This window comes from Pseudoxanthomonas sacheonensis, assembly GCF_010093305.1.
GTDB classification, from domain to species: domain Bacteria; phylum Pseudomonadota; class Gammaproteobacteria; order Xanthomonadales; family Xanthomonadaceae; genus Pseudoxanthomonas_A; species Pseudoxanthomonas_A sacheonensis.
Window position 1 is genome coordinate 1 of sequence record NZ_PDWS01000024.1, and the last position, 57,671, is coordinate 57,671.

General features: G+C 64.9%; 42 protein-coding genes (1 of these 42 running past the window's edge). 27 read left to right on the forward strand and 15 right to left on the reverse strand.

All coding sequences use genetic code 11. The features are described 5' to 3' along the window. The 3 genes from CSC73_RS16955 to CSC73_RS16965 all read left to right on the forward strand — a co-directional run. A partial coding sequence (locus tag CSC73_RS16955; RefSeq protein WP_163842840.1) for an MFS transporter occupies positions 1 to 320 on the forward strand: 320 nt, incomplete at its 5' end. Between the two features lie 133 nt (positions 321 to 453). Beyond that, positions 454 to 3,036: a glycoside hydrolase family 3 protein gene (locus CSC73_RS16960; protein ID WP_425502343.1), complete on the forward strand. Its 2,583-nt coding sequence runs from the start codon at positions 454 to 456 to the stop codon at positions 3,034 to 3,036. Between the two features lie 72 nt (positions 3,037 to 3,108). Beyond that, a complete protein-coding gene (locus CSC73_RS16965) occupies positions 3,109 to 4,671 on the forward strand; it encodes a sodium/sugar symporter (RefSeq protein WP_163842846.1) in 1,563 nt (520 codons plus the stop codon). A gap of 283 nt (positions 4,672 to 4,954) precedes the next feature. Here the strand turns inward: CSC73_RS16965 and CSC73_RS16970 are convergent, their stop codons facing one another. The 5 genes from CSC73_RS16970 to CSC73_RS16990 form a co-directional block, all read right to left on the reverse strand. Further along, positions 4,955 to 6,490: a serine hydrolase domain-containing protein gene (locus CSC73_RS16970; RefSeq protein ID WP_163842848.1), complete on the reverse strand. Its 1,536-nt coding sequence runs from the start codon at positions 6,488 to 6,490 to the stop codon at positions 4,955 to 4,957. Between the two features lie 186 nt (positions 6,491 to 6,676). Next, positions 6,677 to 8,737 (reverse strand): oxidoreductase, encoded by a 2,061-nt coding sequence (locus tag CSC73_RS16975; protein WP_163842851.1) that lies wholly within the window; start codon positions 8,735 to 8,737, stop codon positions 6,677 to 6,679. A 3-nt stretch (positions 8,738 to 8,740) separates the two neighbouring features. Further along, positions 8,741 to 10,054, reverse strand: a complete 1,314-nt coding sequence (locus CSC73_RS16980) for an APC family permease (protein WP_163842854.1) — start codon at positions 10,052 to 10,054, stop codon at positions 8,741 to 8,743. A gap of 329 nt (positions 10,055 to 10,383) precedes the next feature. Beyond that, the gene (locus CSC73_RS16985; RefSeq protein ID WP_163842857.1) at positions 10,384 to 11,682 is read right to left on the reverse strand and encodes a Xaa-Pro dipeptidase; all 1,299 of its coding nucleotides are present in this window, start codon (positions 11,680 to 11,682) and stop codon (positions 10,384 to 10,386) included. Further along, on the reverse strand, positions 11,679 to 12,749 hold the full coding sequence (locus tag CSC73_RS16990) for an aromatic ring-hydroxylating oxygenase subunit alpha (protein ID WP_163842859.1): 1,071 nt from the start codon (positions 12,747 to 12,749) through the stop codon (positions 11,679 to 11,681). Before CSC73_RS16990 ends, CSC73_RS16985 begins: the two co-directional genes overlap by 4 nt. 58 nt (positions 12,750 to 12,807) lie before the next feature. On the opposite strand from CSC73_RS16990, the gene CSC73_RS16995 reads away from it, so the two are divergent. Further along, positions 12,808 to 13,980: a DmpA family aminopeptidase gene (locus CSC73_RS16995; RefSeq protein ID WP_163842862.1), complete on the forward strand. Its 1,173-nt coding sequence runs from the start codon at positions 12,808 to 12,810 to the stop codon at positions 13,978 to 13,980. A gap of 131 nt (positions 13,981 to 14,111) precedes the next feature. On the opposite strand, the gene CSC73_RS17000 is transcribed toward CSC73_RS16995, so the two are convergent. From CSC73_RS17000 to CSC73_RS17030, 7 genes are read right to left on the reverse strand one after another with little or no spacing between them, the layout of a single operon-like run. Next, complete coding sequence (locus CSC73_RS17000) at positions 14,112 to 16,142, reverse strand: S9 family peptidase (RefSeq protein ID WP_163842865.1); 2,031 nt, start codon at positions 16,140 to 16,142, stop codon at positions 14,112 to 14,114. Next, complete coding sequence (locus tag CSC73_RS17005) at positions 16,139 to 18,691, reverse strand: CehA/McbA family metallohydrolase (RefSeq protein ID WP_163842868.1); 2,553 nt, start codon at positions 18,689 to 18,691, stop codon at positions 16,139 to 16,141. The genes CSC73_RS17000 and CSC73_RS17005 overlap by 4 nt, the downstream gene beginning before the upstream one ends. Next, positions 18,688 to 20,013, reverse strand: coding sequence for an acetyl ornithine aminotransferase family protein (locus CSC73_RS17010; RefSeq protein WP_163842870.1), 1,326 nt, complete (start codon positions 20,011 to 20,013; stop codon positions 18,688 to 18,690). The genes CSC73_RS17005 and CSC73_RS17010 overlap by 4 nt, the downstream gene beginning before the upstream one ends. Positions 20,014 to 20,044: 31 nt before the next feature. Then, positions 20,045 to 20,830 (reverse strand): CoA-transferase subunit beta, encoded by a 786-nt coding sequence (locus CSC73_RS17015; RefSeq protein WP_163842873.1) that lies wholly within the window; start codon positions 20,828 to 20,830, stop codon positions 20,045 to 20,047. Beyond that, positions 20,827 to 21,681: a CoA transferase subunit A gene (locus CSC73_RS17020; RefSeq protein ID WP_170299072.1), complete on the reverse strand. Its 855-nt coding sequence runs from the start codon at positions 21,679 to 21,681 to the stop codon at positions 20,827 to 20,829. Before CSC73_RS17020 ends, CSC73_RS17015 begins: the two co-directional genes overlap by 4 nt. After that, positions 21,678 to 23,246, reverse strand: coding sequence for an aldehyde dehydrogenase family protein (locus CSC73_RS17025; RefSeq protein WP_163842878.1), 1,569 nt, complete (start codon positions 23,244 to 23,246; stop codon positions 21,678 to 21,680). Before CSC73_RS17025 ends, CSC73_RS17020 begins: the two co-directional genes overlap by 4 nt. Further along, positions 23,243 to 24,586, reverse strand: a complete 1,344-nt coding sequence (locus CSC73_RS17030) for an aminotransferase family protein (protein ID WP_163842881.1) — start codon at positions 24,584 to 24,586, stop codon at positions 23,243 to 23,245. The genes CSC73_RS17025 and CSC73_RS17030 overlap by 4 nt, the downstream gene beginning before the upstream one ends. Before the next feature lie 104 nt (positions 24,587 to 24,690). Here CSC73_RS17030 and CSC73_RS17035 point away from each other — a divergent pair, with 104 nt between their 5' ends. The 12 genes from CSC73_RS17035 (at position 24,691) to CSC73_RS17090 (ending at position 43,716) form a co-directional block, all read left to right on the forward strand. Next, positions 24,691 to 25,506 (forward strand): IclR family transcriptional regulator domain-containing protein, encoded by an 816-nt coding sequence (locus CSC73_RS17035; protein ID WP_163842884.1) that lies wholly within the window; start codon positions 24,691 to 24,693, stop codon positions 25,504 to 25,506. Next, positions 25,503 to 26,705, forward strand: coding sequence for a 3-oxoadipyl-CoA thiolase (pcaF, locus tag CSC73_RS17040; RefSeq protein WP_163842886.1), 1,203 nt, complete (start codon positions 25,503 to 25,505; stop codon positions 26,703 to 26,705). Before CSC73_RS17035 ends, pcaF begins: the two co-directional genes overlap by 4 nt. 21 nt (positions 26,706 to 26,726) lie before the next feature. Further along, positions 26,727 to 28,133: a M20/M25/M40 family metallo-hydrolase gene (locus CSC73_RS17045; protein ID WP_163842889.1), complete on the forward strand. Its 1,407-nt coding sequence runs from the start codon at positions 26,727 to 26,729 to the stop codon at positions 28,131 to 28,133. Between the two features lie 136 nt (positions 28,134 to 28,269). Further along, positions 28,270 to 30,300 carry a tetratricopeptide repeat-containing sulfotransferase family protein gene (locus CSC73_RS17050; protein WP_163842892.1) on the forward strand — a complete coding sequence of 677 codons (2,031 nt, stop codon included), beginning with the start codon at positions 28,270 to 28,272 and terminating at the stop codon, positions 30,298 to 30,300. A 42-nt stretch (positions 30,301 to 30,342) separates the two neighbouring features. Further along, positions 30,343 to 32,925, forward strand: coding sequence for a TonB-dependent receptor (locus tag CSC73_RS17055; protein WP_163842894.1), 2,583 nt, complete (start codon positions 30,343 to 30,345; stop codon positions 32,923 to 32,925). Positions 32,926 to 33,097: 172 nt separating this feature from the next. Next, a complete protein-coding gene (locus tag CSC73_RS17060; RefSeq protein ID WP_163842897.1) occupies positions 33,098 to 33,793 on the forward strand; it encodes an alpha/beta hydrolase in 696 nt (231 codons plus the stop codon). A 102-nt stretch (positions 33,794 to 33,895) separates the two neighbouring features. Beyond that, positions 33,896 to 34,627, forward strand: coding sequence for a LytR/AlgR family response regulator transcription factor (locus CSC73_RS17065; protein ID WP_163842900.1), 732 nt, complete (start codon positions 33,896 to 33,898; stop codon positions 34,625 to 34,627). 278 nt (positions 34,628 to 34,905) lie between these two features. Continuing rightward, positions 34,906 to 35,811 carry a hydroxymethylbilane synthase gene (hemC, locus tag CSC73_RS17070; RefSeq protein ID WP_163842903.1) on the forward strand — a complete coding sequence of 302 codons (906 nt, stop codon included), beginning with the start codon at positions 34,906 to 34,908 and terminating at the stop codon, positions 35,809 to 35,811. Between the two features lie 276 nt (positions 35,812 to 36,087). Then, a complete protein-coding gene (locus CSC73_RS17075; RefSeq protein WP_211840918.1) occupies positions 36,088 to 39,153 on the forward strand; it encodes a TonB-dependent receptor in 3,066 nt (1,021 codons plus the stop codon). A gap of 112 nt (positions 39,154 to 39,265) precedes the next feature. After that, the gene (locus CSC73_RS17080; RefSeq protein ID WP_163842909.1) at positions 39,266 to 40,849 is read left to right on the forward strand and encodes a sulfotransferase; all 1,584 of its coding nucleotides are present in this window, start codon (positions 39,266 to 39,268) and stop codon (positions 40,847 to 40,849) included. Between the two features lie 16 nt (positions 40,850 to 40,865). Next, positions 40,866 to 42,449: a tetratricopeptide repeat-containing sulfotransferase family protein gene (locus CSC73_RS17085; RefSeq protein WP_163842912.1), complete on the forward strand. Its 1,584-nt coding sequence runs from the start codon at positions 40,866 to 40,868 to the stop codon at positions 42,447 to 42,449. Positions 42,450 to 42,630: 181 nt separating this feature from the next. Continuing rightward, positions 42,631 to 43,716 carry an OmpA family protein gene (locus CSC73_RS17090; protein ID WP_163842917.1) on the forward strand — a complete coding sequence of 362 codons (1,086 nt, stop codon included), beginning with the start codon at positions 42,631 to 42,633 and terminating at the stop codon, positions 43,714 to 43,716. A gap of 92 nt (positions 43,717 to 43,808) precedes the next feature. On the opposite strand, the gene CSC73_RS17095 is transcribed toward CSC73_RS17090, so the two are convergent. The 3 genes from CSC73_RS17095 to CSC73_RS17105 all read right to left on the reverse strand — a co-directional run bounded on the left by CSC73_RS17095 (position 43,809) and on the right by CSC73_RS17105 (position 46,014). Beyond that, entirely contained in the window at positions 43,809 to 44,615 is an 807-nt protein-coding gene (locus CSC73_RS17095) for a DUF481 domain-containing protein (RefSeq protein ID WP_163842921.1), read from the reverse strand. 132 nt (positions 44,616 to 44,747) lie between these two features. Further along, positions 44,748 to 44,939 (reverse strand): hypothetical protein, encoded by a 192-nt coding sequence (locus CSC73_RS17100; RefSeq protein WP_163842923.1) that lies wholly within the window; start codon positions 44,937 to 44,939, stop codon positions 44,748 to 44,750. Positions 44,940 to 45,441: 502 nt separating this feature from the next. Further along, a complete protein-coding gene (locus tag CSC73_RS17105) occupies positions 45,442 to 46,014 on the reverse strand; it encodes a hypothetical protein (RefSeq protein WP_163842925.1) in 573 nt (190 codons plus the stop codon). A 417-nt stretch (positions 46,015 to 46,431) separates the two neighbouring features. Here CSC73_RS17105 and CSC73_RS17110 point away from each other — a divergent pair, with 417 nt between their 5' ends. The 11 genes from CSC73_RS17110 to hslU form a co-directional block, all read left to right on the forward strand. Then, positions 46,432 to 47,412 carry a helix-turn-helix transcriptional regulator gene (locus CSC73_RS17110; protein WP_163842927.1) on the forward strand — a complete coding sequence of 327 codons (981 nt, stop codon included), beginning with the start codon at positions 46,432 to 46,434 and terminating at the stop codon, positions 47,410 to 47,412. 277 nt (positions 47,413 to 47,689) lie between these two features. Further along, complete coding sequence (locus tag CSC73_RS17115; RefSeq protein WP_163842929.1) at positions 47,690 to 48,007, forward strand: hypothetical protein; 318 nt, start codon at positions 47,690 to 47,692, stop codon at positions 48,005 to 48,007. 68 nt (positions 48,008 to 48,075) lie between these two features. Continuing rightward, a complete protein-coding gene (locus CSC73_RS17120) occupies positions 48,076 to 50,208 on the forward strand; it encodes a prolyl oligopeptidase family serine peptidase (protein WP_163842931.1) in 2,133 nt (710 codons plus the stop codon). Positions 50,209 to 50,820: 612 nt separating this feature from the next. Continuing rightward, a complete protein-coding gene (locus CSC73_RS17125) occupies positions 50,821 to 52,950 on the forward strand; it encodes a S9 family peptidase (protein ID WP_163842933.1) in 2,130 nt (709 codons plus the stop codon). Positions 52,951 to 53,063: 113 nt separating this feature from the next. Next, positions 53,064 to 53,456, forward strand: a complete 393-nt coding sequence (locus CSC73_RS17130; protein ID WP_163842936.1) for a YbaN family protein — start codon at positions 53,064 to 53,066, stop codon at positions 53,454 to 53,456. Between the two features lie 230 nt (positions 53,457 to 53,686). Continuing rightward, positions 53,687 to 53,914: an LPS translocon maturation chaperone LptM gene (lptM, locus tag CSC73_RS17135; protein ID WP_163842938.1), complete on the forward strand. Its 228-nt coding sequence runs from the start codon at positions 53,687 to 53,689 to the stop codon at positions 53,912 to 53,914. Further along, positions 53,907 to 54,764: a diaminopimelate epimerase gene (gene dapF / locus CSC73_RS17140; protein WP_246197556.1), complete on the forward strand. Its 858-nt coding sequence runs from the start codon at positions 53,907 to 53,909 to the stop codon at positions 54,762 to 54,764. Before lptM ends, dapF begins: the two co-directional genes overlap by 8 nt. Further along, positions 54,761 to 55,435, forward strand: coding sequence for a DUF484 family protein (locus tag CSC73_RS17145; protein ID WP_163842940.1), 675 nt, complete (start codon positions 54,761 to 54,763; stop codon positions 55,433 to 55,435). Before dapF ends, CSC73_RS17145 begins: the two co-directional genes overlap by 4 nt. Before the next feature lie 112 nt (positions 55,436 to 55,547). After that, positions 55,548 to 56,420 (forward strand): tyrosine recombinase XerC, encoded by an 873-nt coding sequence (xerC, locus tag CSC73_RS17150; protein ID WP_211840919.1) that lies wholly within the window; start codon positions 55,548 to 55,550, stop codon positions 56,418 to 56,420. A 161-nt stretch (positions 56,421 to 56,581) separates the two neighbouring features. Then, positions 56,582 to 57,133: an ATP-dependent protease subunit HslV gene (gene hslV, locus CSC73_RS17155; RefSeq protein ID WP_093283891.1), complete on the forward strand. Its 552-nt coding sequence runs from the start codon at positions 56,582 to 56,584 to the stop codon at positions 57,131 to 57,133. 134 nt (positions 57,134 to 57,267) lie between these two features. Further along, positions 57,268 to 57,671 carry the beginning of an ATP-dependent protease ATPase subunit HslU gene (hslU, locus tag CSC73_RS17160; protein ID WP_163842944.1) on the forward strand. The gene runs 958 nt beyond the window's last position, so only the first 404 of its 1,362 coding nucleotides appear in the window; it begins with the start codon at positions 57,268 to 57,270; its stop codon lies beyond the right edge, outside the window.

Genomic DNA, 57,671 nt, shown 5'->3' on the forward strand with positions numbered 1-57,671 from the left:
CCGACTCGATGGGCATGCTGGCGCTGGTGGCGGCCAACGTCTACGTGGTGTTCTTCAACATGTCCTGGGGTCCGGTGATGTGGGTGATGCTGGGCGAGATGTTCCCCAACCAGATCCGCGGTTCCGGACTGGCGGTGGCGGGGGCGGCGCAGTGGACGTCGAACTTCCTCATCACCGTCACTTTCCCGATCCTGCTGACCGGCATCGGTCTGGCCGGGGCGTACGGTATCTACACGGTGGCCGCGGTGATCTCGGTATTCTTCGTGATCAAGTACGTGTACGAAACCAAGGGCAGGGAGCTGGAACAGATGGAAGGCTGACAGGGCTGGTGCGGGGGAACGGATCGCGCAACGGCTTGCGCGCATTATTTTTCCCTGGTTTGGAAGCGGGGCAGGGCTCGCCGATACGGCGGGCCTGCATTTGATCTTATCTATGCATGACGGAGTCACGACATTGAACACATTCGCTGAGCCTTCCCGTTTCCGTCCCCTGTTGCGGACGGGTTTGCTGTTGGCCGTTCCAGTGGCATTGGCGCTGTCGGTCGTGGCTTGTCGCGACGAAAAAGCGCCCGCGGCCGCCGCCACGGCAGAATCCGCTTCGCCATGGCCCGCGGTCGCCTGGCCGCTGCCCGAAGACCCCGCCATCGAGAAGCGCATCGATGAGCTGATGGCGAAGATGACGGTGGAGGAGAAAGTCGGCCAGATCGTGCAGGGCGATATCGCCAGCCTGACGCCGGACGACGTGCGCAAGTATCGATTGGGTTCGGTACTGGCCGGCGGCAATTCCGATCCGGGCGGCAAGTACAACGCCACGCCCGCGCAATGGCTGGCGCTGGCCGATGCGTTCTATGAAGCGTCTATGGACACATCGCACGGCGGCAAGGCCATCCCGATCCTGTTCGGCATCGATGCGGTGCATGGCCAGAGCAACATCGTCGGCGCGACCTTGTTCCCGCACAACATCGGCCTGGGCGCGACCCGCAATCCGGATCTGATGGAGCGGATCGGCAAGGTCACCGCGGTGGAAACGCGCACTACCGGCATGGAATGGGCGTTCGCGCCGACCGTGGCCGTGCCGCAGGACGATCGCTGGGGACGCAGCTACGAAGGCTATTCGGAATCGCCCGACGTCGTCGCCAGCTTCGCCGGCAGGATGGTCGAAGGGCTACAGGGCAAGGCCGGTGCGCCCGACTTCCTGGACGGCTCGCATGTGATGGTGTCGGTGAAGCATTTCCTGGGCGACGGCGGCACTACCGGCGGCAAGGACCAGGGCGATACCAGGATCGACGAAGCCGAATTGGCACGTATCCATGGCGCCGGTTATCCGCCGGCCATCGCGGCCGGCGCGCAGACCGTCATGGCCTCGTTCAACAGCGTCAACGGCGAGAAGATGCACGGCAACCGGCATCTGCTGACCGAAGTGTTGAAAGGGCGGATGAATTTCGGCGGCTTCGTGGTGGGCGACTGGAACGGCCACGGTCAGGTCAAAGGCTGCACCAACGACAACTGTCCGGCCACGATTGTCGCCGGCCTGGACATGGCGATGGCGCCGGACAGCTGGAAGGGCTTCTACGAAACCGCGGTGGCCGCGGTGAAAGCCGGCACGCTGCCGATGGAACGGCTGGACGACGCGGTGCGGCGCATCCTGCGGGTGAAGTTCCGCCTTGGCCTGTTCGAGGCCGGCAAGCCTTCGCAACGGCCGCTTGGCGGCAAGTTCGAATTGCTGGGTGCGCCCGAGCACCGTGCGGTAGCGCGCCAGGCCGTGCGCGAATCGCTGGTGTTGCTGAAGAACCAGGGCGGCGTGCTGCCGCTGGATCCGCACAAGACGCTGCTGGTGGCCGGCGATGGCGCCAACGATGTCGGCAAGCAATCCGGCGGCTGGACGTTGAACTGGCAGGGCACGGGCACCACGCGTGCGGACTATCCCAATGCCGATTCCATCTGGGAAGGCCTGCAGGCGCAGGTGAAGGCCGCGGGCGGCAACGCCGAACTGGCGGTGGATGGGAAATACAAGAAGAAACCCGATGCCGCCATCGTGGTCTTCGGCGAAAATCCCTATGCCGAATTCCAGGGCGACATTCCCGATCTGTCCTACAAGTCCGGCGACGACAGCGACCTGCAGCTGATCAAGCGGCTGAAGGCCGAAGGCATTCCGGTGGTCGCGGTGTTCCTGAGCGGCCGGCCCTTGTGGGTGAACCGCGAGATCAACGCCGCCGATGCGTTCGTGGCGGCCTGGCTGCCCGGATCGGAAGGCGCGGGCGTCGCCGATGTGCTGTTGCGCGATGCGCAGGGCAAAACGGCGCACGACTTCAAGGGCAAGCTGGGCTTCTCCTGGCCGCGCACCGCCACGCAGTTCGCCAACAACGTCGGGCAGAAGGATTACTCGCCGCAGTTCGCTTTCGGCTACGGCCTGACCTATAGCGATAAAGGCGATCTCGCGCCGTTGCCGGAAGTGTCGGGGCTGTCGGGCGAACAGAAAGTCGCCGGCGTCTACTTCGCCCGCGGATGCGCTGCGCCGGGAACGGGCCTGCGTCTGGAAAGCGCGCAGAACCATGCGACCAAGGTCACCACATTGCCCGCCGCGCTGCACGACGACAGCCTCCGTGTCGCCGCGGTGGACCACAAGGCGCAGGAAGACGCCATGCGTTTCTCCTGGGCCGGTACCGGCAAGGCCAGTGCGTTCCTGCTGGCCGATGCTCCCTTCGATGTGCTGCGCGAATCCAACGGCGACGTGATGCTGGTGTTGACCCTGCGCCCGGAGACGGTGCCGCAAGCGGAGGTGAATCTGGGCGTGGCCTGCGGCGAAGGTTGCGCTGCGACCTTGCCTCTGCGCGATGCGTTGGCGGCGTTGCCGAAAGAGCAATGGACCACGCTGGGAGTGCCGTTGAAGTGCTTCGGCGCGGCGGGCGCCGATCTTACGAAGTTGACCCAGCCGATGCGGCTGGAGACAGCCGGCGCTTTGCAGCTCTCGCTGTCGCGTGTGGCGCTGGGCGCGATCAACGAGGCCGACCACGTGTTCAAGTGTCCCAAGCCCTGACGATTCGCCACACGTTTCCTTCTCCGGCGTCGCTGCCGGTCCGTGCCAACCAGGTTTGCAGTCGAGGCTGAAATGACACTATCCCCGATCGATATCGGCATCGTCCTGGCCTACCTGGTCGGCATTTTCGTGCTGGCGCAGTTGGTGTCGCGCGAGAAGGGCGGGCACCGGAAGTCGGCGAAGGATTATTTCCTCGCCAGCAAATCGCTGCCATGGTGGGCGATCGGCGCTTCGCTGATCGCGGCCAACATCTCGGCCGAGCAGATCATCGGCATGTCCGGTTCCGGCTATGCCATCGGTTTGGCGATCGCCTCCTACGAATGGATGGCGGCGCTCACCCTGCTCATCGTGGGCAAGTTCTTCCTGCCCATCTTCCTGCGCAACGGCATCTACACCATGCCGCAGTTCCTGGAAGAGCGTTACGGCACCAGGATCCGCACGCTGATGGCGGTGTTCTGGCTGGGGCTGTACGTCTTCGTCAATCTCACCTCGATCCTGTGGCTGGGTTCGCTGGCCGTCGCGCAGGTCACCGGCATGAACCAGATGCTGGCGTTGGCGTTGCTGGGGATTTTCGCGCTGGCCTACCAGCTGTACGGCGGACTGAAAGCGGTGGCGCTGACCGATATCGTGCAAGTGTCGCTATTGGTGCTGGGCGGCTTGCTGGTGTCGGCGCTGACGCTCAGCAAGATCGGGGACGGCGCCGGCATCGTGGCCGGCTTCAGCAAGCTGTGGCAGGCGCACCCCGAGCATTTCCACATGATCCTGTCCAAGGACAGTCCCTTCTACAAGGACCTGCCGGGACTGAGCGTGCTGATCGGCGGCATGTGGATCATGAATGTCAGCTACTGGGGCTTCAACCAGTACATCATCCAGCGCGCACTGGCGGCCAAGGACATCAGGGAAGCGCAGAAAGGCGTGGTTTTCGCCGCCTTCCTCAAGCTGCTGATGCCGGTGATCGTGGTGCTGCCGGGCATCGCCGCGGTGGTGCTGGCCAAAGATCTTGCGCGTCCCGATCAGGCTTATCCGACCATGATGGCGATTCTGCCCAGCGGCATCCTGGGCCTGGTGTTCGCGGCGCTGGTGGCGGCCATCGTGGCGTCGCTGGCGTCCAAGATCAATTCGGTCGCCACCATCTTCACCCTGGATTTCTACGCCAAGCAGCGCAAGAACCACGACGAGACCAAACTGGTGCGCGTCGGCCGCATCGCGGCCACCGTATCCCTGCTGCTGGCCATCCTGACCGCGCGTCCGTTGCTGGGCAGCTTCGATCAGGGCTTCCAGTACATCCAGGAATACACCGGCTTCTTCACTCCGGGCATCGTGGTGATTTTCGTGCTGGGCCTGTTCTGGAAGCGCGCCAACGAAGCCGGCGCGCTGGCTGCGGCGATCGGCTCGTTCGCGCTATCGGTGGTGTTGAAGCTGGCATGGCCGTCGCTGCCGTTCATGGATCGCGTCGGCCTGGTGTTCCTGCTGGCCCTGGCGCTGGCCATCGTGGTGTCGCTGGCGAGCAAAGCATCCGGCGTCAACGACCGGATCAAGACCGGCGACGTCAGCTACGCGACCAGCGCATCGTTCAACATCGCCAGCGTGGCAGTGGTCGCGATCCTGTGCGCGTTGTACGCCAGTTTCTGGTGAGGGAACGGCTGCCGTTCAATGCGCGCTCGTTTCGGAAAACAGGTTCAGGACCACAACGCCGCCGACGCCAAGGCGTTCGTTGCGACGGCCAAGACCCGCCAGTGGGATCGCGAGGCGAAGGTACGCCTGCTAGCTTAGGCCGGCAGGCAGGAAAACAATTTCATCGATGCCGCAGTCGGTCGGCGATGCGGACTGGATATATAACGCCCGCCTCTGGTCGAAGGCGGCCAGACTCGAACGGGGTGCTTCCAATCAGGCGGCTGGGATGACATGAAGGATCGGGTCAATCCGATTCTTGGCCCTCTACGGGCTGCTTGTCGAACACAAGAACGCCGCCGCCCGCGACAATCGTCAGGCTCTTTACGCCGCGCACCGCCCCTCGATTGAATGCGATCTGCAATGTTCCGGCCGGAATATAGGAATCGGGCGCCACGAATCGGTTGCTGCTCACTGGTTTGAGCGGTCTGCGCTTGCCCTTCGCCTGCAACTCCAGCCCATCGGGAGTATGGAGCACGGTGAGATCCTGGATATCGAAACTGGTGTCCAGAATCCCCATCAACTCAGGACTCTGATCCGCTCGCCGCTTGTATGCGCCGACGAATTCGTCGAGCAAATCCGCGGCGGCCACCGGACTGATTTTCACCGACCAGTCGCCAGGCCACTCCAGCGAGTCGGACACAGCGTTGCGTATCTCATCGCCCAGGACGTCGCCATTGACGCCATTGGCGACTATCACCAGACCATCGCCGCTATCGAGATTGCCCTCGATATAGGCTTTGTAACTGTCGTTCGCGCCGGCATGATGGAAGATGCGCGCGCTGCCTTCGCCGGCCAGGCGCGGTCCCAGGCCGAACGTGCCCGGAGAAACCGCGGTCATCATGTCTATCGCCAGCGCTTGCGGCAGAAAGCCGCCGGATTTGCGGTAGCTGGCGCAGAGCGCTTCGACCAGCCGGGCGAGATCGCGGGCTGAAGTCCAGAGCCCGGAGGGAGCGAGTTCGGGAAAGCTCTGCCATCCACGAGGAAGCGCCACGGGCTTGCCGGAACCGTCGTGGGCGTGCGCGATATCGGCCGTAGCAGCCGAAGGGGCTGCATCGAACCGGCTGCGGCCCATGCCCAGCGGAGCGAACAGATACCGACGCGCCAACGCGTCGAAGGCTTGCCCCATCGCATCTTCAATGACGGCCTGCGCCACCATGTAGCCACCACCCGAGTAACGGGACCGGCTTCCTGCCCGGTCGATCCGTTGCAACGGTTTGTTCAGTGCCGGCAGTACGCCGTTCAACGTTTGTACAAGTGACGGCAACGGTTCGGACGGTTCCACATCCTTGAACCCATGGACATTGAAGCCGGCGGTGTGCGATAGCAACATCCGCAGACTGACGTCGCTGGTATCGCCTTCCAGTCCTTGCGGAAGACGCCAGCGGCGCAGCCAGTGATCGACGCCTTGATCGAGATCGAGCTTGCCCAGCGCGACGAGTTTCAGGCAAAGGGCCGCGGTCGCGACCTTGCTCACCGAGCCGACGGAAAACAGGGTGTCTGGCCCGATGGGAAAATCATGTCCGGCCAGCCTTGAGCCGTAGCCCTTCAGGCTAACCGTCCGTCCATCGCGCAGGACCGCCACGGCCACGCCCGGTACGCCGTAGTGGGACATCCGCCGGGTGAGTTCCCAGCGTTCGTTCCCCGAGTGGACCGTGGGCCGCAGAAGCGACTCGAAGGAAACGCGCGGGGTCTGGACTTGCGCCCATCCGGCGGACGGCAAGGCAAGCAAGGGAAGCGAAAGGCTGCCAAGCAGCAGTTGGCGGCGATTGATTGCAGGCACGAGTTGCCCTCCATTGACTGGTTGGCAGCGCCCGCCGGAGGGATGTCGCAGAACGTTGGCCCGGTGCCCTAGCCAGCGTTGAAGCAAAAATCGTCGGACGAATCCTACAGGAACGCGATCCTCTTCATCAAACCTGCTTGAGCGCCGGCGATGAAAGTCGTAAACCAAGTGCTGAAATGTCCGCGGCTATTGCGCCGCATGGAAATGGCGCTTGAACGCCACATCACCGGTGGGGTCGGCATCGAGTTCGCGCGCATAGCGATGGCCTTCGTAGACCGCGTGGGCAATGAGCCCGGGCGCATGCGCATCGCCGATGCAGCGCACCGAGCGGATGCCGGCGTCGGCCCATTCGGCCTGGCGCGACAGCAGCGCCTGGTAGAGCGCATCGTCGGGCAGCCTGGCGGTGATGGCCACGACCGCGTCGCATTCCAGCGTGCGCGTCTTTCCGCTCCAGACCTGCTCGAGCGACAGCGTCGTACCCTCGAAGCCGGTGATGTTGTGCGACACCACCTGTTCGACCTCCAGCTCGGCCATGCGGACCTGGATGTGCCTGTAGTCCAGCGTGTGCACGCTCCATGAGGCGATGGTGTCGTCGGCGGTCAGATAGGCGACTTCGCAACCCTGCTTGCGCAGCGCTTCGGCCAGCACGCTGGCCAGGTAGAAATAGTCGTCGTCGAAGATGGCGACGCGGCCCTGCGGCATGCGTCCGTCCATCAGGTCGTCGGGAGTGAAGATGCGTTCGTTGCCTTCGAAGCCGGCGATGCCCAGTCCGTTGCTGCGCCCGTAGCCGTCGCGGCGCCAATGGCAGCCGGTGGCCAGCACCACGTGCTCGGCGCCGAAGTCGAGCACGTCCTGCGCGGTCAGCTGCGAATCCTGGTAGATGCTCACGTTCTCCATCTTGCCTATCTGGCCCACGCGCCAGTCGCGTACGCGCGCCCATTCCGACAACCCGGGCAGGCGCGCCTCGCGGCTCACGCGGCCGCCCAATTCCTTGCGGCCTTCGGCCACGCTCACTTCATAGCCGCGCTGGCCCAATGCACGTGCGGCTTCAAGACCTGCCGGGCCGGCGCCCACCACCAGCACGCGCGATTCGGATCGCCGCTTGGCGATGTTTTCCGGATGCCAGTCCTTGCGCCACTCTTCGCCCATGGTCGGGTTCTGCGTGCAGCGGATCGGCGAAATGGTCATGTCGCCGGACACGCAGATATTGCAGCCGATGCATTCGCGGATGTCGTCGATGCGTCCTTCCTCGATCTTCTTAGGCAGGAAGGGATCGGCGATGGACGGGCGCGCGGCGCCGATCATGTCCAGCACGCCGCGCTTGATCTGCGACACCATGGTGTCGGGCGAGGTGAAACGGCCCACGCCGACCACCGGTCTGGTGGTGGTCTTCTTGACGAAATCGATGAAGGGTTCCTGCGCGCCCTCGGCGGCGAAACGCGAGGGCAGGGAATCGTTGTACCAGGCGGCCACGTTGACGTCCCACAAATCGGGAATTTCGGCCAGCATGCCGACGATATCGCGCGCTTCGTTCAACTCCACGCCGCCCGGCCCAAGCAGTTCCTCGGTGGCGAAGCGGATGGCGACGGCGCAGGTGTCGCCCACCGCGTCCTTGGTGTCCTGCAGCACTTCGCGCAGCAGGCGCACGCGGTTCTCCAGCGATCCGCCGTACTCGTCGGTGCGCTGGTTGCGGCGGCGCTGCAGGAAATGCATGGCCAGCGACAGATCGTGTCCGGCGTAGACGTAGATGATGTCCATGCCCGCGCGCTTGCCGCGGATCGCGGCCTCGCGATGCCAGCGCCTGTATTCGCGTATGTCGTGCAAGTCCATGGCGCGGGCCTGCGCCGGGTAGCCGTACTTGGACGGCTGGTGCGAAGGCGCGATCAGCACTTCGCGCGAAAAAAGGTTGGAAGCGGTCGGCCCGTTGTGCGAAAGCTCCAGCGCCGCCAGCGCGCCATGCGCATGCACCTTGTCGCTCATCAGCGCCAGCGCGGGGATATCGCGGTCGTCCCACAGGCGCGCTTCGACGTACGGCGTCAAGTCGCTGCTGGGGTGGATCTCGCATTCCTCGGTCGAAATCACCGCCCAGCCGCCTTCGGCTTTCACTTCGCGCATCGCCGCATGCGCCAACGGCATGGCGTGGCCCATGCCGTTGCAATGCGGCACTTGGAAGAAACGGTTCTTGGCGGTCACCGGACCGATCTTTATCGGCGTGAACAACAGGTCGTAACGGGGATCGCGAGCCATGGATCAGGACCGGTTGAGGCGGACACGCAGGATGCGCATGAACAGGTAAAGCGGCAAGCCCGCGGCGGCCAGCACCAGCGCCATCATGAAGGCTTCGTGGCCCATGCCGATGAAGGCGAAGATGGAATAAGCCGTTCCCAGCGCCGAGATCAGCGCCAATCCGCGTATGGCTTTGTCGTCCAGGCGTTTGCCGCGATACCACAACACCGCCAATGCCAGCGAGCAGCAGAGATACAGCGGCAGGTTGGCGGCCGTGACCACCTGGCTCAGGACGGTGAAGCCGTTGACCAGCGACTTGCTGTAGTTCATCAGGATCATCGCGCTCGCGAGCAGCGCAGTGACGATCAGCGCGAAGCCCGGAGCGCCGCGCCGGTTGTTGCGCGACAGGAAGGCGGGCAGCACGCCGTTGTCGGCCATGGTGCGGGTCAGTTCGCCGACCAGCAGCGTCCATCCGTTCAACGCCCCCAACCCGCTGACGACGACGAACAGGGCCAGCCAGCGGCCCACGCCCTCGCCCACGAAACGATCCATCAGCAGCGCGAACGGCGCCGGCGCATTGGCCAGTTCCTGTTCCGGCAGCAACAGCATCGGTACGGTAGACACGATCAGGTAGATCGCCGCGGTGAGCAGGGTGCCGACGATGGTGGCGAGCGGGATCGTGCGGCCCGGGTTCTCGACGCGGGATGCGGGAACGGTAGCCGACTCGATGCCCAGCATCGCGAACAGGGCGATGGTGGAAGCGGCCATCGCATCGCCCAGCGAAATCGGTTTGCTCGGCGGATGCGCGACATAGGCCTGCGGCGCTTCCACCAGCATCCACACGGCCAGCACCGCGATGGCCAGCATGGGCAGCAGCTTCAGCGCCGTGGTCACGATCTGCACGCCGCCGCCGGTGCGTACGCCGCACAGGTTGATGACCACGAACGTCCACAACAGGCCAAGCGCGAACAGCGAGGGTTGCAGCTGGCCCAACTGGGGAAAGACCGCGGTGATGTAGGCGACCACGCCGGTCGCCAGCGCCGCATTGGTGATCCACAGGGAGACCCAATAGCACCACAGGGCGATGTAGGCGGGCAACTCGCCCAGCGTGCTGCGCACGTAGCCGTAGGGGCCGTCCGCATTGGGAAGTTCGCGCGCCAGCCGCGCGAAGACCCGGGCCAGCGCGATGCAGCCGACTACGGTGATGCCCCAGCCGATGGTCGCGTTGAATCCGTACGGCGCCAGCGATGCGGGCAGCAGGAAGATGCCCATGCCGATGCAGTTGCCCACTACCAGGGCGGTGCAGGTCCAGAAGCCGATTTGCTTGGATTCGTTCATGCTGCTCCGGAGTGCGTATAGGTAGTTATGTCAAGAAAGTATCGACGGACCCCTTCTCCCCTCGTGGGAGAAGAGCCTGCCCCGTACTTGATACGGGGTGGCGCGAAGCGCCGGAAGAGGGGGAGACGGAGCCTGGGAGGCTTGTTTGACGCGGACTTTTCGAGTGTGGCGACCATGGCGTAGTGGCCTCGGAAATTTTACCGTCGCATCGGTCGGCTGGCTTCGACAACCCCTCTCCCGCCGCGCCAAGCGCGTCGACCTCTCCCACAAGGGGAGAGGTGGAAATCGCCATTGCGTCCGCTGCTGCCATAAGGTCGTGTTCCCGGTTCTCAGTTAAGAGAAACGGATACGCCTGCTTTCATAACGCCACGCACTTTGCGCAAACACTCCACATCCCCCAGCGGATCGCATTCCACCGCAACCAGATCGGCGAACTTGCCCACCGCGATCGATCCCAACTCCTTCTCCTTTCCAAGCAGGGTGGCGGAACCGATCGTCGCCGACTGGATAGCCTGCAGCGGCGTCATCCCATACTTCACCATGTAGGCGAACTGGCGTGCATTGTCGCCATGCGGATAGACGCCGGCATCGGTGCCGTAGGAAATATTGACGCCGGCCTTGACCGCCTTGCGGAAGCCCTGGCGTTGGGCGTCGGTGGTTTCCAGGTTCTTGCGCATGATTTCTTCGGACCAGCCGGCTTCGCGCCCTACGGTGTCTATGTAGTCGCCGTTGTAGATGTCCGCATCCAGCCAGGTGCCGTACTGTTTCATCAGGGCGATGGATTCGTCGTCCATCAACGAGCCGTGCTCGATGGAACGCACGCCGGCGCGTACCGCGCGTTTGATGCCTTCGGCGCCATGGGCGTGGGCGGCGACGAAGGTGCCGTGCTTCTTCGCTTCCTCGACGGCCGCACGGATCTGGGATTCGGTGTATTCCGATTGGCCCGGTTCCGTACCCGCCGCCAGCACCGCGCCGGTGGCGATGACCTTGATGAAGTCGGCGCCATGGTCCAGCAGGTAGTCCACGTGCTTGCGGATTTCCTCTTCGTTGTCGGAAACCCCCAGACGGAACTCCGGCGGCACCACCGTGCCTGCGGGCAGGCCGGTGATCTCGCCGCCGCCCCCGCTGATGGTGATGTAGGCGCCGGCCACGAACATGCGTGGGCCAGGTACCAGGCCGGCGTTGATCGCATCGCGCAGGGTCACGTCGGCCAGGCCGCGGAACACGCCGACATCGCGCACCGTGGTGAAGCCGGCGCGCAGCGTGTCGCGCGCGTTCTTGGCGCCGATGAGGGCGTCGCGCCCGGGATTGCTTTTCAGCGGCGCGGCGGGATCGGCGGACTGGCCTTCGTCGGCCAGGTGGGTGTGCATGTCCATCAGGCCGGGCACGACGGTGTAGGTCGACCAGTCGAGGACGCGGACGCGGACGCTGCCGGAAGCACTGTTCCAGGGCGTTATGGAGACGATTTTTCCGTCTTCGATTGCTATCGCCTGGTCCGCCAGTACTTTTCCCGTTTCGACATCCAGCAGATGCCCGGCGCGGACGACGGTGCGTTCCGCGCAATCCGCATAGGAAGCGAATGCGCAAAGCGAGAATGCAGCGGCGAGCAGGGAAGCGCGAGCGGTCATGCGGTTGCTCCAGCGTCGCCGGCATAGGCCGCGCGCAACAGATTCTGGAAATGCCATACGCCGCTTTCGCGTTTGGGGCAAAGCCGGCCGGCCTCGTAGAAGCCCGAGGCCAGGCCTTTCTGCACAGCTTCGCAGATGGTCACGTCCTCGATCTGCACTTCGTCGCTGAAGGCCTGGTCGGCGGCGATACGCGACATGGCCTTGTCGTCCTGCGCGTAGTAATAGTCGAACTCCACCCGGCAGCGTCCCGGACCCAGCGGCAGGATGCGGTTGGTCTGCAAACGGCCCGGCATGATGTTGAGCATCACGTTGGGGTAGACGTGGTAGTAGAACGCTTCGCCCTCGCCATAGAATTCGCCGCCGTCGCGCAGCGGCGAGGATTGCAGCGAGTACCAGGGGAACAGTTCGGTGTCGTAGGCGCGGTAGTCCAGCACCTTGGACAGCCCCGGGTGCACGTGGGGCAGGTGGTAGCCTTCCAGGAAGTTGTCGATGTAGACCTTCCAGTTGCAATCGATGTCGTAGGAATCGCGGCGCAGGTAGCGCATCGCCGACAGGTCGATCGGGGCGATGCGTTCGACGATGCCGCCGTACACTTCATCGAAAGCCGGCACGTCATCGCTCAAGGCCACGAACACCAGTCCCTGCCATTCGTGTACGCGCAGCGGCGGCAGGCGGATGTCGGCCACGTTGAAATCGGCCGCCGCCTGCATTTCCGGCGCGCTGCGCAGCTGGCCTTCCAGCGTGTAGGTCCAGCCGTGGTATTTGCAATGCAAGGCGCGCGCGCCTTTGCCGTTGCAAAGCGCCAGCGGTCCGGCGCGGTGGCGGCAGACGTTGGGGAAGGCGCGCAGCACGCCGTCCTGTCCGCGGACCACGATCACCGGCACCTCGCCGATCTTCTCGACCACATGGTCGCCGGGTTCGGCCAGCTGGTTATGGTGCGCCACCAACTGCCAGCTGCGTGCGAACACCGAACGCTGTTCCATCGCCAGCATGTCGTCGCCGAAGTAATAGCGTGCCGGCAAGGCGCTCGCCAGCTCCAGTTCCTTTGCCGTGTCAACTGCCCGCATCGCATCCTCCTGTAGTTGTAAGCTTCAATGCCGTCCGGCCCCGTTGGTGGAGCGCTCCATGATCCGTTTCCTCACTGCAGCCGCATTGTGCGCGTTCTGCGCGCTGGCGTCCGCTGCCACACCGCGCGCGCGCGATCTTGGCGTCCCTTTCGAAGGAACCGCCGGGCCGCTCAATGCGATCACCGATGTTGCCGGCGTTACTGTTGGGCAAGTCACGTTGATCGAGAATCTGTCCGCCGGAAAGAAAGTGCGCACGGGCGTCACCGCGATCCTGCCGCGTGGACAGGCCACGCTGGAAACGCCGGTGTTCGGCGCATGGTTCGCACTCAACGGCAACGGCGAGATGACCGGCACCGCCTGGATCGACGAATCCGGGCAACTGGAAGGACCGGTGATGCTGACCAACACCCACAGCGTGGGCGTGGTCCGCGATGCGGTGATCGCCGAGCGGGTGCGGTCGGGCACGGTCGACTCTTCCGGTTACTGGTGGTCGCTGCCGGTAGTGGCCGAAACCTGGGACGGCGAACTCAACGACATCAACGGTTTCCACGTGCGGCCCGAGCATGTCGCCAAGGCGCTCGCCGATGCGAGAGGCGGACCGGTCGCCGAAGGCAACGTCGGCGGCGGCACCGGCATGATCTGCCATGAGTTCAAATGCGGCACCGGCACCGCCTCGCGCATCGTCAAGGCCGATGCGGGCGGCAACTACACGGTGGGCGTGCTGGTGCAGGCCAACTACGGAATGCGCGATTCGTTGCGCATCGCGGGCGTGCCGATCGGCCAGCATCTGCGCGACGACCGGATCTACAGCCAGGACCATCCAGACGCCGGCGATACCGGTTCCATCATCATCGTAGTCGCCACCGATGCGCCATTGCTGCCGCACCAGTTGAAGCGCATCGCCAAGCGCGCAGGCATGGGCCTGGCGCGGATGGGCAGCTATGCGGGAAACGGCTCCGGCGATATTTTCCTCGCCTTTTCCACCGCCAATGCAGGCGCTCTGAAGGGCGATGCGGTCTCGCAGGCCAGCTTCGTCGGCATCGAGCATCTGGACGGTTTGTTCGAAGCCACGGTGCAGGCCACCGAAGAAGCCATCGTCAACGCCATGGTCGCCGCGCGCGATATGCAGGGCAACGAAGGGCATTACGCCAAGGCCATTTCGCATCCGGAGCTGGTGAAGTTGTTGAAGAGGTTCGGGCGTTATTCGCCGAAGAAACGAGTCGCGGGATGAAAGTGAAGCCGTCATCCCGAACGCAGTGAGGGATCTGCTTCTGCTCTTGGCCGGTCGCGGGCAAGCAGATCCCTCGCTGCGTTCGGGATGACAAGGTTTGTTCTTGGCTGTTGGGCCGAACATTGCGCCGCTCAAGGTTTCAGGTACTTGTCGTACCACGCCAGATTGCGCTCCAACCGGTCGCGCAGATAGCTCGGCACCGTCAGCCCGTGGTTCTCTCCCGGATAGATAACCAGCTGCGTGGGCACGTTCAAGGAGCGCAGCGCTTGATACATCTGTTCGGCGCCCAGGCAGGGCACGTTGAAATCCTTCTCCGCGCACTGGAACAAGGTCGGCGTCTTGATCCGGTCGGCATGCAGGAACGGGTAGCTGGCGCGGTCGTACTGCTCGCGGTCGTTCCAGGGCGTGCCCAGTTCCAGCTCGTATTCGCGGATGTACTGGTCGTGGCCGAACATCGCGTACATGTTGGAAGCGCCGGCGCCGCTGACCGCGGCCTTGAAGCGGTTATCGCGCGCGATCACCGCATTGGTGAGGATGGAACCATAACTCCAGCCACCGATGCCCAGGCGATCGGAATCGGCGATGCCCATCCGCACCGCGTGGTCGACACCGGCCAGCACGTCCTGCACGTCCTTGTTGCCCCAGTCGGCATAGATTGCCTTGGCGAAGTCGAAACCCCGGCCGGAACTGCCGCGCGGATTCACCGCGACGATGGCATAGCCCTGCGCTGCATAGGTTTGCCAGTCGGGCATGAATTCGTGGCTGTATTCGTATACCGGACCGCCGTGCAGGCGCAGCAAGGTGGGATAGCGCTTGCCCTTTTCATAGCCGACCGGTTTCATCAGCAGGCCTTCCAGCTCCGTTCCTTCCTGGTTGCGGAAACGGATCTTCTCCACATCCGCCAACCGTTTCTCCGCCAGCCATTCGTTATGTTTTCCCAACGGGCGCAATCCATCGGCGTTCACTGCGGAAACCTCGTAGGGCTGACGGTCGTCGCCACCCAGCACCACGATGCGGCCGTCCGCGGAAACGTCGAGGTCGTAATCGAAGCGGTCGCCGTGGGTGAGGTCGGCGACCTTGCCGTCGGCCAGGTCGATGCGCGACAAGCGGGTGACCAGGCTTTGTTCGACCAGTGCGTAGATGCTCTTGCCGTCGGGCGACCAGCGCGGCTTGTAGAAACAGCGGTCGATGTCGGCCGGAATGGTTTCCTTGCCCGTCGCCAGGTCCACCACCGCCAGCTGCCAGGGCGCGTAATAGATCCACTTGTCCTCGCCGCTGCGCAGGTAGGCGATGCGCCCGCTGTCCGGGCTCCACGCCGGCCGCGTTTCCCAGTACGGATCCAGATCGGAACCGGGGAAGGTGGTCAGCTGCCGCTCCTTCGCGCCGGCCCTGGGTTCGATTGCGTAGAGGTCGAAGTTGAGGTGCCGGTCCGGGTCCGGTCCGCGTTTGGTGACGTAGGCGATCAGCTTGCCGTCGGGCGACCACGCCGGCAGCAGTTCGTCGTGGGCGCCGGAGGTCAGCTGTTCGACCTTGCCGCTGGCGATATCGAACAGGTAAAGATGCTTGCGCCGCGCGCCCAGGTAACCGGCGCCGTCTTCCTTGAACTGGTAGCGTTCGGTGACGATGGGCGGCGGGTTCTTCGGTTTGGGCGTGCCGGCGGGAAACTCCGGGTCCATCACGATCAGGGCCAGCTTTGCGCCATCGGGAGACCAGACGAAATCCTCCACGCCGTCGGCGAAGGCGGTGAGCCGGCGCAGCCGCGTTCCCTGTGCGGACATCAGCCAGGCCTGGGTGTTCTCTTCTTCTTGCTTGGCATCGGCGCCGCCTGTTTTCGCGGCCTTGGCGGTCTTGCGGTCGGACAGGAATGCCAGCCAACGGCCATCGGCCGACCACTGCGGCCGCCACTCGCTGCTGTCGGGCGTTGCGGTCAGCTGTTTGCGATTGCGGCCGTCGTAATCGACGCGCCACAGATCGGACTGGGCCATGTCTTCCTGCAGGTTCGCCGTGGTGACGGTGTAGACCAGCGACAGTCCATCGTTGCTGAGGTCGGGCTCGGTAAGGTCGGCCAGCCGGGCCAGATCGGACGGCATGAACTTTTCGCTTTCCTGCGCTTGCGCGGTGCCGGCCGCCAGCGCCAGCAGCAACATGGCCGTCGTTTTCATCTTTCGTTCCCCTGTGGCGACCGGCTTTCGGCGATGGCGCGATAGCGTTCGCGCGTCTGTTGCAGATACTGCAGCGTGGCGCTGCGTTCACCGGCGTCGTTGTAGTCGTCGCGCGCTGCGGCGGCCTCGATCACGCGGTCCAGCCAGCGGGCGAAATAAGCCGCATCCTGCGGGGCACTGGTGGCCCTGGCATCGCCCAGCCAGACCGGATTGGTGGTCGCGTACGGATACAGGTCCATCACCTGCGGATCGGCGCCGTCGTTCCAGGCGCGCAGCAGTACCCAGCCGTCTTCCAGTCCGACCGTGCCGTGCGAGTCGAGGCTGCGACGATCGCCGGACAGATCGAAGACCTTCACCACCTTGCCGTTGTTCACCAGCTCCAGGTGGTCCATCGCCACCGGCGAGCGCAGTGCGATGCGATAAGCATGCGATTGATTGGACGGCGTCGTTTCCCCAGGTTTCCTGCCGTCCACCAGCAAGCCCAGCAGCGGGCCGTTGCTGACGAAACCGTGGCCGCCTTTCAATGCTGCGGCCAGCGATGCGTTGTCGCGGCGCCCGCCGGTATCCAGGAACACGCGGTTCATGCCCACCGGGCCGCGCAGCGATGCGTAGTTGGCCATGGCGTCGGTGCCGGCGCCGGCGGCCAGGCGCAGGCCCAGGTTGAGCAGGCGGTACCAGACCGCGGCGGTGGCCTTGTGATCGGAGAAACCGACCACTTCCAGGTAGTCGATCTTGCCGCCGATGGCGTCGGCAGGCAGCGCGTTGCTCAATACCGGATCCTTGGCCGGATCGGGAAAGGTATCGAACGGATGCACGTAGCCGACCAGCCCATGTTGCGAATGCGCCAGGTCGGCGATCACGCCGTTGTGCGGATAAGCACTGTCCAGCGCGGTATGGCGATAGGCGGAGAAATCGGGGGTGAGGTAGTGGTCGTCCAGCTGCAGCAAACCAAGATGCCCCCAGAAACTGGTGTGGTACTCCTGCGCCTGCAGCAGGGTGGTGTGCGCGGTACTGGCCGCATCGGGCCGGGTGCTGAAGTAGCCGATGTCGGGGACGCGCTCTTCCTTGTTGACGATGGTGTTGAAGACCACATCCAGATCTTCGGCTTGCGCCTGGCGGACGAGGTTGGCAGGAGTGTTGCGGTAGTGGCCGCCATAGTTCATGTGCACGTGCAGATCGGCGCTGACCCAGTCGCCGAACGGGGCAGGCAGACGTTGCGGCTGCAATTTGGCGGTGATGCTGGAAACTCCGTCAGCGCCCACTTCGACTTGCTGCCGCCAGGGTGAGTACTGGAATCCATGGCGCACTTCGATGGAAGCCTGCCCGGCTGGCAGGTCCAGCAGGCACGGGGACGCGCAATGGAAGTAGTGGGTTTCCGAAGACTGCACGGCACGGTCGAAGCCATCGTCGGCCTGCATCCACGCATCGGCGGGCGCATGCGCGCGCGCATCGCTGCCGGTCGCCGACACGCGCGCCGAGATCGGCTTGCCGCGTTCGTCGACGATCTTCAGCAACACGCGGCCATGCGGGAGCTTGCGGACAAGACGGGTGGGCGCCAGTGTCGTGGTCGCGCCGCCGACCGTGTCCATGACCCGCAACGCGGTGTTGCCGTCGCGGTTGTCGATGAAGGCGATGCGCTTGCCGTCCGGCGACCAGCGTGCGCTGCGGCGGTCGTATTCGCCGAAGGTCAGCGGCAGCGGCGCCACGCCTGCCGGCGTGGTCAGCCACAGCTGCTGCCATTGGCGGCCGCGGTAACTGCCGTAGAGCAGCCGCTTGCCGTCGGGCGCAAGTTCGGGCCGCGCGCTCCAGCTGGTTTCTTCGCCGAGGATCTTCCGCGGCCGCTGCGGATTGGCCGCCTCTACCGCCCACAGGTCGCCGGTTCCCCAGGCGACTTCGGCATTGCCCACGTAGTAAAGCGTCTTGCCATCGGCCGACCAGGACGGATTGATGGCGTGGTCGAAGGCCGAGTAATAGTAGCGGTCGATCCTGCTGCGCCGTTCGCCGAGCAGCGGGCGCGCGTGGCGCAGCCGGTTGCCCTGCAGATCGGCGGTGAACAGATTGAAATGCCCGCTACCTTGGGTCGATACCCACGCCAGGCGTTTTCCATCGGGCGACAGCCTGGGCTCGACGTTGACCGCGCCGCCCGAAGTCAGCGGTTGCTCGTCGCCGCTGGCAAGATCCAGGCGCCACAGTTCGATGCTGTTGCCGTCGTAGCGCGAGAACACCACGCTGCCGCCATCGCGGCTTATGTCGGGCTGGTAGTCGTAGGCGCCGCGGGCATGGGTCAATTCGATCGCCCGGTCGCTGCCGATCGCCTGTTTCCACAACGACCCGCCCATGCTGTAGACCAGCGTCTTTCCATCTGGCATGAAACTGGCGGACGAAGGACCGGTGGTCAGCTGCGGAATATATAGCTCGCGCCAGTAGTAGCTATGCGGCAGGTCGACCTGCTTCAGCACCGGTTCGCGCGCGGCCTGCGCCGGACCGGCCAGCAACAGCGCCGCCAGCAGACACAGCGGGAACCGGTGCGCAGGCGGAGCGGCATTCATAAAGTGCCGCGCAAAGCCTGATGCAGACTGGTACGCAACATTTCCATCGCTTCGTCCACCTCGGCGATGCTGGTGGTCAGCGGCGGCATGAAGCGCACCGTGCTGACGCCGCAGGAAAGCAACAACAGGCCGTTGTGGAAAGCACGGGTGACCACGTCGTCGCACAGGCTGCGCGCCGGGGTCCGGTCCGCATCGCTTTCGATCAGTTCCATGCCGATCATCAGGCCCTGGCCGCGCACCTCGCCGATGCAGGGGTAGTCGCGTTTGAGTTCGTGCAAGCGTTGCATGAAATGCGCGCCGACCGTGGCCGCGTTATCGATAAGGCCGCCGCGCACCAGGTCCAGGGTCGCGTTGGCGGCGGCGCAGGCAATCGGATTGCCGCCGTAGGTGTTGCCGTGCGCGCCGCGCTTCCACTGCGACATCAGCGATTTGCGCGCCACCACCGCGCCGATCGGCAGGCCCGAGCCCAGACCCTTGGCCAGGGTCATGATGTCCGGGGAAACACCAGCGTGTTCGCAGGCGAACATCCTGCCGGTACGGCCCACGCCCGATTGCACTTCGTCGAAGATCAGCAGGATGCCGTGTTCGTCGCACAACGCGCGCAAACCGGCCAGGAATCCCGGAGGCGGCACCAGGTAACCGCCTTCGCCCTGCAGCGGTTCCACCAATACCGCGGCGACTTCGCTCGCAGGCACGCTGCGTTCGAACAGCATACGGATGTAGTCCAGCACGGCCTTGCCCTGGTCGTCGCCGGCGAACAGCGGGCGATACGCATTGGGATAGGGCACATGGGTCACGCCCGGCATGGTCGGTGCGAAGCCCAGCTGCTGGGTGTATTTGCTGGAGGTGAAGGACAGCGAACCCATGGTGCGGCCGTGGAATCCGCCCAGGAAGCCGATGAAGCGCGGCCGCTTGGTCACGTAGCGCGCCAGCTTCAACGCGCCTTCCACCGCTTCGGTGCCGGACTGGCAGAGGAAGCTCATCGCCGGTTCGGCCATCGGCGCGACCGCGGCCAGACGCTCGCCGAGCGCGGTCATGTTCTCGTGCCAGTAATCGCTGGAGATGTGCAGGAAATCGTCCGCCGCCGCCTTCACCGCGGCCACCACCTGGGGATGCGCATGGCCGGTCGCGCATACCGCGATGCCGGCGGCGAAATCAAGGAAGCGGTTGCCGTCCACATCCCACACTTCGGTGCCGCGGCCGTGCGACATGACGAAGGGATAGTCGCGAGGATAGGAGGGCGAGATCACTTCCGCATCGCGCGCGATCATGGCGCGGGCCTTGGGGCCGGGAAGTTCGGTCTTGAGGTGGGGGATGCTCATTGCGGGCCTTCGGGGGATTGGTTGCGGAACGTCAGAGGGGAATGGCGACCGGACGGGCGTGCGCCTGGCGGGTGCGCGCATGCAGGGCGCGCAGGATCTCCAGTTCTCTGGCCTCGGGCGGATCGACGATGCCCACGTGCGCGGCCAGCGCCAGCGGCCAGCCGACCGCGGCGCGCGCTTCTTCCACGCCGACGCCGGAGAACAAGGCGGCCAGTTGCAGTTCCTGGGTGTCCGGATGCGGCTTAAGCAGGCCGAAATCGGTGATCACCGAACGCGGTCCGCCGCCAGGAGCGCCGCTGCGCCCGCGTGCGCCTGAACCCTGCAGGTAACCGGCCGTGGTACGGAAATCCAGTTCGGCCACGAAGCTGCGCGGGGTCGCCTTCAGCATCACGAACGTCTCCCGCGCATGGGTGGCGATCTCCGGCGCGCCGCCGGCGCCGGGCAGGCGCGTGTGCGGCGTGTCGTAACTGCCGATCACCGTGCTGTTGAGATTGCCGTAGCGGTCGATCTGCGCCGCGCCCAGGAAACCCACGTCCACGCGGCCGGCCTGCAGGTAGTAGCTGAAGATTTCCGGCAGCGGGACCACGCAGGTGGCGGTGCGGGCCAGTTCGCCGTCGCCGATGGACAGCGGCAGCACATCGGGGCGCGTGCCGAGCGTGCCCGACTCGTACACCAGCACGATCTCCGGCGCGTGGGTAAGGCGGGCCAGGTTGCACGCCGCACTGGGCAGGCCGATGCCGACGAAACAGACGCAGCCGTCCCACAGCAAGCGCGAGGCCGCTATGGTCATCCATTCTTCGCGCGTGCAGATCGTCACGCCGCGTCTTCCAGCAGGCGGCCGAGGAAGTCGCGGTGATCGACGCTGCGCAACACATGTCTGTCCATCCAGATCAGGAAGCTTTCGCGGTCGCGGGCGATGGCGTCCCACTGCTGGTAGAAGGCGTTGTCCCGTTCGTAGTGTCCCTGAGCATAGGAGGGATACGCGCCGCCGGGGCAGTGCACCACCGCGCTCACCAGCCAATGGGGAAGCAGGACGGCATTCATGGCTGGGGCCAGGTTATCGACCAGTTCTTCCACCGTGACCACCAGCGATTTGGCGGCCAGTGCTGCTTCGCGCGCGGCGCCGACGATGCCGTGCAGGGCGATGTTGCCCTGCCGGTCCGCGCTTTGCGCGTGCAGAAGGGTGACGTCGGGATTGATCGCCGGCACCGCCGCCAGGGTTTCCCCGGTGTACGGGCACTGCACGCTGCGGATGGCGGGGTTGTGCGCCGGCAGATCGGTATTCGCGTAGCCGCGCAATACGCCGAAGGGCAGGCGCGCGGCGCCGGCGCAATAGGCGGCTGCCATGCCGGCGTGGCTGTGTTCGTCCAGTTGCAGCGGCGCGGGCCAACGCCGCTCCACCGCATCGCGCAGGCGGTGCAGCGAGCCGACGCCGGGATTGCCGCCCCAGGAAAAGGTCAGCTTGCGCGCGCAGCCCATGCCGATCATCTGGTCGTAGATCAGATCGGGCGTCATCCGCACCAGGTGCAGGTCGTGGCGGCGCTGGCGGATGATCTCGTGGCCGGCCGCGAAGGGGATGAGGTGGGTGAAGCCTTCCAATGCGACGCAGGCGCCGTCGTGCACGTGCTCGGCGATCGCATCGGCCAGGGTGAGGAAGCGCGCGCTCACTCCACCACCGTGCGCGATTGTTCGCGCAGATACTGCGCCAGGTAGTAGAACGAGGCGATGGCCTTGCCGGTGGAGCCGGAACCCTTCCAGCCGCCGAAAGGCTGGTAGCCCGGCCATGCGCCGGTGGTGGCGCCCTGCGGCCGGTTGGCGTAGGTGACGCCGGCTTCGATGTTTTCGAAGAAGTAATCGAGCTCTTCATCGTTGCCGTAGAAGCCCGCGGTCAGTCCCAGCGGCGAATCGTTGGCAAGCCGCATCGCTTCTTCGATATCGGAAACGCGGCACAGCATGACGATGGGCAGGAACATCTCTTCCCGGAACAACGGATGATCGGCGGGCGCTTCGGCCAGGGTCGGCGCGACGAAGTAGCCGTGCGCCAGATCGCCTTCGTCCAGGCGTCGCGCGCCATCCAGCACGCGGCCGCCGTATTGGCCCAGCAGGCTCGAACAGCGTTCGTAGTTGCCCGCCGCATTGGCGGTGGTGACCGGCCCCAGCCAATTGTCCTGCAGGCGCGGATCGCCGATGCGCAATGCCTGGATCTTCTTCTGCAACTTTTCGATCAGCGCATCGGCGACCGCGGCGTCCACGTACAGGCGCGACAACGCCGAGCACTTCTGCCCGCCCATGCCGAACGCCGAACGCACGATGCCGGTGGCCGCGCGTTCCAGATCCGCATTGGCGGTGACCACGCAGGCGTTCTTGCCGCCCATTTCGGCTATGCAGGGCCGCGGATAAGCGCCGCCCGCCATTGCCCGGTAGATGCGCATGCCCACGTCGAAGGAACCGGTGAAAGTGACGCCGGCGGTACGCGGGTGATCGACCAGCGCCTGCCCGACCTGGCTGCCGTCGCCGTTGAGGTAATTGAACACGCCTGCCGGAAGCCCGGCATCGCGCAGGCAGTCGGCCAGCAGCCGGCCGGACCAGGGCGTATCGCTGGCGCTCTTGAACACGACCGTGTTGCCGGTGACCAGTGCCGCGGCGACCGGGCCGCCGGCCAGCGCGAAGGGAAAATTGAACGGCGCGATCACCACCCAGGCGCCGTAGGGACGCATCACGCTGCGGTTGCGGGAGCGGAAGTCCGGCAACGGATCGTCCGGCAGCGGGCGATCGAAACCCTGCTGGCGTTCGAAATCCTCGGCGTAGTGGCGGAAGAAATCCGCAGTCTCCTGTACTTCGCCCAGCGCTTCCATGCGGTTCTTGCCGACTTCAAGCGTCAGCGCGGCCGCGATGGAGTAGACGCGTTCTTCGATCAGCGCAGCGATGCGCTTGAGCAGGCGCACGCGCTCGGCCGTGGCCGTCGCACGCCAGCCGGGAAAGGCGGCATGCGCCGCTTCCATCGCCTGGTCGGCCTGGGCGATGTCCGCCAAAGCGAAACGGCCCAGCACCAGGTGCTGGTCGATGGGGCTGCGGCGTTGCTCCGAATCGGCGCCCGCGCATTCTTGCCCATCGATATGCAACGCATGCGAGGCGCCCAGTCCGGCCTCGATTCCGGCCAGTGCGGCATCGAAGCGGACATGCAGATCCGCAGGCGGGTCGAACATGGTGGCGTAGGTCAGCTTGTAGCTCATGCCGGCTCCCGCTCGACATCGCCCATCTGCGCGCCCGTCATTCCACCTATAAGGCGATCGAGAAGGCTTAGCGCATCGTCCAGCTCGTTCTCTTCGATCACCAGCGGCGGCGCCAGCAGGATCAGATTGCCGCGCGCGGCGAAGGACACGCCTTGTTCCAGTGCTTCGTGCAATAGCGCCTTCAGCGGCGGCGCCATCTGCGGCCAGGGTGTCAGCGGCGTACGGCTGGCGCGGTCGGACACCAGTTCGACCACCGCGAACAGGCCGTGGCCGCCACGCACATCGCCGATCACCGGGTGGCGCGACTGCATGCGCCGCAGGGACGCCAGCATCCGTGCGCCGAGAGCGCGCGAGCGTTCGATGAGCTTCTCGTTCTCGTACGTCTGCAGCGCGGCCACGCCCGCCGCACAGGACAGCGGGTGGCCGCAGTAGGTCAGGCCGGTATAGAGCATCTGGTGTTCCAGCGCCGAGGCGATACCGGCGGACACCACCACCGCGCCAAGCGGCAAGTGCGCGCCGGTCAGGCCTTTGGCCAGCGTCATCAGGTCCGGCTTGGCTTGATCGCCGTGGCGCTGCCAGGCGAACCATTCGCCGCAACGGCCGAAGCCGCTCATCACTTCGTCGGCGATCAGCGGAATGCCGCGTTCCCGGGTCAGCTCCCGCAGCAGCGGCCAATAGTTGTCGGGCGCGACGATGCCGTTGGTGCCGGCGTTGGGCTCCATCATCACCGCGGCCACGTCGTCGGCGCCGTGACGGTCGATGGCATCGGCCACCGCGGCGGCGGCGCGCTCGCCGCATTGTCCGTCGCTGTCGCTGCCGAAAGGGCAGCGATAGGCGTATGGCGGCGGAACATGCAGCACGTCGAAGTTTTCCGGATCGACCTGCAGCCGCGTGCGCGAATCGCCCGACAACGCCATGGCCGCGTAGCTGGCGCCGTGATAGGAGCGGTCGCGCGTGATCACCTTGCCGTGCGGCAAACCGCGCGCCTGCCGCGCGAACTTGACCGCGTGCTCGTTGGCGTCGGCGCCGCCCAGGGTGAAGAACACGCGGCCGCCGTCGAAGCCGGATTTCTCCAGCAGCATCCCGGCCAGTTCCGCGCGCGGCTGCGCGCCCCAGGCCGAAGTGACGAAACACAGGCGCTCGGCCTGTGCGCGGATGGCGGCGACGATGTGCGGATGCTGGTGCCCCAGATTGCTGCATTCGGCCAGACTGCTCATATCCAGGTACTCGCGCCCCGCGTCGTCACGCAGGCGTGCACCCTGGCCGCCGACAATGGTCGGCGCCCGCCATTCGGACTGCACGCACCAACTGTGCAGCACGCTGTCGCGCTCACTCGTCACAATTCATCGGCCCCGGCATTTGTGCGGTAATCGAACACTAATTCGTATTGCGAACCCATTGGAAACCTTCTACGCTCGGACTGTCAATCCACACGCGACGGCGCATGGCAGCCAACCCCTTCGAAGAAAGCCCGGACTATGTGCAATCGCTCGCGCGCAGCCTGCAGGTGCTGCGCGCGTTCGGGCACGACCTGCCCAGTCCCAGCCTTTCGGAAATAGCGGTCAGCACCGGCCTGTCGCGCGCGGTGGTGCGGCGCATCCTGCTGACCTTGCAGCACCTGGGCTACGTGGGCGTGCGCGGACGCAGCTTCTTCCTCACCCCGCGGGTGCTGGAGCTGGGCTACAGCTATCTGTCTTCGCTGGATCTCAACGAGCTGGCGCAGCAGACCATGGAACAGCTGGCGCAGAAGGTCGGCGAGTCGTGCTCGCTGGCGGTGCTGGACGGCTACGACATCGTCTACGTGCTGCGCGTTCCGGTGCGGCGGGTGATGAGCATCGCGTTGGGAGTGGGCGCGCGGTTGCCCGCGTTCGCCGCCTCGATGGGACGGGTGATGTTGGCCGACCTGCCCGACACCGAGCTGGACGCCTGGATGCAGGGAAACAAATTCCAGCCCTATACGCCGAAGACGCTGCGCAACGCGCGCGCGCTGAAGAGCGAATTGCTGCAAGTGCGCAAGCAGGGCTATGCGATGGTTTCGCAGGAACTGGAACTGGGCCTGTGCTCCATCGCCGTGCCGATCCGCGCCGCCAACGGCTGCGTGGTCGCCGGCCTCAACGTGAGCATGCAGTACAGCGACAAGGCGCAAGGCAGGGCGTTGAAGGAAATCCTGCCCGCCTTGCGCGCCGCGCAACCTGAAATAGAGCAAGCGATCCGGCAGGGCGGCTGGGACCCGCACGTTTACAGGAGACAGGGCCTGTGACCCGCGCCTACCTCGTCGATGCGACGCGAACGCCTTTCGGGCGTTACGGCGGCGCGCTCGGCGGGGTGCGCTGCGACGACCTGGCCGCCCTGCCGTTGATCGCATTGATGGAACGCCACCCCGCGCTGGACTGGGCGGCTTTGGACGAAGTGATCCTGGGTTGCGCCAACCAGGCCGGCGAGGACAACCGCAACGTCGCGCGCATGGCCACGCTGCTGTCGGGGCTGCCGGAAAGCGTGCCCGCGGTGACGGTCAACCGGTTGTGCGCCTCCGGTCTGGAAGCGATCGGGCAGGGCGCGCGCGCGATCGTTTGCGGCGAAGCGGAGCTGGTGATCGCCGGCGGCGTAGAGAGCATGACCCGGGCGCCTTATGTCATGGGCAAAGCCGGCGGCGCGCATGCGCGCGACCAGCAGCTGGCCGACACCACGCTGGGCTGGCGTTTCGTCAATCCGCGCATGCAGGCCGGCCATGGCACCGATTCGATGGCCCAGACCGCGGAGAACCTGGCGCGCGAACACGGCATCGCACGCGCCGACCAGGACGCCTACGCATTGCGCAGCCAACAGCGCTCGTCGCATGCGCAGCGGCAGGGATGGTTCGCGGAGGAGACCACTGCCGTTCGCACCACGCAGGCAAAGCAGCCGTTCGATTTCCAAACCGACGAGCAGCCACGCCCCGACACGACTCCCGAAGGACTGGCTGCACTCAAACCTTTGCTCGGCCCGGAAACCAGCATCACCGCCGGCAACGCTTCCGGCCTGAACGACGGTGCCGCCGCCGTCCTGCTGGCTTCGCAAGCCGCCGTCGAAAAATACGGGCTGCAGCCGCTGGCGCGAATCACCGGCATGGCTTCGTCCGGCGTGGCGCCGCGGGTCATGGGAATAGGTCCGGTGTCGGCCATCCACAAGCTGCGCGCCCGCCTGGGCCTGGAGCTCGCCGACTTCGACCGCATCGAGATCAACGAAGCCTTCGCCGCGCAGGTGCTGGCCTGCACCCGCGCACTGGGATTGGCGGACGACGCCGAGCACGTCAACGCCAACGGCGGCGCCATCGCCCTGGGCCATCCGCTGGGCGCCAGCGGCGCGCGCCTGGCCATGACCGCGGCCTACGCCCTGCGCCGCCAACGCCAGCGGCGCGCACTGGTCAGCCTGTGCGTCGGCGTGGGCCAGGGTTTGGCGCTCGCATTGGAAACCCCTTAAAAAAACCGGCACGGGAACGCAATGACGCATCGGGCTTTCAAGAAAACACGCGTAGCCGGCCTGGCGGCATTGCTGTTGCTGCCGTTGGCATCGCCGGCGGCCGAACAGGCGCTGGCCGCCCAGCGGGCGCTGGGACGCGAGCTGCTGCGCGAACTGATCGATATCGACACCACGCCCGACCACGGCAGCACCACCGCTGCTGCAGAAGCGATGGCCAAGCGTTTTCTGGACGCCGGCTTCGACCCGGCCGATGTGCAGGTGCTGGGCGACAATCCGCTGAAGCGCAACCTGGTGGTGCGGCTGCGCGGCCGTGGAGAGCGCGAGCCGATCCTGTTGCTGGCCCACCTGGATGTGGTGGAAGCCAAGCGCGAGGACTGGCACGTCGATCCTTACCGGCTGACCGAGGACGGCGGCTACTTCTACGGCCGCGGCACCTCGGACATCAAAGGCGGTGCGGCCGGTCTGGTCGCAACGCTGCTGCGCCTGCGCCAGGAAGGCATCGTGCCGCGCGGGGATTACGTGCTGGCGCTGACCGCAGGCGAGGAGGACGGCGGCGACAACGGCGTGCAATGGCTGCTGGCGCATCGGCCGGAACTGATCAAGGCGCAGTATTCCCTCAATGTCGACGGCGGCGGGCCGGAGATCCGCAACGGCAAGCCGGCGGTGCTGTCGGTGGAAACGGCGGAGAAGGTCTACCTGAGTTTCACCCTCACCGCGCGCAACCCGGGCGGCCACAGCTCCCTGCCCACCGCGGACAACGCCATCTACCGTTTGGCGCATGGCCTGGCCCGGCTGTCGGCGTTGCAGTTCCCGCTGCACACCAACTCGGCCACGCGCGGTTACTACGCCGGCCTGGCCAAGCTGTATTCCGGAAGCGCAGCCGCCGGAATGCTGGCCGCTTCGCGCGAACCGCAGGATCCGGCGGCGCTGGCCCGGCTGGCGGCGACTTCCACCTACAACAACGCGCAGCTGCGCACGACGTGCATCCCCACCTTGCTGAAGGGCGGCCACGCCGAAAACGCCCTGCCGCAGATGGCGCAGGCCACGGTGAACTGCCGCGTGCTGCCCGACGAAGACCTGGCCGGGGTCGATCTTGCCCTCGAGCAGGCGCTCGCCGATCCTGGCATTGAACTGGCGCGCGTCGCCCAACCCCATCCCAGCCCGCCTTCTCCGGTCAACGCCGAGCTCTTCGCCCATATTGCCGAAGCCGCGAAAGAAACATGGGGCGAAATTCCGGTTTCGCCTTATATGTCCGCCGGCGCCACCGACAGCGTATTCCTGCGCGCGGCCGGCATGCCGGTCTACGTGTTCAACGGCATGCCCTACGATGTGGACGACGACCGCGCCCACGGCCAGGATGAACGCATTCTGGTGGCGTCCTACTACCAATCCCTTCAATTCAACTATAGATTGCTGAAAACGCTATGACCGAAAGGGCTGCCGTGGCGGGCCGCAGCGAACGGGGTATTCCAATGAAGTTGAAGTGCGGAACAACGCAATCGACAGGGCGCGCGGCCGGCAAGGCGGCCTCGCCCTGCCGGCCGCAAGGGGATGGCTCGACCGCATGAACGCCGCCGCCGCCCCCACCGCCACGCTGGAAACCGCGCTCGCGCATGCCTCGCGGCTGCTGGAGACCGATCCCGCGCTGGCCGGCGAACAGGCGACGGAAATCATCAAGGCTGTCGGCGACCATCCCATGGCCCTGCTGGTGCTGGGAGTCTCGCACCGCGCGCGCGGCGACATGGAAGGCGCATTGAAAATCCTGCGGCCCCTGGCGAACTCGCAACCGAATTCGGCCATGGCCCAGTTGGAACTGGGCATCGCGCTGGGCCGCGCGAAACAGGGCGACGAAGCGGTGGCGGCATTGCGCCGCGCGGTGAAGCTCAAGCCCGATCTGCCGCAGGCGTGGCTTGCGCTGGGCGACCACCTGATGGCGATGGACGATGCCGAAGGCGCCGACGCGGCTTATGCCAGCCACATTCGCTACTCCACCCGCGACCCGCGGCTGCTGGCCGCGGCCAACGCCTTGCACGAACAGCGCATCCCCGAAGCCGAGGCCCTGCTGCGCGAGCACCTGAAGCGTTCGCCGACCGACGTCGCCGCGATCCGCATGCTGGCAGAACTCGCCGTGCGCCTGGGCCGCAACGAGGATGCCGAGCACCTGCTCGCGCGTTGCCTGGAACTGGCCCCCGGTTTCCACGCCGCGCGCCAGAACTACGCCCTGGTGCTGCACCGGGCCAACAAGCCGGCCCAGGCGCTGGCGGAAGTCGAAACGCTGCTCGCGGTGGAGCCGGACAACGCCGGCTACCGCAACCTCAAGGCGGTGGTGCTGTGCCGGATCGGCGACTACGAACCGGCACTCGAACTGTATGCGGCGATCCTGGAAGAGTATCCCCGCCATCCCAGGATCTGGATGAGCTATGGCCATGCGCTGAAGACCGCCGGCCACCAGGATCGCGCGATCGAGGCGTATCGAAGGAGCCTGCAACTGGATCCGGGTTTCGGCGAAGTCTGGTGGAGCCTGGCCAATCTCAAGACCGTCCGTTTTTCCGCCGAAGACCTGGCGACCATGCGCCGCCAGCTGGACAAGCCCGGCATGGAAACCGAACACCGCCAGCACCTGGAATTCGCCATCGGCAAGGCGCTGGAGGATGCGGGGGAATTCGAAGCTTCCTTTCGGCATTACCAGCACGGCAACGACCTGCGCCGTGAAGTCCTGCAGTACCGTGCCGACAACACCACCGCACGGGTGGCGCGCATCATCCGCGGCTACACCCGGGAGTTCTTCGCGCAGCGCGCCGGCTCCGGCAGCGACGCGCCCGATCCGATCTTCATCGTCGGCTTGCCGCGCGCCGGCTCCACCCTGATCGAGCAGATCCTCTCCAGCCATTCCGCGGTGGAAGGAACCATGGAGCTGCCGGAAATCACTTCGATCACCCGCGAATTGCGCGGGCAGGGCGACGCCGGCCAGGCGATGCCGTACCACGACGCGGTCGAATCGCTGGGGGCCGACGCGCTGCGCCAGCTCGGCGAGCGCTACCTCAAGCACACCCGCATCCAGCGCAAGACCGACGCGCCGTTCTTCATCGACAAGATGCCGAACAATTTCCTGCACATCGGCCTGATCCAGCTGATGCTGCCCAAGGCGAAGATCGTCGATGCGCGCCGGCATCCCCTGGCTTGTTGTTTCTCGGGCTACAAGCAGCACTTCGCGCGCGGGCAGAGCTTCACCTACGGCCTGGACGACATCGGCCGCTACTACGCGGATTACGTCGAACTGATGGCGCATTTCGACGACGCGCTGCCCGGCCGGGTGCACCGTGTCTTCTACGAGGAAATGGTGGACGACACCGAAACCCAGGTGCGCCGCCTGCTCGAATACTGCGGGCTTCCGTTCGAAGACGGCTGCCTGCGCTTCTTCGAGAACAAGCGCGCCGTGCGCACCGCCAGTTCCGAACAGGTGCGCAAGCCGATCTACCGCGAGGGCGTGGACCATTGGCGAAATTACGATCCGTGGCTGGGCCCTTTGAAAAGCGCGCTGGGTCCCGTCCTGGACAGTTATCCGGCAGTACCGGAGTTTCCGTTGGCAAGATAGTTATCCAAGCACCGACAACCATCACTGGAGAGAGTGACGCAGATGAGCAGATACGAAACGAAACGAAGCGAACGAAGAAAACCCCCGTCGTCATTCGCCAGATTGCCGCTGGCAGCCGCCATCTACCTTGCGGTGGGGTCGGCGGCCTTCGCGCAGGAAGCCACGCCCGCACCGGCGCCGGCCGCGGAAAGGGAAGCGGCCACCCTGGACACCATCACGGTGACCGCGCAGAAGCGCACCGAGAACCTGCAGAAGGTGCCGATCAGCCTGCAGGTGCTGGGCGAACAGAAACTCGACGAACTCAACGTCACAGACTTCGACGACTACGTGAAATACCTGCCCAGCGTCTCCTACCAGACCTTCGGTCCGGGTTTCGCGCAGATCTACATGCGCGGCGTGGCCAGCGGCGGCGATGGCAACCACTCCGGTTCGCTGCCCAGCGTGGGCGTATATCTGGACGAGCAGCCCATCACCACCATCCAGGGCCCGCTCGACCTGCACATCTACGACATCTCGCGGGTGGAGTCGCTGGCCGGTCCGCAGGGCACGCTGTACGGCGCCAGCGCGCAGGCGGGCGCCCTGCGCATCATCACCAACAAGCCCGATCCGAGCGGATTCGAAGCCGGCTACGGCCTGGAAGCCAACAGCGTCAGTCACGGTGGCACGGGCTACGTGGCGGAGGGCTTCGTCAACATCCCGCTCGCCGAAAACGCCGCCATCCGCCTGGTCGGCTGGCAGAAGAAGGATGCGGGCTACATCGACAACAAGGCTGGCGATCGGCAGTTCCCGGTCCGCATCGACGACGGTGGAACCCCGGCCGATCCCAGCGACGACACCCAGACGAGCTGGGGCGGCGTGCTCACCAACCGCAACTGCACGTCTACCGATCTGCTCGTCTGCACCGGTCGCGCGAAGGACGACTACAACGACGTCGAGACGACCGGCGCGCGCCTGGCGTTGAAGGTGGATCTCAACGACAACTGGTCGATCACCCCGACCATCATGGGTCAGAGCCAGGTGTCCAACGGCAACTTCGCCTTCGACGAGAACGTCGGCGACCTGGCCATGAACCACTTCTACAAGGAGCGCTCCGACGACCGCTGGTGGCAGGCCGCGTTGACCGTGGAAGGCAAGATCGGCAACTTCGACCTGACCTACAACTTCGCGCACCTCAAGCGCGACGTCGATGTGGATTCGGATTACAACGACTACGGGTTCTGGTACGACACGCTGGCCTACTACAACGCTTACGACGCCGACGACAACCTGATCAATCCGTCGCAGTACATCCAGGGCAAGGACGGCTACAAGAAGGACAGCCACGAGCTGCGCCTCGCCTCGCCCAGCGAGAACCGGCTCCGCTTCGTGGCTGGCCTGTTCTGGATGACCCAGAAGCACGATATCCAGCAGCGCTACAAGATCGACGGTTTCGGCCCCCAATACTCGATCACCGGCTGGCCGGAAACCATCTGGCTCACCAAACAGGAGCGCGAGGACCACGACGAAGCGGTGTTCGGCGAACTGTCGTACGACTTCATTCCCGACGTGCTGACCGGCACCATCGGCGGGCGGCATTTCCGCTCCGACAACAGTTTGAAGGGCTTCTTCGGCTTCAGCGCCGGCTGGTCCCCCAGCTCGACTTATGGCGAGGCCTACTGCGTCTCCCAGTTCGGCGCGGATCCCGCAGCGTGGCCGGCGTTCAACGGCGCCCCTTGTACGGTCTTCGACAAGAACGTCAAGGAAAGCGGCAACCTGGGCAAGGCCAACCTGACCTGGCAGATCACGCCCACCAAGATGGTCTACGCCACCTGGTCCGAGGGCTACCGTCCTGGCGGCCTCAACCGGCGCGGGACCTTGCCGCCGTATCTGTCGGATTACCTGACCAACTACGAGTTGGGCTGGAAGACCAGCTGGGCCGACAACCGGGTGACCTTCAACGGCTCGGTGTTCCATCAGGAATGGAAGGATTTCCAGTTCAGCATCCTTGGCGCGAACGGTCTCACCGAGATCAAGAACGCCAACCAGGCCAGCATCGACGGTCTGGAAATGGACTTGAACTGGGCAGCGACCTACAACCTGCATTTGAGCGCCGGCGCGTCGTTTTATGATGCCAAGTTGACGGATAACTATTGCGGTGCGGTCAGGCCATCCGACAACCAGCCCATTACCGATTGCCCACCAGGAAGCATCGTAGAAGGAATCGAGTTTCCCAACGGACCGGAAGCCCCGGACGGCACGCAATTGCCGGTCACCCCGAAGTTCAAGGGCAACATGATCGCCCGCTACGTCTTCGACATCGGCGCTTTCCAGGCCTATGTGCAGGGCGCCGCGGTGCACGTGGGGGACCGCAAGTCCGACCTGCGTATCGCCGAGCGCGAGATCCTCGGCGATCTGCCGTCCTACACCACCGTCGATTTCTCCGCAGGCATCGCCAAGGACAGCTGGGCGCTGGACCTCTTCGTGAGCAATGCCTTCGACGAACGCGCGACGATCTCCAGGTTCACGAACTGTGCGGAGTCGGTCTGCGGTGCCTCGGGCGTGGTGCCCGAGTATCCCAACGGACAGGTCTACACCATCACCAACCAGCCGCGCACGTTCGGCGTCCGCTTTTCGCAGAAGTTCTGACCGTTCGTTTCGCCTGTCGCAGGACAAGGACCCCGGCAATTGCCGGGGTCTTTTTTCCCGGAGAAAGATTGAGGGAGCGGATGAATGCGCATCCCTGGAGCGTATTGCGAAGCGCGGAGGGCGGACGCTTCCCATGATTTGGAGAGATCGCGGCCATCGGCCACAATGGGCCATGGACAACGCCATCGATCTGCTCGAAACCGTAGAACAGGAAACCGGCCCGTCGCCGCAATGGTCCGTCATCTGGCTGCACGGCCTGGGTGCCGACGGCCACGACTTCGCGCCGCTGGTGCCGGAACTGGTGCGTCAGGATTGGCCTGTGCTGCGCTTCGTGTTCCCGCACGCGCCGGTGCGTGCGGTCACCATCAACAACGGCGTGCGCATGCGCGCGTGGTACGACATCGTCGGCATGGATTTCCCGACCCGCGCAGACAGCGAGGGCGTCGACCAATCCGTGCTGCAGACCGGCGCATTGATCGACCGCGAACACGCGCGCGGCATCGACCCGCAACGGATCCTGCTGGCCGGCTTTTCCCAGGGCGGCGCCATCGCGCTGACGGCTGGTTTGCGGCGGAAAACCCCGCTGGGAGGGCTGATCGCCCTGTCGACCTATTTGCCCGGCGCCGAGGCCGCGGCGGAATCCCTGAAAGCATCACTGGGCGAAGGCGCCGCAACCCAGCCGGTCTTCATGGCTCACGGGGCGGCCGATCCGGTGATTCCGCTGAGGTACGCCGAACGCAGCGCGCAGCTGCTGCAATCGTTGGGTTTCGCGGTGGAATGGCATCGCTACCCGATGGCGCATCAGGTCTGCGCCGAGGAAATCACCGCCCTGGGCGACTGGATGGCGCAGCGGTTCGCCCACGCCTAAGTGTGCGCCGCGTCGCAGGGTGACGCTGGCCGGAACGGTCGCTACCATGGGCTCGCATCTCTTCGCAGAACCGATCTCCGCAGAACCGAGGAAGCAGGCACCGTGAAGGTGGTCATCGCCGACGACGAACCCCTGGCCCGCGAGCGCCTGCGTGCGCTGCTGGCCGAGCACGCCGGCGTGGAAATCGTGGCCGAGGCCGACAATGGGCTCGGCGCCTTGCAGGCCTGCGCCGAGTTCCGGCCGGATCTGGTGCTGCTGGACATCGCCATGCCCGGCGTCGACGGGCTGGAAGCGGCCCGCCACCTCACCGCCTTCGATCCGCGGCCGGCGGTGGTGTTCTGCACGGCTTACGACGAGCACGCGCTGTCGGCGTTCGATGCCGCGGCCATCGACTATCTGATGAAGCCGGTGCGCGCCGAACGGCTCGCCGTGGCGCTGGAACGGGCGCGCACCTTCATCGCCGGCCGCGAAACGCAGGCGCCAGCGCAGCCGGGCCGCATTCCGCGCACGCATCTGTGCGCGCGCATGCGCGGCAGCCTGCGCCTGATTCCGGTGGAAGACGTGCACTACCTGCAGGCCGAAGAGAAATACGTGGTGGTCCACCACGCGCGCGGCGAGGATCTGATCGAAGAATCGCTGCGCTCGCTGGAGGACGAGTTCAACGGCCGCTTCGTGCGCATCCACCGCAACTGCCTGGTGGCCCGGCACGAGATCACCGAACTCAAGCGCATCGGCGACGGCCGCGTGCAGGCGGTTCTGCGCCACGGCAAGGAGCCGCTGGAGGTCAGCCGCCGCTGCGTGGCGGGATTGCGGGATACGGTCAAGAACCTTTAGCGAAGCCTGCATCTCAAAGAATTCCGTTCGCGTGTGAAATCCCGTTCGCGTCGAGAAAATCAAAAATCCGTTCGTGGTGAGCCTGTCGAACCACGCTCTTGGCGGACTCTTTCAGATCGCGGCAATTTCGCATCCTGCGAAAAGCATGGTTCGACAGGCTCACCACGAACGGGTCTACTTCGACAGGCTCACCACGAACGGGATATTTTGAAACCAGATGCCGAAACGGGATCTTGAGCTGCCTATCCAGCCCTCTGCACCGGCTTCATAATGGCCGCATGAAGCAGATCCGCATCGCCACCCGCAAGAGCCCGTTGGCCCTCTGGCAGACCGAACACGTGGCCACGCTGCTGCGCGCGGCTCACCCCGGAATCGAAGTGAGCCTGGTGCCGATGAGCACCCGCGGCGACGACGTGCTGGATCGTTCGCTGGCCGCGATCGGCGGCAAGGGCCTGTTCCTGAAAGAATTGGAGCTGGCCATGCTGAGGGGCGAGGCCGACTGCGCGGTGCATTCGCTCAAGGACGTGCCGATGGAGCTTGATGCGCCGTTCGCCTTGTCGGCGATCCTGGAACGCGCCGACCCCGCCGACGCCTTCATCAGCAATCTTCATGCTTCGCTGGATGCCCTGCCACAGGGGGCGCGAGTGGGCACATCGTCGCTGCGGCGGCAGGCGCAATTGCGAGCGCGCAGGCCCGACCTGCAGCTGCTGGACCTGCGCGGCAACGTCAACACGCGTCTGGCCAAACTGGATGCGGGCGATTACGACGCCATCGTGCTGGCCTGCGCGGGATTGCAGCGGCTGGGTTTCCACGACCGCATCGGCGTTCGCCTGGCCGCGCCGGATTGGCTGCCGGCGCCGGCGCAGGGGGCGATCGCGCTGGAGTGCAGAACCGAGGATCGCGAACTCCACGAGTTGCTGATGGCGCTGGACCACGGGCCCACTCGCCTTTGCGTGGAAGCGGAGCGGGCCATGAATCTGGCCCTGCACGGCAGCTGCCATGTCCCGGTGGCGGCTCAAGCTGAGCTAAGGGGGGATTCGCTGGTCCTGGACGGGTTGGTGGGATCGGCCGCCGAGGGCAGAGTGGTCCGGGCCAGGGTCGAGGGGTCACCCGGGTCGCATCTCGATTTGGGTCGGACCTTGGCACAGGACTTGCTGGCGCTTGGGGCGGGCGAGTTTCTCTAAGCCACTGAAATAAAAAGAACTTTGTCTTCCGTGGGGAGCCGCTGCGAACCTGGCGAGCTCTCGTGCCCATGCTGCAATGCAGCGAATCCTGGATGAAAACGATATCAACGAGACCGGTAGCGCATTTCCGGACATCGCTTGATGAACCCTCGATTACTGAGCTGTTAACTTTTTGTTTCTCGGTCTATAGTCCGGGCACGGTCCCCTCGTCAAGGGTGACTAGTAACGTTTCTTGGCGAAGTCTCTATCAACGTTTGCTGCTCGGGGAGTTCTGCAATGGCGTCCAGATATGTCTCGAAAGGTTTCAAACGAAACGCATTGACCGCTGCGCTTGGTCTTTGCTTTGTCGGCGGCTTGAACGCGCAGACCAATACCGCAGGCGCGGTGGCGGGCAAGGCGGCTTCAGGCGACACCATCACGGTCACCAGTCCGACCACCGGCTTGACCCGCACCATCACGGTCAGCGGCGACGGCAGCTACCGCATCTCCGCACTACCCATCGGCGAATACACCGTCACCCGCACCGCGGCCGACGGCACTACTTCGACCCGCGCGGCACGCGTCAACGTCGGCACCGCCGCCAACGTCGATTTTGTCAGTGGCGCCACGAGCGGCGGCAGCGCGACCACGCTGGATGCCATTACCGTTATCGGCACCGGCGCGATCAATCCGATCGACGTTTCCTCGGTCGAGTCGACCACCATCCTCACTGCCGAACAGATCGCGCGCATTCCGGTCGCCCGCGACACCACCAGCGTGGCCCTGCTCGCCCCAGGCACCGTCCGCGGCGACGCCGCATTCGGCAATCTGGCCTCGTTCGGCGGCGCATCGGTCGCTGAAAACCAGTACTACGTCAACGGCTTCAACATCACCAACTCGTTCCGCAGCCTGAACTTCTCGCAGGTGCCCTTCGAGGCGATCGCCGAGCAGCAGATCAAGACCGGCGGCTACGGCGCCGAGTTCGGCCGTTCGCTGGGCGGCGTGGTCAACCAGATCACCAAGCGCGGCACCAACGAATTCCATGCGGGCGGTAACATCTTCTACAGCCCGGAATCGCTGAATGAAGGCCCCAAGAACCAGTACTTGAGCGACGGCACCCTGCGGATCAACAACTCTGAGGATTCCACCTGGAACGCGACTGCGTCGGCCTGGGCCAGCGGCGCGCTGATCAAGGACCGCTTGTTCGCCTATGGTTTGATTTCCTACGGACGCAAGGAAGTGGACAACTGGGGCGGTCCGTTCGGCCAAACCAATACCTCATTCGCCAATTCCACGGCCGAAACCAAGTCCCCGACCTGGTTGCTGAAGATGGACTGGCAGATCACCGACAACCACCAGTTGGAATTCACCGCCTTCTCCGACAAGCAGGACCAGGAGATCGACGTTTATTCCAATACCGAAACCGGCTCCGATCGGGGCGCGTACCGGGGCACCAACTTCATCGAACAGGGCGGCGAGAACTACGTCGCCAAGTACACCGGCTACTTCGGCGATTCGTTCACCCTTTCGGCCTTGTACGGCCACGGCGAATTCTCTCGCGGGCAGTATCTTGTCACCGCAGATGGCGAGCGTATTGCTTTCAGCGGCGATCTCAACCAGCCCATCGGCGGTTGCCCGGACATCCTCGACGTCCGTCCCGGCTATCGCACCGCCGTCACCGGAACCTACCGCAGCAGCTGCACCATCGCCTTCGGCAACCAGTTGCAGCGCGAGGATTCCAAGGACACCCGGGACCAGTTCCGCATCGACGCCGAGTGGCAGTTGGGCGACCACTTGTTGCGCTTCGGCTACGACCTGGACGATTACGAGTCGGTCGCGGGGCAGATCCGCGAAGGCGGACGGTTGTGGCGTTACTCGACCAGTAATGGTCCGGACGGCCAGCCGAACACGGGCGACGAGTTCGATATCGCCCGCGAGCAGATCACCCGCTCGGGCGCTTCGCTCAAGGTCGAGCAGCGCGCGTTGTACATCCAGGACAGCTGGAACATCACCGACAACTTCATCGCCTACCTGGGCGGCCGCTGGGATTCTTTCGAGAACCTCAACGGCGCGGGCGAAACCTACGTCAAGATCGACGACCAGTTCGGTCCGCGCCTGGGCTTCTCCTGGGACGTGAAGGGCGATTCGACCTTCAAGGTGTTCGGTAACGCCGGTCGTTATGCACTGCCGCTGACGCCGAGCGTCGCCTTGCGCGGCGCCAGCGCTTCCTTCTTCACCCGTCAGCAGTTCAACTTCACTGGCGTGGATCCCGTTACCGGCGCGCCCTTGGGTTTGACTCCGCGTCCCGGTCAACAGGAGCCGAGGTTCATCAACGGCGAGGACGGTACGCCGTCCAATCCGCTGACCATCGCCGCCAGGAACCTCAAGCCGCAATACCAGGACGAATACATCCTGGGCCTGCAGATGGCGTTGACCGATCACTTCTCGCTCGGTGCGCGAGGCATCTACCGCGACCTGAAGACGGCGATCGACGACAACTGCGACTACACGGTCATCCTGGACTATGCGGCTGAGCACGGCCTGACCCCGGTCTATCCGAACCCGGGCTTCCCGTATTGCCGCATGTTCAACCCGGGCGAAGACACCGTGTTGCTCACCGACATCGAAGGCAACGGCGTGCTCACCGAGATCACCGTGCCCGGCGCGCGTCTGGCTCCCAAGGCCAAGCGCAAGTACACCGCACTGGAACTTTTCTTCGACGGCACCTGGGACAAGTTCTTCCTGCAGGGCTCGTACACCTACGCCAAGAGCAAGGGCAACACCGAAGGCGGCGTGAAGTCGGACATCGGCCAGGCCGATACCAACGTCACCCAGGACTTCGACTACATCGAACTCACCGTCGATACCTATGGTTACCTGCCCAACGACCGTCGTCACAGCCTCAAGCTGTTCGGCAACTACGAGATCAGCGATCAATGGTCAGTGGGCGCCAACCTCTTGGTGCAGTCGGGCCGTCCGAAGAACTGCATCGGCGTCCTCGACCGCGACCCGAATCGTCTCCCGGGCGACGGCCCGAGCCAACCGGCGCCCGACGGCACGTACAACCCGCATCCGTACGGCGCAGCGTTCTTCAGGTGCAACAACCTGCCTGTCCCCCGCGGCACTTCGGGCAGGTTGCCTTGGACGAGCAACCTCGACCTCAACGTCGCTTATCGACCGGCCGCGATCGAGGGCTTGCAGTTCAAACTCGATATTTTCAACGTATTCGATTCGCAGGAGGTGACTTCGGTAAGCGAGATCGCCGAGGATCCGGTGACCGGTACACCCGTGGCGACGTACTTGATGCCGACTTCGTACCAGCAACCGCGTTCGGTACGCTTCATGGTCCAGTACGACTTCTGATTGGAAACATCGCGCAGCGGCCGCCGGAGTGCGGCCGCTGCCGCGAGCAACAGTTAATCGATCATCACGAATCAGACCCGGTGGAAAGATGGCGGTTGAGGTCGAGCATTCGATGCAACAGAACCTGGGCCCGTACTGGGCCAAGGCGCGCGACCATGAAGCCGCTGGCGACATGGAGGCGGCCGGGCTCGTTTACCAGACCATCGTCAACCTTGATCCGACCCAAGCCATCGCCTGGGTGCGCCTTTCCGATTTCCAGCGTCGCGCCGACCACTACCGCGCGGCCTTGGCCTGTGCGGTGCGCGCGGCCAGCGTGGCTACGCCCAACGCACGATGGAAGAGTCTTCCCTATGTCACCCATCAGCTGCTGAATTTCGACGAGCGCGACGCCATCGGCGCGGCGATCGAAGCAGCCGACTGGTCCCACCCGGACGTGTTGGAGCAATCGCCGGTGCTGTCCCAGCGCCTTTGGCTATCCGACCATCACCATCTTGCCCTGCGCCTGATCGACCACGCATCGGCACGCCTGCCACCCAGCCATCTGCTTTCCTACTCGCGCGCCAACGCGCTGCGGCACGTCGGGCGCACGCACGACGCCACTCAGGAATTCGAGCGTTGCCTGGGGCTGTCGCCGCATTACGCCTTCGCCCATTGGTCGCTGGCCTATCACCAGAAATCCACCGTGCCCGGCAGCCGCGTCGAGCGGATCCGCCGTGCGCAGGCGGCACTGCCGCAGGGAACGCTGGAACAGGTCTACCTGGGCTACGCCCTGTTCAAAGAACTGGACGACGCCGGCGACATCGAGGGCGCGTGGCCTGCGCTTGAAACCGCGGCCCGGTTGATGCGCCAGCGCATCGACTACGACCCGGCGCGGGAAGCGCGCGGCGTTGCGGCGCTGCGTGAAATCCAGTGGCGGTTTCCGCAAGCCGCGCCCGAAGCGCGGAATACGGGCCAGATCCCCGTCTTCATCGTCGGCATGCCGCGCACCGGCACCACCCTGCTGGACAGGATCCTGGGCAACCACAGCCAGGTCGCCAGCGCGGGCGAACTCAATGCGTTCTCGCGCGCCTTGAGCTGGGAAGCGGACCATTTCTACGACGCGCCATCGGGCGAGCAGGGTGTGCGAGCGGTCGCGGCTGCGAACCCCATCGACGTCGGCGCCAGATACCTGCGCCACACCACCAGCCGCCACAACGGCCATCGCTGGTTGATCGACAAGAATCCGGTCAACGCCTTCAACCTCGGCTTCATCGCCCGCGCCCTGCCGCAGGCCAAGCTCATCTGGGTGCGGCGCAATCCCATGGATACCTGTTTCTCCAACCTCAAGGAGCTGTTCTCCGGAAACGCATACGGCTACAGCTACGATCAGGCCGAACTGGCCGACCACTACCTGCGCTTCAAAGCGCTGGGCGAGTATTGGCAGGAGACGCTGGGCGACCGTTTGCACGTGGTCGACTACGAGGACCTTGTGGCCGATCCAACGAAGAACAGCGAAGCCGCGCTGCGCTTCTGCGGTCTTGAGTTCGAACCAGACTGCGTCGACATCACCCGGAACGCCGCACCGGTGTCCACCGCCAGCAGCTCGCAGGTCAGGCAACCAATCCATTCGCGCGGCGTCGATGCATGGAAAAAGTACGCAGACCATCTGGAACCGCTGCGGCAGCGTCTCACGCAGGGCCAGGCGCAAGCGCGCTAGCATCGGAGACAGTCGCATGCCTACTTCGACCGGAGTCCTCTTGAAGCAAGCCGATCCTACGCAGGCCGATCCCTCCCGATTGCTCTGGCAACAGGCCGAGTTGCATGCGAGCAGGAAAGAATGGGCGGCGGCGGCGGCCTGCTTCCAGTCGCTGCTATCGATGCATCCGGGCGACGCCAAGGTGCTGGTGCAGTTGTCCTACATAGAATCGCTGGCCGGCCATTACCGCATGGCGCGCGACTACGCCTTGCGCGCGCACGCTAGCCGACCGCGCGACGCGGACACCATCAAGGAACTGATCGCGCGCCTGCGTACGTTCAACGAGACCGCTGCGCTGAACCAGTGCACCGATCGTTTGCAGCCGCTTTCGGCCGTCTCCATACCGCTGCTGATCGCTTTCGCGGCGCAGCTGAGCAATTTGAACGAACAGGATCGCGCGCTGGTCCTGCTGGACGAAGCCAAGCGCGGCGATCCCGGCTACCCGCCGGTGTTGCTGGCGCGCGGCCAGGTGTTGACGTACCTCGGCCGCTTCGACGAAGCGCGTGCCGAACTGCTGCAATGCCAACGCAAGGCGCCCGAGATCGCACCGACCTACTGGTGGCTGTCGCGGTTGGGCAAGCAGACCGCAGGTTCGAACCACGTGGACGCCATCCGCCGGCAGCTGGATCGGCCGGGAAGAAAGCCAGAGGAGATCGCCTTCCTCGCCTACGCTTTGCACAAGTCGCTGGACGATCTGGGCGATCATCCCGCCGCCTGGCGTGCGCTGGAGCGGGCCTGTCGGGCCAAGCGGTCGCGGCTGGACTATCGCAGCGAGCAGAGCGTGGAACTGGTCGACCGGTTGATCGCCTTGCCGACGGGACCGGCGCATGCCACCGAAAGCGCCCATACGCCGATCTTCATCGTGGGCATGCATCGATCCGGTACGACCCTGCTGGAGCAGATGCTGGATGGGCACGCGGATGTCCGAGGCCTGGGCGAATTGTACGATTTCACCAGTCAGATGCGGCTGGCTACCGACTACCACTGCCGCGGCGTGATCGATGCGACGCTTGTGGATCGTGCGCGCGAAGCGCCGTTGGCGACGGCAGGGCGCGGCTACCTGGAAGGCGTGGCTTGGCGCCTTGGGCCGGAGCGCTTTTTCACCGACAAGCTGCCATCCAACTTCCTCAACCTGGGGTTCATCTGCCGGGCCTTGCCGCAGGCCAAGATCCTGCACATGGTGCGCGACCCCATGGAGACCTGCTTCTCCAACCTGCGCGAACTGTTCTCCGATGCCTGCCCGTATTCCTACGACCAGCTGGAACTGGCCGACTACCACCGCCAGTACCAGCGCCTGATGCGCCATTGGCACCAGCGCCATGCGGGCCGGATACTGGACGTCGACTACGCCGCGCTGACCGCCGATCCGGAATCCACGCTGGCCGAGGTCGCCTCGTTCTGCGGACTGGAGTACCAGCCCGAAATGCTGCAGGTGCAGGGCCGCGGGCGCGGTGTGTCCACGGCCAGCGCCATCCAGGTGCGCGCCCAGGTACAGGTTTTGGAAACGCCGAAATGGAAACCCTACGAATCGTTCTTGCAGCCGCTGATGGCTGCGTTGTGAAGCAGGCGTGAGCCCATGCGCGCCTGCGGTCTGGAATGCTGTTGGAAGTCGTTCGAGAAAGCTGTTTGCCAAGTTGCAGTGCCATGTTGCCGCGTTCGTTCTCTGTCTGATCCGTCGCGTGTCGCTTTGCTGTTTCGTCATGGCAATACGCAGTAACAAACCCGACTCAAGGAGTTTCACGATGAAAAAGAAATCGCTTTGCGCCGCTCTCGCATGCGGCATGTCGTTCGCGCAAGCCGCCGCCGCCCAGGACTACGACGACCGCTGGTATGTGGCCGGCTCGGCCGGCATCAACGTCCAGGACGAGGACCGCGGAACCGAAGATTCCCCCTTCGCCACGTTGGGTTTCGGCAAGTTCCTCAACCAGAACTGGTCCCTGGACTTCGAGCTGAACTACCAGAACCCAGACAAAACCAGCAATCCGAACCTGTTCTGGAGCCAGTACGGCGCATCGGTCGATGCGCGCTACCACTTCCGCAATGCGGAACGGAAATGGTGGCCCTACCTGCGTGCGGGACTGGGTGCGCAACGCCATCGCGAAGAGTTCGACAACTCCCCGTCGCCCGAATCCCCGGGCGAGCGTTCCGGTACCAATCTCGCCGCTAACCTCGGTGCAGGTCTGCAGTTCGATTTCGGGCGCACCGATCTGCGTGCCGAGCTCGGCACGCGTATCGACTTCGACGATGAGGCCGGCCCGGTCTCCGACCGCGAGGACTACTTCAACGACATCCTGGCCTCGGTCGGGTTGACCGTCGCAATCGGGCCGGAACCGACGGCGCCCGCGCCACCGGCGCCGGAAGCGGCGCCGAACTGCGCGGACCTGGATGACGACGGCGACGGCGTCAACAACTGCAACGACAAGTGCCCGGGTTCGCAGGCTGGCCAGACCATCGGTCCGGACGGCTGCCCGGTGGCGGTGGCGATCGACCTGAAGGGCGTGAACTTCAACTTCGACAAGTCGACCCTGCGTCCGGACGCGGTTGCGATCCTGAGCGAAGCCACCGAAATCCTGAAGCGTTACCCGGATCTGCGCGTTGAAGTGGCCGGCCATACCGACCAGTGCGGTAAGGACGCCTACAACCAGAGCCTGTCGGAGCGTCGCGCCAAGGCGGTGTACGACTATCTGACCACGAACGGCGTGGACGCCGGCCGTCTGGTGGGTCCGATCGGCTACGGCGAAAGCCGTCCGCTGGAAGACCTGGGCCAGGCCTTCCCGGCTTGCAAGAGCGAGAAGAACCGCCGCACCGAGCTGAACGTCCAGAACTGATCGGACGATCTGCGTAGAACAAGAACCCGGCATAAGCCGGGTTCTTTGTTGCAGCGAATTTTCCGCGGCGAAGGCTGCCGCAGCCAAGACGCTTACTTGAAGCGATACACCACATTCATGGTGGTCAGCGTGTCGGTCTTCTTGCGGTCGGCTTCGACTTCGCTGTTGCGGCGCGCCTGCAGTCCGGCCTTCAGCGCCAGGTGCGAATTCATCGCCACCGAAACGCCGAGGTCGTTCTGCGCGTAGGTGTTGTGGCTGCCCGACTCGACCAGCAGGTTGTTGGACAGTTCGGTGTTGTCGGTCAGGTCGAACTTCAGGCCCACGAAGCCGCGACCGATCACGCCGGTTTCGGTGACGTCGTCTTCGGCGTTGTGCGCGCGCCGGAAACCCGGACCCACCTGCACGTCCAGCTTGGTGCGCTCGCCGTCCATCATGCGCGTGCCGTAACCGATGCTGGCGGTCTGCAGCCGGTCGTAGGTGGCGAAATCGTCCTGCTCCGCACGCACGGCGGTCGTGAACTGGCGATGCTCGCCCAGCTTCAGCGCGCTGTTGGCGCCCACCGTGTAGCGGTTGGCGGTGGTCTTGGCATCGCTGCGGGTCATCTCGCCGTTTTCGTCCTCCACCCGGTACTCGGCGCGGGCGCGCAGGCCGAACAGGTCCATGCTGTGGATCCAGTCGCCCTGGGTGTACTGCAGGTTGAAGCGGCCGTTGAGGCTTTCGTTGATGCTGTTGCCGCGGGCCGAGGCGAACCCGAGTTCGCCGCCGCCGGTCCAGTGCGAGGCTTCTTCGGTCTTGCCGCTGTCCTCCCCGTCGCAGGGGCAGGCTTTGTCGTTGGCCCAGGCCGCAGGCGCGGTCATGGCCAGGAGGAGGGTGGGGAAAAGCAGCGGATGACGGGACATGGAGGCGGCCTGGGAGGTTGGCGATAACAGGACAAGATATGGAAACGGTTACATGGTATCGCGTCAATCTGACAATTTCAGTGCAAGTGTTTGTTCACTCTCACTTTTCCCGCCTGGCCGGCAAGTTTTCGTTCAGGGTCGGCAGTATTCCCGGTCGCGCCGCAGTTCTTCGTTCAATAGCTCGCGTTCGTGCTCGGAAGTGGCGGTCAGCAGGCCGGGAATGTTCGAGGCGATGCGCGGACAAGGCGATTGGCTGTAGCCGGGGCCGCCGGCCATGCTTCCGATCTTCTGCAGGATCTTTTGCGGGCTCAGCGGTTCCTTCATCCGGAATCTTCCACGACCGTCTCCGCCGGGCAGCTGTGCGCGCCGGCTGCCGAACGGGTCGGCGGCGAAGGTCGGCGAAGCCTGCCGGGCCGCCCAATCCCGGGCTTGCTCCTGCAGCCGATCAGCTGCAGGGGCTATCGGTTCGCTGGTCTGTGCGACCGGAGCGATGAGGACCACAAGGGGGCGGCGTGTTGTTGGTGCGCCTCGCGGGACCTGGGCGGGTGGGACTGAAGAGCGCGGAGGCGATACCGGCGGCGGTAGCGGCCGCGCAGGCGCCACGAATACCAGGCGCAATCGTGGTCCGTCGTCAATGTCGGCCGCGCCGGGCGCCTGCCGCATCAACAACCACAACAGACACGCGTGCACCCCAATCACTCCCAGCCACGCGATCGCCTGCGTGGCGCCTGCCTGTCGCTCGCTTCCCTGCATGTGACCTCCGCTGATCCGGCGCGGAGTCTGCCAGCCGGCTCGGGGAGCAAGCCGTTAAACGCAAGTTAGGAAATCATTGCGGCGGATCGATGGTTATCGACGGGTCATCGAAGCGCGAATAGCGCAAGGTCATCGAATAGGGTTTGCCCTGCGCCTGTCCCTGGTGCAGCAATTGCAAAGGCAGGCCGTCGCTGCCGATCCAGAAGGTGAACTCGTTGGCTTCGGGCTGCGTGTTCCTGACCAGGTACTTCTTCGCCGCTTGGCCTTCCACGCTGTCGCTGCCCAGCGCCTCGACGCTCAGTCCGGCCTTGTTCTCTTCGATCCTCAGCGGATCGCGCCATTGGCTCAGCGTGCCTTTCGGCAGCGGCACCTTCATCGAACGGCCATCGGCCTGCATGTACATGGTGTCGCCGACGATCACCTGGGTGCCTACCGGCATCTTCATGCGGTAACGGTCGGGGGCGACGAAGTCCATTTCGTTGGTCATCCCGCGCGCGCCTTCCATGACCATCACCGCATGGAAGGATTTGGCTTTCAGGAACTTGTCCATCGACGCCTTTACTTCGTCTTCGGGGCTCGACGGCAGGCTGGGGGCCGCTGCTTTCTCCGCCGCCAGGTTGGAGGAGGCGACCGGGTTCGTATCCATACCCGGTTCGGCGGGTGCGGACTGTTTGCAGGCTGCAAGGACCAAGACAACACAGGCAAGCGCAAGTGGACGGCAGATCATGCGGGACTCCAAGGCTGGGGGCAGGGAGACATCATCGATCCGGCTGGCGAACCTGATGACAGAAGGATAGCGTGGGAGTGGCATTCTGCTGCGAGCTCCTGCTTGTGCCTGTCTGGGCTATGGAGAGCTCGCGGCGGGGACGCCGCTCCCGCGCGGCCGGGTTCCGTCAGCGCGCCGGCAGCTTGGGTCCGCGCGTTGAGGGGTCGCTGCGCACGGGTGACTGCGCAGCGGGATCCGGCACCGCACGGGCCCAAGCTGTCGAACAGCCGGTCCCCTGTATCTGCTTCAACGGCATCTTCATCGCGAAAACGGCCACGGCTCGGCCATAATCGGCGCATGGACAAGATCGAACGCATCACCGCCCTGCACCGCATCCTCAAGGCCGCGCGCTACCCGGTCACGGTCAAGCGCCTGCAGGAGGAGCTGGGCTGCTCGCGCGCCACCGCCTATCGCGACCTGGCCTACCTGCGCGATGCGCTGATGGCCCCGATCGAGGGCGATGGCGAAGCCGGCTTCCGCTACCAGGCCGGCGAAAGCGAGCGTTTCGAACTGCCGGGCCTGTGGCTGAGTTCGGAAGAACTCTATTCGCTGTTGGCCGCGCAGCAATTGCTGATGCGCACCGGCGGCGGCGTGCTGGCCGGCGCGCTGGCGCCGCTGCAGAAACGCATCGAAGGCCTGCTGGCCGACCATGCCGGCGTCGACCACTGGCCGGTGGAGCGGGTGCGGGTGATCCCGCACCGCGGACGCCGGCTGGACGAAGCCAGTTTCCGCAGCGTGGCCTCGGCGGTGCTGGAGCGCAAGCAGCTGAATTTCGAATACCGGGCGCGCTCCACCGACGAGCGCACGCGGCGCACGGTGTCGCCGCAGCGCATCACCCATTACCGCGACAACTGGTATCTGGATGCATGGGATCACGAACGCGCCGGGCTGCGCAGTTTCGCCGTGGACCGCATCAGCAACGCCAAGGTGCTGGACGAAGCGGCGCGCGACTTGACCGATAGCGAGCTCAACCAGCATCTGGCTTCCAGCTACGGCATCTTCTCAGGCGAGCCGAAGGGCTGGGCCACCATCGTGTTCAGCGCCAAGACCGCGCGCTGGGTCGCCGATGAGCAATGGCACTCCAAGCAGGAGGGCAAGTTCCTGCCCGATGGTCGCTATCAGCTGAAAGTGCCCTACAGCGTGTCGCGGGAACTGCTGATGGACATCCTGCATTACGGCGCGGATGCGGAAATCATCGAGCCGCCGGTACTGCGCGAGCAGGCCAAGTCGTTGTTGGAATTGGCGCTGAGCAACTACGAGCGGTCATCGGGGGCGTAGCCCCGACCTACGCAGGACGAAGTAGGTCGGTCCTACGTGGCCGACTCCTGACACGGGCGGTATGCCGAACGCGTGCAGTGCACGCGCGTCGGGGGCGTAGCCCCGACCTACGCAGGACGAGGTAGGTCGGCCCTACGTGGCCGACTCCTGACACGGGCGATATGCCGAACGCGTGCAGTGCACGCGCGTCGGGGGCGTAGCCCCGACCTACGGGACGGTCGCAGCTCTTGAGATGGCGGCGCGGCAGGCTGGCTTTCCAGCCCAAGGAGCCATCGTCATGCCCAAGCTCGTAGCCCGTCAGAACGTTGCGGTAACGCCCGACCCGCAACTCCGTCGCAGCCTGCGACTGGCATTGCTGTGCGGATTGGCCCTGGTGATCCTGTTGCCCATGGCGCGCGGCTCCAGTGAGTGGCTGGGCTGGCTGCCGATGTGGCTGGTCGGCATGCCGGCCACGGCACTGTGGTCACTGCATCGTTTCCGCCTGCCACTGGGCAAGGCGGCGACCGCCGGCCCCGCGCAGCGCCGGCGCCGTCCGGGCACGCAAGCGCGCCGCCGCGCGGTCCCCTCCAGCCAGCGTCTGTCCCGGGCAGCCTGACCTTCGGCAGGGGGGAGGGTTGACGGGCTGTGCTAGCGTGGAGAATTGACCGCGCTACCGGAGTACCCATGCCCAAACTCGCCCATGCCTGCCAGACGATCGCCATCGCCGCGGGTCTTGCCGCTGCCGCAGGCAGCACTTTCGCCCAGGAGCCCGCTGCAGTGACCGACGACAAATACGCCTGGCTGGAAGACGTCGAAGGGCAGAAGCCGCTGGAATGGGTCAGGGCGCAGAACGCCAAGTCCGAGGCCGAAATCGCCTCCACGCCCGAGTTCAAGCAGCTGGAGGACAAGATCCTGACCATGCTCGATTCCGACGCCAAGATCCCGGGCGTGGAAAAGATCGGCGACTACTACTACAACTTCTGGAAAGACAAGAACCACGAGCGCGGCCTCTGGCGCCGGACCACGCTGGAGGAATACCGCAAGCCGCAGCCGCAGTGGGAAACGGTCATCGACCTGGATGCGCTGAACAAGGCCGAAGGCCTGCAGGACAACAAGAAATGGGTCTGGCACGGCGCCGACTGCCGCAAGCCCGACTATGCACGCTGCCTGATCGCGCTGTCGCGCGGCGGCTCCGACGCCGATGTCACCCGCGAGTTCGACCTCACCACCAAGCAATGGGTCAAGGATGGCTTCTTTCGCCCCGAAGCCAAGGGCGCCCTTGGCTGGAAAGACGCCGATACCGTCTACGTCTTCACCGATTTCGGCCCCGGCAGCATGACTCCGTCCGGTTATCCGCGCATCGTCAAGGAGTGGAAGCGCGGCACGCCGCTCAGCGCCGCCACAGTGGTGTACGAAGGCACCAACGAAGACATGTACATCGCGGCCTATCGCGACAATACGCCCGGTTTCGAGCGCGATTTCGTCAGCCGCACCATCGCCTTCTACAACGACGAACTGTACCTGCGCGGCAGCGACGGCAAGCTGGTCAAGATCGACGTCCCCAACTCCACCGGCAAAGGAGTGGTGCGTGATTGGCTGACCGTGGAGCTGCGCGAGCCCTGGGAAGTCGACGGCAAGACTTACAAGGCCGGCTCGCTGCTGGCGACCCGGTTCGACGATTTCATGGCCGGCAAGCGCAAGTTCGACGTGCTGTTCGAACCCACCGACTCCACGTCGCTGGCGGGCGCCACCTGGACCAAGAACCATGTGGTCCTGAACGTGCTGGACGACGTCAAGAACAAGCTGATCGTGCTCACGCCCTCGAGCGAGGGCTGGAAGAAGAGCGAATTCGCCGGCGCACCCGCGCTCGGCACCATCGGCATCAGCGCCGTGGACAGCGACGACAGCGACGCGGTGTGGCTGACCGTCACCGATTACCTGACCCCCACCACGCTGATGATGGCCGAGGCCGGCGGCCCCGCTTCGGCGGTGGAAGCGCTCAAGAACATGCCCGCTTTCTTCGATGCTTCGAAGGACGTGGTGGAGCAGCACTTCGCCACTTCCAAGGACGGCACCAAAGTGCCTTATTTCCTGGTGCGGCCCAAGGGCCTGAAGTACGACGGCAGCGCGCCCACCTTGCTGTACGGCTACGGCGGTTTCGAGATCTCGCTGACTCCGGGCTATTCCGGCGGCGTGGGCATGGGCTGGCTGGAAAAGGGCGGCGTGTACGCGGTCGCCAACATCCGCGGCGGCGGCGAATACGGCCCGCGCTGGCACCAGGCGGCGTTGAAGCAGAACCGGCACAAGGCCTATGAAGACTTCGCAGCGGTCGCGCAGGACATGATCGCGCGCAAGATCACCTCGCCCAAGCGCCTGGGCATCCAGGGCGGCAGCAACGGCGGCCTGCTGACCGGCAACATGCTGACGCAGTATCCGGAGCTGTTCGGCGCCGTGGTGGTGCAGGTGCCGCTGCTGGATATGAAGCGCTACAACCACCTGCTGGCGGGCGCTTCGTGGATGGCCGAATACGGCAATCCGGACACCGCCGATTGGCAGTTCATCCAGAAATTCTCGCCGTACCACTTGTTCGACCCGGCCAAGACCTATCCGCCGACCATCTTCATGACTTCCACGCGCGACGACCGCGTGCATCCCGGCCATGCGCGCAAGATGATGGCCAAGATGCTGGACGCCGGCAAGGACGTGCGCTACTACGAGAACATCGAAGGCGGGCACGGCGGGGCGGCCAACAACAAGCAGTCGGCGCACATGAGCGCGCTGGCATACACCTTCCTGTGGCAGCAACTCAACAAGTAAGCTTGAAGCCGTCGTCCCCGCGAAGGCGGGGACCCAGCGACTTTTCTCCTTGGCAACGAAACAACCATGACGTCATCCCAGCGCAAGCTGGGATCCATTTTGATCTTGCCGTTGCCGTTGCTGTTTTTTTGCTTTTTTGTTTTTGCCTCCTCCCTTGCGTAAAGCGCAGGGGAGGATTGAGGAGGGGTGCTCTTGATCTTGCTTTGGGATTTAACCTTGTTCCGAAGCAAAAGCCTTTCGCGCTAACGCGCGAGTCACTTTCTTTGCTTGTGCAAAGAAAGTGACCAAAGAAACACACCCTACGGCGCGCCCGGCGATGAAGCCGCCGGGTTCGCAAGCAGGCCAGGAATTTTCGGAAGGCACATCCATGTGCCGTCCGAAAACGGCGCACATCGTGTGCGCCGCCCCTTCGGGGTTTGTCCCGGCCTACTTGCCGCGCCTCACGGGGAGTTGGAAGAGCAAGATCCAAGGCCAAGGCCAAGGCCTAAGCCACAGCAATGGCAATGGCAAAGCGGATGTTTTTGTAAGGCGCTTCCCCTGTCGCGAAACGATCCGCAATAGTCCAAGATAGTTTCTTACCATTGCGCAGTGCCCACCAAGGACACACTTGTAATGAAACCAACCTATTTCCTGCTTGCGGCCACCCTTCTGATGACCACTTTCCCCAGTTCCGCGCTTTCCCCGGTCGCCACCGCGCCCGATGCCGCCAAGAAGCCGCATACAGTCAAGGCTCCTTTCGGCGCCACGCGCAACGACTACTACTACTGGCTGCGCGACGACGATCGCAGGAATCCGGAGATGCTGGCCTATCTGAACGCGGAGAACGCCTACGCCGACGCGGTGCTGGCGCCGACCAGGCCGCTGCAGGAGAAGCTCTATAACGAGATCGTCGGACGCATCAAGCAGGACGACGCCAGCGTGCCGTACCGCGAGCGCGGCTACTGGTACTACACGCGCTTCGAGACCGGCAAGGACTACCCCATCCATGCGCGCCGCAAGGGCGACATGGAAGCGCCGGAAGAGATTTTGCTGGACGTCAACGCGATGGCCGAAGGCAAGGGCTACTTCAGCGTCGGCGATGCGCAAGTCAGCCAGGACAACAAACTGCTGGCCTGGGCCGACGATGCCGTGGGCCGTCGCCAGTACGTGATCCGTTTCAAGAACCTGGAAACGGGCGAACTTTACCCGGATGCGATCAGCGGCGTGTCCGCCAACGTGGTCTGGGCCGACGACAACAAGACCCTGTTCTACGTGGAAAACGATCCGGAAACCCTGCTCACGGTGCGGGTGAAGTCGCATGTGCTGGGCACGCCGGTGTCCGCCGACAAGCTGGTCTACGAAGAAAAGGACGACAGCTTCTACATGGGCATCGGCCGCAGCCGCGACGACAAATTCATCTGCATCTCTGTCGAAAGCACGGTTTCCTCCGAACAACGCTGCGCGCCGGCCAGCGATCCGTCGCGGTTCACCGTGCTGGCGCCGCGCGAACGCGATGTGGAGTACAGCGCCGACCACTTGGACGGACGCTGGGTGATCCGCACCAACTGGAAAGCGAAGAACTTCCGCATCATGACCGCGCCTTCCGGCTCCACCTCGCGCGAGGAGTGGAAAGACTGGATCGCGCACAGCGATGAGGTCTACATCGAAGGATTCGAGCTGTTCGACGGTTTCACCGCCGTCAGCGAGCGATCCAACGGCCTGGAGCGCCTGCGCCTGCTGCGCGCCAACGGCAAGGAGGAATACGTCAAAGCCGACGAGCCGGCGTATTCGATGGGCCTGGACGTGAACTCCGAACACGACACTCCGTGGTTGCGCTACAGCTACACCTCGATGACCACGCCGGCCACGACCTACGAACTCAACGTGGACACCGGAGAACGCAAGCAGCTCAAGCAGCAACCGGTAATCGGCTACGACCCGGGCAAGTACGCCACAGAGCGGTTGTGGGCCACCGCCCGCGACGGCACCAAAGTGCCGGTATCGCTGGTCTACAAAAAGGGCTTCCAGAAGAACGGCAAGGGCGCGCTGTTCCAGTACGCCTACGGCAGCTACGGTTCCTCGACCGATCCGGGTTTCAATTCGACCATCGTCAGTCTGCTGGACCGCGGCGTGGTGTACGCCATCGCCCACATCCGCGGCGGCCAGGAAATGGGCCGCGACTGGTACGACAACGGCAAGCTGCTGCACAAGAAGAACACCTTCACCGATTTCATCGACGTTACCGACGCGCTGGTCAAGCAGGGCTACGCAGCGCCGGACCGCGTCGCCGCGTCCGGCGGCAGCGCCGGCGGCCTGCTGATGGGCGCGATCGCCAACATGGCCCCGGAGAAATACCGGGTGATCGTGTCGCAGGTGCCGTTCGTGGATGTGGTCACCACCATGCTGGATCCGACCATTCCGCTGACCACCAACGAGTACGACGAGTGGGGCAATCCGGAGAAGAAGGAGTTCTACGACTACATCCTCACCTATTCGCCTTACGACAACATAAGCAAGCAGGCGTATCCGGCGATCTTCGTGGGCACCGGGCTGTGGGATTCGCAGGTGCAGTACTGGGAACCGGCCAAATACGTGGCCAAACTGCGCGACGAAAACACCGGCACGCTGCCGCTCTTGTTCCGCGTCAACATGGAAGCGGGACACGGCGGCAAGTCCGGCCGTTTCCGCCGCTACCGCGAGGCAGCGGAGTATTACGCCTTCGTGCTGGACCAGCTGGGCGTAGCCGAACCGGCGACGAATTAACCGGCCGCGCTTGTAGGAGCGGGCCCTGCCCGCGACGAGGCTCTACTGGGGAAGCTCAGTCGCGGGCAGGGCCCGCTCCTACACGCCGGTACGCGTGGGCCTATGATGTTGCCATGACCGAACGTTCGCGTTTCCGATGGGCCTGGTGGCTGCTGGCCTACGCCAGTCTGGGCACCGGCATCGTCGGTATTTTCGTTCCGGGCCTGCCGACTACGGTATTCATCCTGGTGGCCGCGTACGCGGCCTCGCGCGGGTCCGACCGCCTGCATCTCTACCTGCAGCAGCACGCCCGCTTCGGCCCGATGATTCGCCACTGGCAGGCGCATGGCGCGGTGTCGCGCCGGGCCAAATGGGCGGCCACGCTGACCATGCTGGCCTGCGCGGGCGTATTGCTGGCGATCATGGCCGGCGTAGGCTCGCATCGCTGGTGGATGGCGGCCCTGCCCATCGCCTGCATGGCGGCCGTTTCGCTCTGGTTGTGGCTGAGGCCGGAACCGCCGGCCTAGGCCTTCCTCCTTGATTTCGTTCATGACGGGTCCGTAGAGGATCCCGTTCGTGGTGAGCCTGTCGAACCACGCTTTTCGCATGGGAAGGCAGCTGTCGATATCTGAAATGTATCGCCAAGAGCGTGGTTCGACAGGCTCACCACGAACGGTTCAAAGGAATCCCGGTGTGCGCATGTAAAACGGCGCTTTTCGGCCATGCCCGTTCATGCTCATCTGGCTATACTCCGGCCATGAACAAACCCATCCTCATCGCCCTTTCCCTGTCCGTATCCGCCCTCCTCGCTGGCTGCGGCGCCAAGGGCCCGCTGATCCTGCCGGAGAAGGCGGCGCCGATCGAAGCGCCCGCGGAAACCGCTCCGGAAGCGCCCGTGCCCACCGACGGGACGTCCACGACTCCTGCCGACCAGCAAGCCGAAGAAGCGGTCGACGATCCCGCGCCGCCGGCCGAGAATGACTGACAGGGCTTCCCCGGGCGTGCCAGCGTTGCGTTTCTCCAAGATGCACGGCGCCGGCAACGATTTCGTCGTCATCGATCTGCGCGACGGTACGCCGCCACCGGATGCGGCACTCGCTTCGCGGCTGGCCGACCGCCATTTCGGCGTCGGTTGCGACCAGATCCTGACCATCGAACATCCGCGCAGCGCCGGGGCGGTGGCGTCCTATCGCATCTGGAATTCCGACGGTTCGCCTTCTCAACAATGCGGCAACGGCGCGCGTTGCGTGGCGGCCTGGCTGGTGCGCGATGGCGTGGCCCGGGGAAACCGTTTCCGTGTCGATAGCCCATTGGCCACGCATGAGGTGGAGCGGCTGGAAGGCGATCGCTACTCCATCGCCATGGGCGTGCCGCAGTTCGAGCCGAAGGCGATTCCGCTGGCAGGATTTCCCAAGGCGGACAGCTATCGCCAGGACCTCGATGGCGAGGTCGTGGAATTCGGTGCGGTGTCCATGGGAAATCCGCATGCAGTCATCGAAGTGGCCGACGTCGATCTTTCCCCGGTACTGGTGCAGGGACCGGCACTGCAGAACAGCGGGGCATTTCCGGAATCGGCCAATATCGGTTTCGCCCAGGTCGTTTCGCGGCAGCGGTTGCGTCTGCGCGTGTACGAGCGCGGGGTGGGCGAGACGCTGGCCTGCGGCAGCGGCGCCTGCGCGGCGGCGGCCGTGTTGATGCGGCGCGGGCGCATAGACCGCAGCGTGGACATCACCCTGCCGGGCGGCGACCTGCATATCGACTGGCCCGATGACGCCGCCGAGGTCATCATGTCCGGACCGGCGGCATTCGTATTCGAAGGGGAATGGAAGCAATGACCGAAGCACAAGAAAAACTGGGCGCCCACGAGATCGCGGCCTGGCTGCGCCGGCACCCGACCTTCCTCAAGCAGTTCCCCGATCTGGCCTTGACTCTGATCGTGCCGCGCGAGGAAGGCCCCACTGCTTCGCTGGCCAGCTACCAGCTGGAAGTGCTGCGCGACAAGAACCGCGAACTGTCCAAGCGCCTCAACGACCTGTTCGCCAACGCGCAGGAGAACGAGCGCCTGGCGGTGCGTACCCACCAGCTGACCCTTTCGCTGTTGAAGCAGAACACCGCGCAGGACACCTTGCGTGCCATGGCCGCTTCGCTGGCCGAGGATTTCAACGGCGACCTGGTGCGCATCGTGCTGTTCGAGCCGCTCGCCGGGCTGGACGACGCCGAGTGGCTGCAGGTGGTGGCGGAAAACAGCACGCACTTGAACTCGTTCCGCGACTGCCTGAAGGATGGCGAGCCGCTTTGCGGGCGCCTGCAGCCGGAAAAGAACGCCGTGCTGTACGGCGCGCGCGCCGAGGAAGTGCAGTCGTCCGCACTGCTGCCGTTGCCCGGCCTGGGCCTGGTGGCGGTGGGCAGCCGCGACGGCAACCGCTTCTATCCGGGCATGGGCACGTTGTTCCTGCGCATGATGGGCGAGGCGCTGGCGGTGGCGATGAAGCGGTTTCATGCCTGACCTGTAGGAGCGGGCCATGCCCGCGACGGAGCTGTACCGGTAACGCCCGGTCGCGGGCATGGCCCGCTCCTACAAGACTCCCGTATTTTTTGAGGTCCTGGAGTGGGGAAATATGATCGAAGACTTCCTCTCCCACCTCCAGGTCGAACGTCGTATGTCGGCGCACACGCTCGATGCCTATCGGCGCGATCTGTCTGCGCTGAGCGAATGGGCGACGGGGCAGGGCAAGGACAATCTGCTCGAACTCGACAGCGAGCAACTGCGCGCCTTCGTAGCCGCCGAACACCGCCGCGGCCTTTCACCCAAAAGCCTGCAACGCCGGCTCTCCGCCTGCCGCAGCTATTTCAACTGGCTGCTCCGGCACGGCCGCATCGCCGCCAGCCCGGCCGCCGCATTGCGCGCGCCCAAAGCGCCGCGCAAGTTGCCGCAGGTGCTGGATGCCGATGAGGCCTCGCGCCTGGTGGAAGTGCCTACCGACGTGCCGCTGGGGTTCCGCGACCGCGCCTTGCTGGAGCTGTTCTATTCCTCCGGCCTGCGCTTGAGCGAACTGTGCGGCCTGCACTGGAACGATCTGGATCTGGCGAGCGGATTCGTCACCGTGCTGGGCAAGGGCAGCAAACAGCGCAAGGTGCCGGTCGGTTCGCACGCGCGCAAGGCGCTGCAGGCGTGGCGCGACGAACAGAAGCCCACGGGCGACGCGCCCGTATTCCCGGGACGCAACGGCGGCCCGATCTCGCAGCGCGCCGTGCAGATCCGCATGAAGCTGTTGGCGCAGAAGCAGGGCATGTTCAAGAACGTGCACCCGCACATGCTGCGGCACAGTTTCGCCAGCCATATCCTGGAGTCCTCCGGCGACCTGCGCGGGGTGCAGGAACTGCTGGGACATGCCGACATCGCCACCACCCAGATCTATACGCACCTGGATTTCCAGCACTTGGCCAAGGTCTACGACGCCTCACACCCGCGCGCCAAGCGCAAGACCTGATCTCTTCCTGTAGGAGCGGGCCCTGCCCGCGACGCTCTCTTCGCGTGTTGGGGGAAAGCGTCGCGGGCAGGGCCCGCTCCTACAGAGGGACTATCTGCCATTGGTCATGCTTGAACCCGTCCTGGCCGTCCCCACCTCCTAGTTACCACTCCGGAGGCCGCATGGACCCCAGCCAGAACCCCAATGTTTTTCACGCCACCACCATCCTGTCGGTGCGGCGCAACGGTCGTGTCGCCGTGGCCGGCGACGGCCAAGTCACGCTTGGCAATACGGTGATGAAAGGCAACGCCCGCAAGGTGCGCAGGCTGGGCCGCGACGGCCAGGTGCTGGCCGGTTTCGCCGGCGCGGCGGCCGATGCGTTCACCCTGTTCGAACTGTTCGAAGCCAAGCTCGAAAAACACGGCCAGCTGCAGCGCGCCGCGGTAGAGCTGGCCAAGGACTGGCGCACCGAGCGCCGCCTGGGCAAGCTCGAGGCGCTGCTGGCCGTGGCCGACAAAGACACCTCGCTGATCATCAGCGGCACCGGCGATGTGATCGAACCGGAAGACGGCATCATCGCCATCGGCTCCGGCGGCTCCTACGCCTTGTCGGCGGCGCGAGCGTTGATGGCGCATACCGAGATGGACGCCAAATCCATCGCGGTCGAATCGCTCAACATCGCCGGCGATATCTGCATCTACACCAACCGCAACGTGGTGGTAGAGGAATTGTGATCAGAACCCCTCTCCTGCTTGCGGGAGAGGGGCAGGGGTGAGGGTCGGCTCTTCGCGAAAGCGCCCTCATCCGCCCTTTGGGCACCTTCTCCCGCAAGCGGGAGAAGGGCTCTCCAAACAAAATGACGGATGCAATGAACGACAACAACTCCACCATGACCCCGCGCGAGATCGTGCAGGAACTAGACCGCCATATCGTCGGCCAGCACGGCGCCAAGCGTGCGGTGGCCATCGCCTTGCGCAACCGCTGGCGGCGCATGCAGCTGCAGCCGGATCTGCGCGACGAGGTGATGCCCAAGAACATCCTGATGATCGGCCCTACCGGCGTGGGCAAGACCGAGATCGCACGCCGCCTGGCCACGCTGGCCAACGCGCCGTTCGTGAAAGTGGAAGCCACGCGTTTCACCGAGGTCGGCTACGTGGGCAAGGACGTGGAGCAGATCGTGCGCGACCTGGCCGACACCGCAGTCAAGATGTACCGCGAGCAAGCCAAGGTGCGCGTGCGCACCCAGGCCGAGGAGCGCGCCGAAGACCGCAT

Bases quoted from the DNA above. Each gene is read 5' to 3' on its own strand.
- CSC73_RS16965 (WP_163842846.1), top strand. From the start codon at position 3,109: ATGACACTATCCCCGATCGATATCGGCATCGTCCTGGCCTACCTGGTC.
- CSC73_RS16975 (WP_163842851.1), bottom strand. From the start codon at position 8,737: ATGGCTCGCGATCCCCGTTACGACCTGTTGTTCACGCCGATAAAGATC.
- CSC73_RS16980 (WP_163842854.1), bottom strand. From the start codon at position 10,054: ATGAACGAATCCAAGCAAATCGGCTTCTGGACCTGCACCGCCCTGGTA.
- CSC73_RS16985 (WP_163842857.1), bottom strand. From the start codon at position 11,682: ATGACCGCTCGCGCTTCCCTGCTCGCCGCTGCATTCTCGCTTTGCGCA.
- CSC73_RS16990 (WP_163842859.1), bottom strand. From the start codon at position 12,749: ATGCGGGCAGTTGACACGGCAAAGGAACTGGAGCTGGCGAGCGCCTTG.
- CSC73_RS16995 (WP_163842862.1), top strand. From the start codon at position 12,808: ATGATCCGTTTCCTCACTGCAGCCGCATTGTGCGCGTTCTGCGCGCTG.
- CSC73_RS17000 (WP_163842865.1), bottom strand. From the start codon at position 16,142: ATGAAAACGACGGCCATGTTGCTGCTGGCGCTGGCGGCCGGCACCGCG.
- CSC73_RS17005 (WP_163842868.1), bottom strand. From the start codon at position 18,691: ATGAATGCCGCTCCGCCTGCGCACCGGTTCCCGCTGTGTCTGCTGGCG.
- CSC73_RS17010 (WP_163842870.1), bottom strand. From the start codon at position 20,013: ATGAGCATCCCCCACCTCAAGACCGAACTTCCCGGCCCCAAGGCCCGC.
- CSC73_RS17025 (WP_163842878.1), bottom strand. From the start codon at position 23,246: ATGAGCTACAAGCTGACCTACGCCACCATGTTCGACCCGCCTGCGGAT.
- CSC73_RS17035 (WP_163842884.1), top strand. From the start codon at position 24,691: ATGGCAGCCAACCCCTTCGAAGAAAGCCCGGACTATGTGCAATCGCTC.
- CSC73_RS17045 (WP_163842889.1), top strand. From the start codon at position 26,727: ATGACGCATCGGGCTTTCAAGAAAACACGCGTAGCCGGCCTGGCGGCA.
- CSC73_RS17050 (WP_163842892.1), top strand. From the start codon at position 28,270: ATGAACGCCGCCGCCGCCCCCACCGCCACGCTGGAAACCGCGCTCGCG.
- CSC73_RS17055 (WP_163842894.1), top strand. From the start codon at position 30,343: ATGAGCAGATACGAAACGAAACGAAGCGAACGAAGAAAACCCCCGTCG.
- CSC73_RS17060 (WP_163842897.1), top strand. From the start codon at position 33,098: ATGGACAACGCCATCGATCTGCTCGAAACCGTAGAACAGGAAACCGGC.
- hemC (WP_163842903.1), top strand. From the start codon at position 34,906: ATGAAGCAGATCCGCATCGCCACCCGCAAGAGCCCGTTGGCCCTCTGG.
- CSC73_RS17075 (WP_211840918.1), top strand. From the start codon at position 36,088: ATGGCGTCCAGATATGTCTCGAAAGGTTTCAAACGAAACGCATTGACC.
- CSC73_RS17080 (WP_163842909.1), top strand. From the start codon at position 39,266: ATGCAACAGAACCTGGGCCCGTACTGGGCCAAGGCGCGCGACCATGAA.
- CSC73_RS17085 (WP_163842912.1), top strand. From the start codon at position 40,866: ATGCCTACTTCGACCGGAGTCCTCTTGAAGCAAGCCGATCCTACGCAG.
- CSC73_RS17090 (WP_163842917.1), top strand. From the start codon at position 42,631: ATGAAAAAGAAATCGCTTTGCGCCGCTCTCGCATGCGGCATGTCGTTC.
- CSC73_RS17095 (WP_163842921.1), bottom strand. From the start codon at position 44,615: ATGTCCCGTCATCCGCTGCTTTTCCCCACCCTCCTCCTGGCCATGACC.
- CSC73_RS17100 (WP_163842923.1), bottom strand. From the start codon at position 44,939: ATGAAGGAACCGCTGAGCCCGCAAAAGATCCTGCAGAAGATCGGAAGC.
- CSC73_RS17105 (WP_163842925.1), bottom strand. From the start codon at position 46,014: ATGGATACGAACCCGGTCGCCTCCTCCAACCTGGCGGCGGAGAAAGCA.
- CSC73_RS17110 (WP_163842927.1), top strand. From the start codon at position 46,432: ATGGACAAGATCGAACGCATCACCGCCCTGCACCGCATCCTCAAGGCC.
- CSC73_RS17115 (WP_163842929.1), top strand. From the start codon at position 47,690: ATGCCCAAGCTCGTAGCCCGTCAGAACGTTGCGGTAACGCCCGACCCG.
- CSC73_RS17120 (WP_163842931.1), top strand. From the start codon at position 48,076: ATGCCCAAACTCGCCCATGCCTGCCAGACGATCGCCATCGCCGCGGGT.
- CSC73_RS17125 (WP_163842933.1), top strand. From the start codon at position 50,821: ATGAAACCAACCTATTTCCTGCTTGCGGCCACCCTTCTGATGACCACT.
- CSC73_RS17130 (WP_163842936.1), top strand. From the start codon at position 53,064: ATGACCGAACGTTCGCGTTTCCGATGGGCCTGGTGGCTGCTGGCCTAC.
- lptM (WP_163842938.1), top strand. From the start codon at position 53,687: ATGAACAAACCCATCCTCATCGCCCTTTCCCTGTCCGTATCCGCCCTC.
- dapF (WP_246197556.1), top strand. From the start codon at position 53,907: ATGACTGACAGGGCTTCCCCGGGCGTGCCAGCGTTGCGTTTCTCCAAG.
- CSC73_RS17145 (WP_163842940.1), top strand. From the start codon at position 54,761: ATGACCGAAGCACAAGAAAAACTGGGCGCCCACGAGATCGCGGCCTGG.
- xerC (WP_211840919.1), top strand. From the start codon at position 55,548: ATGATCGAAGACTTCCTCTCCCACCTCCAGGTCGAACGTCGTATGTCG.
- hslV (WP_093283891.1), top strand. From the start codon at position 56,582: ATGGACCCCAGCCAGAACCCCAATGTTTTTCACGCCACCACCATCCTG.